Annotated in this window: 63 protein-coding genes and 1 pseudogene (2 of these 64 cut by a window edge); 10 read left to right on the top strand and 54 right to left on the bottom strand. The window is 33.4% G+C overall.

The features are described 5' to 3' along the window. From NAAC61_RS04910 to NAAC61_RS04895, 4 genes are all read left to right on the top strand, one after another. On the top strand, positions 1-819 hold the 3' portion of the coding sequence (locus NAAC61_RS04910; RefSeq protein ID WP_202695405.1) for a DEAD/DEAH box helicase. Its footprint begins 642 nt before the window's first position; 819 of the gene's 1,461 nt are visible here — the last part of the coding sequence; the start codon falls outside the window, past its left edge; the stop codon is at positions 817-819. Beyond that, positions 746-1,654: a replication restart helicase PriA gene (priA, locus tag NAAC61_RS04905; protein WP_202695425.1), complete on the top strand. Its 909-nt coding sequence runs from the start codon at positions 746-748 to the stop codon at positions 1,652-1,654. Before NAAC61_RS04910 ends, priA begins: the two co-directional genes overlap by 74 nt. Positions 1,655-1,738: 84 nt before the next feature. Next, positions 1,739-2,338: a ribosome hibernation-promoting factor, HPF/YfiA family gene (gene hpf / locus NAAC61_RS04900; RefSeq protein ID WP_012209231.1), complete on the top strand. Its 600-nt coding sequence runs from the start codon at positions 1,739-1,741 to the stop codon at positions 2,336-2,338. Between the two features lie 139 nt (positions 2,339-2,477). Then, a complete protein-coding gene (locus NAAC61_RS04895) occupies positions 2,478-4,994 on the top strand; it encodes an alpha-amylase family glycosyl hydrolase (RefSeq protein ID WP_103065424.1) in 2,517 nt (838 codons plus the stop codon). A gap of 59 nt (positions 4,995-5,053) precedes the next feature. On the opposite strand, the gene NAAC61_RS04890 is transcribed toward NAAC61_RS04895, so the two are convergent. After that, a complete protein-coding gene (locus tag NAAC61_RS04890) occupies positions 5,054-5,296 on the bottom strand; it encodes a glutaredoxin family protein (RefSeq protein WP_012209229.1) in 243 nt (80 codons plus the stop codon). A 286-nt stretch (positions 5,297-5,582) separates the two neighbouring features. Here NAAC61_RS04890 and NAAC61_RS04885 point away from each other — a divergent pair, with 286 nt between their 5' ends. Beyond that, a complete protein-coding gene (locus tag NAAC61_RS04885) occupies positions 5,583-6,443 on the top strand; it encodes an alpha/beta hydrolase (protein WP_233186698.1) in 861 nt (286 codons plus the stop codon). On the opposite strand, the gene NAAC61_RS04880 is transcribed toward NAAC61_RS04885, so the two are convergent. Continuing rightward, positions 6,432-6,962, bottom strand: coding sequence for a hypothetical protein (locus NAAC61_RS04880; RefSeq protein WP_103065422.1), 531 nt, complete (start codon positions 6,960-6,962; stop codon positions 6,432-6,434). The two genes, NAAC61_RS04885 and NAAC61_RS04880, sit on opposite strands and share 12 nt — an antisense overlap. Between NAAC61_RS04880 and NAAC61_RS04875 the strand changes: the two genes are divergently transcribed. Beyond that, a complete protein-coding gene (locus tag NAAC61_RS04875; RefSeq protein ID WP_081429278.1) occupies positions 6,949-7,395 on the top strand; it encodes a GIY-YIG nuclease family protein in 447 nt (148 codons plus the stop codon). The two genes, NAAC61_RS04880 and NAAC61_RS04875, sit on opposite strands and share 14 nt — an antisense overlap. On the opposite strand, the gene NAAC61_RS04870 is transcribed toward NAAC61_RS04875, so the two are convergent. The 6 genes from NAAC61_RS04870 to NAAC61_RS04845 form a co-directional block, all read right to left on the bottom strand. Continuing rightward, complete coding sequence (locus NAAC61_RS04870) at positions 7,385-8,626, bottom strand: hypothetical protein (RefSeq protein WP_103065421.1); 1,242 nt, start codon at positions 8,624-8,626, stop codon at positions 7,385-7,387. The genes NAAC61_RS04875 and NAAC61_RS04870 overlap by 11 nt on opposite strands. 149 nt (positions 8,627-8,775) lie before the next feature. Further along, entirely contained in the window at positions 8,776-9,951 is a 1,176-nt protein-coding gene (locus tag NAAC61_RS04865) for a penicillin-binding transpeptidase domain-containing protein (RefSeq protein WP_202695404.1), read from the bottom strand. After that, entirely contained in the window at positions 9,912-10,484 is a 573-nt protein-coding gene (locus NAAC61_RS04860) for a hypothetical protein (protein WP_202695403.1), read from the bottom strand. The genes NAAC61_RS04865 and NAAC61_RS04860 overlap by 40 nt, the downstream gene beginning before the upstream one ends. Further along, complete coding sequence (locus NAAC61_RS04855; protein ID WP_103065419.1) at positions 10,465-10,878, bottom strand: hypothetical protein; 414 nt, start codon at positions 10,876-10,878, stop codon at positions 10,465-10,467. Before NAAC61_RS04855 ends, NAAC61_RS04860 begins: the two co-directional genes overlap by 20 nt. 19 nt (positions 10,879-10,897) lie before the next feature. Beyond that, positions 10,898-11,542 (bottom strand): hypothetical protein, encoded by a 645-nt coding sequence (locus NAAC61_RS04850; RefSeq protein ID WP_202695402.1) that lies wholly within the window; start codon positions 11,540-11,542, stop codon positions 10,898-10,900. A gap of 34 nt (positions 11,543-11,576) precedes the next feature. After that, on the bottom strand, positions 11,577-12,596 hold the full coding sequence (locus NAAC61_RS04845; RefSeq protein ID WP_103065417.1) for a rod shape-determining protein: 1,020 nt from the start codon (positions 12,594-12,596) through the stop codon (positions 11,577-11,579). A gap of 199 nt (positions 12,597-12,795) precedes the next feature. Between NAAC61_RS04845 and NAAC61_RS04840 the strand changes: the two genes are divergently transcribed. From NAAC61_RS04840 to speE, 3 genes are read left to right on the top strand one after another with little or no spacing between them, the layout of a single operon-like run. Further along, complete coding sequence (locus NAAC61_RS04840; protein ID WP_103065416.1) at positions 12,796-13,332, top strand: helix-turn-helix domain-containing protein; 537 nt, start codon at positions 12,796-12,798, stop codon at positions 13,330-13,332. A gap of 14 nt (positions 13,333-13,346) precedes the next feature. Beyond that, complete coding sequence (gene speD / locus NAAC61_RS04835) at positions 13,347-13,745, top strand: adenosylmethionine decarboxylase (protein ID WP_012209220.1); 399 nt, start codon at positions 13,347-13,349, stop codon at positions 13,743-13,745. Continuing rightward, the gene (gene speE, locus NAAC61_RS04830) at positions 13,745-14,611 is read left to right on the top strand and encodes a polyamine aminopropyltransferase (RefSeq protein ID WP_012209219.1); all 867 of its coding nucleotides are present in this window, start codon (positions 13,745-13,747) and stop codon (positions 14,609-14,611) included. The genes speD and speE overlap by 1 nt, the downstream gene beginning before the upstream one ends. 47 nt (positions 14,612-14,658) lie before the next feature. Here the strand turns inward: speE and NAAC61_RS04825 are convergent, their stop codons facing one another. The 29 genes from NAAC61_RS04825 to NAAC61_RS04685 form a co-directional block, all read right to left on the bottom strand. Beyond that, positions 14,659-15,675 carry an SPL family radical SAM protein gene (locus NAAC61_RS04825; protein WP_012209218.1) on the bottom strand — a complete coding sequence of 339 codons (1,017 nt, stop codon included), beginning with the start codon at positions 15,673-15,675 and terminating at the stop codon, positions 14,659-14,661. Beyond that, entirely contained in the window at positions 15,644-16,480 is an 837-nt protein-coding gene (locus NAAC61_RS04820; RefSeq protein WP_012209217.1) for a 5'-methylthioadenosine/S-adenosylhomocysteine nucleosidase family protein, read from the bottom strand. The genes NAAC61_RS04825 and NAAC61_RS04820 overlap by 32 nt, the downstream gene beginning before the upstream one ends. 9 nt (positions 16,481-16,489) lie before the next feature. Next, entirely contained in the window at positions 16,490-17,893 is a 1,404-nt protein-coding gene (gene dnaX / locus NAAC61_RS04815) for a DNA polymerase III subunit gamma/tau (protein WP_012209216.1), read from the bottom strand. Next, the gene (locus tag NAAC61_RS04810) at positions 17,890-18,507 is read right to left on the bottom strand and encodes an IMPACT family protein (protein WP_202695401.1); all 618 of its coding nucleotides are present in this window, start codon (positions 18,505-18,507) and stop codon (positions 17,890-17,892) included. Before NAAC61_RS04810 ends, dnaX begins: the two co-directional genes overlap by 4 nt. Further along, entirely contained in the window at positions 18,497-19,303 is an 807-nt protein-coding gene (locus NAAC61_RS04805; RefSeq protein ID WP_121515216.1) for an SAM hydrolase/SAM-dependent halogenase family protein, read from the bottom strand. Before NAAC61_RS04805 ends, NAAC61_RS04810 begins: the two co-directional genes overlap by 11 nt. 26 nt (positions 19,304-19,329) lie before the next feature. Beyond that, on the bottom strand, positions 19,330-20,505 hold the full coding sequence (locus NAAC61_RS04800; protein ID WP_012209213.1) for an ABC transporter permease: 1,176 nt from the start codon (positions 20,503-20,505) through the stop codon (positions 19,330-19,332). 3 nt (positions 20,506-20,508) lie between these two features. Further along, positions 20,509-21,213, bottom strand: coding sequence for a hypothetical protein (locus NAAC61_RS04795; protein WP_202695400.1), 705 nt, complete (start codon positions 21,211-21,213; stop codon positions 20,509-20,511). A gap of 12 nt (positions 21,214-21,225) precedes the next feature. Further along, complete coding sequence (mnmE, locus tag NAAC61_RS04790; RefSeq protein ID WP_012209211.1) at positions 21,226-22,584, bottom strand: tRNA uridine-5-carboxymethylaminomethyl(34) synthesis GTPase MnmE; 1,359 nt, start codon at positions 22,582-22,584, stop codon at positions 21,226-21,228. A 12-nt stretch (positions 22,585-22,596) separates the two neighbouring features. Beyond that, positions 22,597-25,521, bottom strand: a complete 2,925-nt coding sequence (locus tag NAAC61_RS04785) for a DEAD/DEAH box helicase (RefSeq protein ID WP_202695399.1) — start codon at positions 25,519-25,521, stop codon at positions 22,597-22,599. Between the two features lie 7 nt (positions 25,522-25,528). After that, positions 25,529-26,230 (bottom strand): hypothetical protein, encoded by a 702-nt coding sequence (locus NAAC61_RS04780; RefSeq protein ID WP_103065406.1) that lies wholly within the window; start codon positions 26,228-26,230, stop codon positions 25,529-25,531. Further along, the gene (locus tag NAAC61_RS04775; protein WP_103065405.1) at positions 26,209-26,706 is read right to left on the bottom strand and encodes a hypothetical protein; all 498 of its coding nucleotides are present in this window, start codon (positions 26,704-26,706) and stop codon (positions 26,209-26,211) included. The genes NAAC61_RS04780 and NAAC61_RS04775 overlap by 22 nt, the downstream gene beginning before the upstream one ends. Positions 26,707-26,745: 39 nt before the next feature. Next, the gene (locus NAAC61_RS04770) at positions 26,746-27,051 is read right to left on the bottom strand and encodes a hypothetical protein (RefSeq protein ID WP_012209207.1); all 306 of its coding nucleotides are present in this window, start codon (positions 27,049-27,051) and stop codon (positions 26,746-26,748) included. Between the two features lie 2 nt (positions 27,052-27,053). Then, positions 27,054-27,749, bottom strand: a complete 696-nt coding sequence (locus NAAC61_RS04765; protein ID WP_012209206.1) for a sigma-70 family RNA polymerase sigma factor — start codon at positions 27,747-27,749, stop codon at positions 27,054-27,056. 12 nt (positions 27,750-27,761) lie between these two features. Further along, entirely contained in the window at positions 27,762-28,259 is a 498-nt protein-coding gene (gene cheD / locus NAAC61_RS04760; RefSeq protein WP_103065404.1) for a chemoreceptor glutamine deamidase/glutamate methylesterase CheD, read from the bottom strand. Next, complete coding sequence (gene cheC / locus NAAC61_RS04755) at positions 28,252-28,884, bottom strand: CheY-P phosphatase CheC (protein ID WP_012209205.1); 633 nt, start codon at positions 28,882-28,884, stop codon at positions 28,252-28,254. Before cheC ends, cheD begins: the two co-directional genes overlap by 8 nt. Positions 28,885-28,921: 37 nt before the next feature. Beyond that, positions 28,922-29,620: a flagellar brake protein gene (locus NAAC61_RS04750; protein WP_202695398.1), complete on the bottom strand. Its 699-nt coding sequence runs from the start codon at positions 29,618-29,620 to the stop codon at positions 28,922-28,924. 92 nt (positions 29,621-29,712) lie between these two features. Further along, positions 29,713-30,567 carry a P-loop NTPase gene (locus NAAC61_RS04745; protein WP_202695397.1) on the bottom strand — a complete coding sequence of 285 codons (855 nt, stop codon included), beginning with the start codon at positions 30,565-30,567 and terminating at the stop codon, positions 29,713-29,715. Then, complete coding sequence (locus NAAC61_RS04740; RefSeq protein WP_337919732.1) at positions 30,564-31,058, bottom strand: hypothetical protein; 495 nt, start codon at positions 31,056-31,058, stop codon at positions 30,564-30,566. Before NAAC61_RS04740 ends, NAAC61_RS04745 begins: the two co-directional genes overlap by 4 nt. A gap of 5 nt (positions 31,059-31,063) precedes the next feature. Then, positions 31,064-31,882, bottom strand: coding sequence for a hypothetical protein (locus tag NAAC61_RS11010; RefSeq protein ID WP_202695396.1), 819 nt, complete (start codon positions 31,880-31,882; stop codon positions 31,064-31,066). Continuing rightward, the gene (flhA, locus tag NAAC61_RS04730) at positions 31,872-34,004 is read right to left on the bottom strand and encodes a flagellar biosynthesis protein FlhA (RefSeq protein ID WP_202695395.1); all 2,133 of its coding nucleotides are present in this window, start codon (positions 34,002-34,004) and stop codon (positions 31,872-31,874) included. The genes NAAC61_RS11010 and flhA overlap by 11 nt, the downstream gene beginning before the upstream one ends. Before the next feature lie 18 nt (positions 34,005-34,022). Beyond that, positions 34,023-35,156 (bottom strand): flagellar biosynthesis protein FlhB, encoded by a 1,134-nt coding sequence (gene flhB / locus NAAC61_RS04725; RefSeq protein WP_237729773.1) that lies wholly within the window; start codon positions 35,154-35,156, stop codon positions 34,023-34,025. Continuing rightward, positions 35,078-35,845 (bottom strand): flagellar biosynthetic protein FliR, encoded by a 768-nt coding sequence (fliR, locus tag NAAC61_RS04720; RefSeq protein ID WP_158245378.1) that lies wholly within the window; start codon positions 35,843-35,845, stop codon positions 35,078-35,080. The genes flhB and fliR overlap by 79 nt, the downstream gene beginning before the upstream one ends. 6 nt (positions 35,846-35,851) lie before the next feature. Beyond that, the gene (gene fliQ, locus NAAC61_RS04715) at positions 35,852-36,118 is read right to left on the bottom strand and encodes a flagellar biosynthesis protein FliQ (RefSeq protein WP_012209198.1); all 267 of its coding nucleotides are present in this window, start codon (positions 36,116-36,118) and stop codon (positions 35,852-35,854) included. Positions 36,119-36,122: 4 nt separating this feature from the next. Next, positions 36,123-36,890, bottom strand: a complete 768-nt coding sequence (gene fliP / locus NAAC61_RS04710; protein ID WP_369973683.1) for a flagellar type III secretion system pore protein FliP — start codon at positions 36,888-36,890, stop codon at positions 36,123-36,125. Continuing rightward, a complete protein-coding gene (locus tag NAAC61_RS04705; protein WP_103065397.1) occupies positions 36,878-37,261 on the bottom strand; it encodes a flagellar biosynthetic protein FliO in 384 nt (127 codons plus the stop codon). Before NAAC61_RS04705 ends, fliP begins: the two co-directional genes overlap by 13 nt. A 5-nt stretch (positions 37,262-37,266) precedes the next feature. After that, the gene (gene cheY / locus NAAC61_RS04700; RefSeq protein WP_103065396.1) at positions 37,267-37,626 is read right to left on the bottom strand and encodes a chemotaxis protein CheY; all 360 of its coding nucleotides are present in this window, start codon (positions 37,624-37,626) and stop codon (positions 37,267-37,269) included. Positions 37,627-37,654: 28 nt separating this feature from the next. Beyond that, a complete protein-coding gene (locus NAAC61_RS04695; RefSeq protein ID WP_233186695.1) occupies positions 37,655-38,083 on the bottom strand; it encodes a chemotaxis protein CheW in 429 nt (142 codons plus the stop codon). Between the two features lie 111 nt (positions 38,084-38,194). Then, complete coding sequence (locus NAAC61_RS04690) at positions 38,195-40,216, bottom strand: chemotaxis protein CheA (RefSeq protein WP_103065936.1); 2,022 nt, start codon at positions 40,214-40,216, stop codon at positions 38,195-38,197. Positions 40,217-40,243: 27 nt separating this feature from the next. Next, positions 40,244-41,467 (bottom strand): CinA family nicotinamide mononucleotide deamidase-related protein, encoded by a 1,224-nt coding sequence (locus NAAC61_RS04685; RefSeq protein ID WP_202695394.1) that lies wholly within the window; start codon positions 41,465-41,467, stop codon positions 40,244-40,246. A gap of 711 nt (positions 41,468-42,178) precedes the next feature. Here NAAC61_RS04685 and nth point away from each other — a divergent pair. After that, the gene (gene nth, locus NAAC61_RS04680; RefSeq protein ID WP_012209191.1) at positions 42,179-42,811 is read left to right on the top strand and encodes an endonuclease III; all 633 of its coding nucleotides are present in this window, start codon (positions 42,179-42,181) and stop codon (positions 42,809-42,811) included. A 34-nt stretch (positions 42,812-42,845) separates the two neighbouring features. Here nth and NAAC61_RS04675 read toward each other — a convergent pair whose 3' ends face one another. From NAAC61_RS04675 to fliF, 17 genes and pseudogenes are all read right to left on the bottom strand, one after another. Beyond that, positions 42,846-43,295: a hypothetical protein gene (locus NAAC61_RS04675; protein WP_202695393.1), complete on the bottom strand. Its 450-nt coding sequence runs from the start codon at positions 43,293-43,295 to the stop codon at positions 42,846-42,848. A 53-nt stretch (positions 43,296-43,348) separates the two neighbouring features. Beyond that, positions 43,349-44,353: an NAD(P)H-dependent glycerol-3-phosphate dehydrogenase gene (locus NAAC61_RS04670; RefSeq protein ID WP_202695392.1), complete on the bottom strand. Its 1,005-nt coding sequence runs from the start codon at positions 44,351-44,353 to the stop codon at positions 43,349-43,351. Beyond that, complete coding sequence (trmB, locus tag NAAC61_RS04665) at positions 44,353-45,297, bottom strand: tRNA (guanosine(46)-N7)-methyltransferase TrmB (RefSeq protein ID WP_202695391.1); 945 nt, start codon at positions 45,295-45,297, stop codon at positions 44,353-44,355. The genes NAAC61_RS04670 and trmB overlap by 1 nt, the downstream gene beginning before the upstream one ends. A 58-nt stretch (positions 45,298-45,355) precedes the next feature. After that, the gene (gene rpsT, locus NAAC61_RS04660) at positions 45,356-45,658 is read right to left on the bottom strand and encodes a 30S ribosomal protein S20 (protein WP_012209187.1); all 303 of its coding nucleotides are present in this window, start codon (positions 45,656-45,658) and stop codon (positions 45,356-45,358) included. Between the two features lie 77 nt (positions 45,659-45,735). Beyond that, a complete protein-coding gene (metK, locus tag NAAC61_RS04655) occupies positions 45,736-46,932 on the bottom strand; it encodes a methionine adenosyltransferase (protein WP_121958875.1) in 1,197 nt (398 codons plus the stop codon). Between the two features lie 157 nt (positions 46,933-47,089). Continuing rightward, positions 47,090-48,073 carry a M23 family metallopeptidase gene (locus NAAC61_RS04650; RefSeq protein ID WP_012209185.1) on the bottom strand — a complete coding sequence of 328 codons (984 nt, stop codon included), beginning with the start codon at positions 48,071-48,073 and terminating at the stop codon, positions 47,090-47,092. Between the two features lie 85 nt (positions 48,074-48,158). Then, on the bottom strand, positions 48,159-48,401 hold the full coding sequence (hfq, locus tag NAAC61_RS04645) for an RNA chaperone Hfq (protein WP_121515201.1): 243 nt from the start codon (positions 48,399-48,401) through the stop codon (positions 48,159-48,161). Between the two features lie 23 nt (positions 48,402-48,424). After that, positions 48,425-49,336, bottom strand: a complete 912-nt coding sequence (gene miaA, locus NAAC61_RS04640) for a tRNA (adenosine(37)-N6)-dimethylallyltransferase MiaA (RefSeq protein ID WP_121958834.1) — start codon at positions 49,334-49,336, stop codon at positions 48,425-48,427. Then, positions 49,333-49,632, bottom strand: a complete 300-nt coding sequence (locus tag NAAC61_RS10670; protein ID WP_237729772.1) for a hypothetical protein — start codon at positions 49,630-49,632, stop codon at positions 49,333-49,335. Before NAAC61_RS10670 ends, miaA begins: the two co-directional genes overlap by 4 nt. Beyond that, positions 49,629-50,102, bottom strand: a complete 474-nt coding sequence (locus NAAC61_RS10665) for a hypothetical protein (RefSeq protein WP_237729771.1) — start codon at positions 50,100-50,102, stop codon at positions 49,629-49,631. The genes NAAC61_RS10670 and NAAC61_RS10665 overlap by 4 nt, the downstream gene beginning before the upstream one ends. Continuing rightward, positions 50,059-50,400 carry a hypothetical protein gene (locus NAAC61_RS04630; RefSeq protein WP_041534112.1) on the bottom strand — a complete coding sequence of 114 codons (342 nt, stop codon included), beginning with the start codon at positions 50,398-50,400 and terminating at the stop codon, positions 50,059-50,061. The genes NAAC61_RS10665 and NAAC61_RS04630 overlap by 44 nt, the downstream gene beginning before the upstream one ends. Positions 50,401-50,419: 19 nt before the next feature. Continuing rightward, the gene (locus NAAC61_RS04625; RefSeq protein ID WP_202695390.1) at positions 50,420-52,651 is read right to left on the bottom strand and encodes a carbohydrate ABC transporter permease; all 2,232 of its coding nucleotides are present in this window, start codon (positions 52,649-52,651) and stop codon (positions 50,420-50,422) included. Positions 52,652-52,666: 15 nt separating this feature from the next. Next, entirely contained in the window at positions 52,667-54,028 is a 1,362-nt protein-coding gene (locus NAAC61_RS04620) for a carbohydrate ABC transporter permease (RefSeq protein ID WP_202695389.1), read from the bottom strand. Positions 54,029-54,058: 30 nt separating this feature from the next. Then, positions 54,059-55,387, bottom strand: coding sequence for a FliI/YscN family ATPase (locus NAAC61_RS04615; RefSeq protein ID WP_121515198.1), 1,329 nt, complete (start codon positions 55,385-55,387; stop codon positions 54,059-54,061). Then, a complete protein-coding gene (locus NAAC61_RS04610) occupies positions 55,374-56,072 on the bottom strand; it encodes a FliH/SctL family protein (RefSeq protein WP_012209178.1) in 699 nt (232 codons plus the stop codon). The genes NAAC61_RS04615 and NAAC61_RS04610 overlap by 14 nt, the downstream gene beginning before the upstream one ends. Beyond that, positions 56,065-57,081, bottom strand: coding sequence for a flagellar motor switch protein FliG (gene fliG, locus NAAC61_RS04605; RefSeq protein WP_121515197.1), 1,017 nt, complete (start codon positions 57,079-57,081; stop codon positions 56,065-56,067). Before fliG ends, NAAC61_RS04610 begins: the two co-directional genes overlap by 8 nt. Before the next feature lie 22 nt (positions 57,082-57,103). Next, positions 57,104-57,671 (bottom strand): annotated as a pseudogene (gene fliF, locus NAAC61_RS04600) (flagellar basal-body MS-ring/collar protein FliF); it runs 982 nt beyond the window's last position.

Below are 57,671 nucleotides of genomic sequence, written 5' to 3'. Positions count from 1 at the left end.
TTGAACACTTTATGGAAAAAAGGTATAATTGAATTATCTGAAGGTTTCCCAATTTACGAAGAAAATACAGAAATTTCTTTAAATGATGAACAGAGGCAAGCAGTTGAAGCAATAAAAGCAAATTCTGATAAACCACATTTATTGTATGGGGTTACGGGGAGCGGTAAAACAGAAGTATTTTTTGAAGTTGCAAGGCCTATCTTGGAAAATGGCGGGAAAGTCCTTCTTTTAGTGCCAGAAATCTCTTTAACCTCGGAGCTAATGATCAGGTTAAAAAAACGATTTGCTAACTACAATGCAGCGTTTTACCATTCCGGACTTACAAGTAGCGAAAGAGTACAAACTTGGTACAAAGCCGTGAATGGTGAATTGGACTTAGTCATAGGAACAAGAAGCGCCATTTTCATACCCATGAAAGATTTAAAAATGATTATAATCGATGAAGAACATGATCAATCTTACTATCAGATAGAAAACGTTAGTTACGATGCGATAGATACGGCTTGTTTTAGAAAAGATTTAGAAGACATTCAACTGATACTTTCATCAGCAACACCACGGGTGATTGATCTGTACAAGGCAAAAGCGAACTTTTTTTATCTTGAAAAAATACATACAAGGTACTTTACCGAAATGCCTGAAGTCCAAATAGTTGATATGAAAAAAGATGAAAAATATAACTGGATATTCAGCAAAAAGGTAGTAGAAAATATAGAAATTTCTTTGAAAAAAAAACAAAAAAGTAATTGTTTTCACGCCAACAAGAGGATATGCCAATTATGTAATTTGCAGCGACTGCGGATATATATTCAAATGTGATGAGTGTGATGTTTCATTAACCTTTCATAAAAATGAAAGAAAATTAAGATGCCATTACTGTGGAAAGGAAAGTGAATTACCAAATTTTTGTCCAAAGTGTGGAGGCTTTAAACTTCAAACAAGAGGTTTCGGTACGGAACGGGTTATGGCTGAATTGGCTAAATTGTTCCCTTCACAACCTCTAGTAAGGGTTGATAGGACGGTTATAAAAACATTCAAAGATTTACGAAACACTTTTAATTTCATGAAAGAACCAGGGAAAAAGATCGTTGTTGGAACTAAGATGATCACTAAAGGTTTGGATATTCAAGATTTAGATTTAGTAGTCATTCTTGACGCTGACAGATATTTCAACTTTCCTGACTACAACGCTCAAGAAAGCACAGCCTCTTTGCTGATGCAGGTTGCAGGAAGATCTGGCAGGAAAGAGAAAGGCAAAGTTATCATTCAGAGTTTTCAACCAGAGAATCATATTTATAAATCTTTAATTGATCATAATTTTGACCTAATTGCAGAGAATGATCTTGAACAAAGGAAAATATACGGATATCCTCCGTTCGTCACATTATTTATGATTTTAGTGAACAACCCTTCCGCTGACAAAGCAAAGGCTAAAGCAAATGAAATCGTCGAAGAGTTGAGTAAAATTGAAAATCAAGTTGATATTGAAATATTGGGACCCGTTGTGCCAATCATTTCCAAATTAAGAGGGAATTACAGGTATCAAATCATTATAAAAAGTAAACAGAAAAATCATGACTTTTTATACTCAACGCTTAAAAAACATTTTAGAGACATCAAAATTTATGTTAATCCCCCCACTACGTTAGTATAAATATTACTCTGAAAACAATATTCATATTTAATGCAAAAATATAGATATAAGTATAGCAACTATTCAAATCTGGAGGTGATTTAGATGGAGTATAAAGTTTATACAAAGGAAGTAGAACTTACCGAAGCTTTAGAGAATTATATCGAAAAAAGAATGAGTAAACCAGACCATTTGCTCAAAAAACATCCTGATATTGTCTCTCCTTCTGATGTCAGAATAACAAAAGAGAGGGGCATATACAAAGTTGAAATAACTACCCACATTAATCCTTTAAGTAAAATCATAAAAGTAGAAGAAAGAAGTAACGATCTTTATGAAGCTATTGATGAGGTAACAGACTCTTTGGAAAGAAAAATCAGAAAACTAAAGAATCGTTTACAAGAACAAAGTAGAACAGATAAAAAGGCACGTATGGAAATAGAACAAAATCTTCAAAATCCTGACATTAAAAATCTTGATTTAGCTGAAGAAAATGAATCAGAAATTGAAGAAAAACCTGATGCTCCAAAGATTGTGAGAACAAAAAATTTTGATCTAACTCTTATGAGCGTTGAAGAAGCAATGTTACAAATGCAACTTTTAGGCCATTCATTTTTCGTTTTCAGAAATCCAGACAATGATGCTATAAGCGTTCTTTATGAAAGAAAAGATGGAGACTTAGGCCTCATAGAATTCAATGAATGATTGTTAAACACCTAAAGGGATGCACAATGCATCCCTTTTTTTATGCGTATTACTTGGATTTGCACGTCGCTCAAATTTATGTTATAATTTTTTAGTAAAACGTTTCCATTATTACAAAAGTTAAAAGGAGGATGGAGAAATGAAAAGATACTTAGGTTTAGTAACATTGTTTCTTTTTTTAGCTTCCTTTGTTTTTTCTGGAACACCTTCTCCAAATTGGGAAGATCAGATCATCTATTTTGTTATGATAGACAGGTTTGCAAATGGAGATACTTCCAACGATGTACTAACAGATTCAGGAATAGAAAGTGGAATAGTAAACTCAAAGTACAATGGTGGAGACATCCAGGGTTTGATCGACCAGTTAGATTATATAAAAGAATTAGGGGCAACTGCAATCTGGGTTACACCGCCTGTCGCTAACCAATGGTGGGATGGAAGTGTGAATTATGGAGGTTATCACGGTTACTGGGCAAGAGATTTTAAAAAGGTAGAAGAACATTTTGGAGATGTAGAACTTTACAAAAAATTTGTAGAAGAAGCTCACAAAAGAGGTATGTATGTAATTCAAGATATCGTAGCGAATCATACGGGTAATTTTTTGATTTACAAAAACGGACGATATTTTTTAAACAATCAAAGTGTTCCAACAAACAAACCCGACCAGTATCCTTTCAATATGAATGATTATAACGATCCAGAACAAAGAAAATTGAATGTTTATCATTGGCCCTCTGAAATTAAAAATCCAAACCAATATAATACCGAATTTTCTCAGTTAGATGATTTGAACACTGAGAATCCTTTAGTGATTGAAGCTTTGAAAGATTCTTACACTTTTTGGATAGAAGAAGCGGATATAGATGGTTTTAGGATAGATACCGCTATATATGTTCCAAATGAATTTTGGGAAGAATTTTTAAATGGAGAAAATGGAATATATGAAATAGCGCAAAAAGTTGAAAAAAATGATTTCTTAACTTATGGTGAGGCATGGATAACACCTCAACCGTTCACGAACGTAGCGGAGAAATCTTTAAATGAATATATGGAAATTGGATTTAATTCAATGTTAGATTTTCCTCTTCAAACGGATATCAAGCGTGTGTTTAAAGAAGGAAAACCAACATCTTACTTGGAGTATCGATTAAATCAAAGAGAAACTATGTACAAAGATCCTTCAAGAATGATAACCTTTATTGATAATCACGATATGGATAGATTCCTAAAAGGTTCTGATATAAACAGTCTCAAGCAGGCCTTAACTTTTATATTCACTATTCCAGGAATACCAACTATATATTACGGTACCGAACAAAACTTTGTTGAAACACGGGCAGCAATGTTTGAACAGGGATTTGCTTCTGGAGGAGTTGACCACTTTGATACAACAACACCTACCTTTCAGTACATCAAAGAATTAACTGAATTAAGGAAAAATATACCAACCTTCAGATATGGAAAAGTAGAAGTTCTCTTCGCAGATGAATTAGGTCCAGGACCTTTCATTTATAAAGTAAAAGATGAATCAAAATCTTATATTATTTTGATGAATACATCTTCCAATAAAAAACATGCTACAGATGTTGATTTAGGGATTGATGAAGGTACCATTCTTAAACCCATTTTAGTAAACAATATGATTAACAAAGAAATCGTATACTCTTCGCCTTTGAATATCTTGTTAAACGCTAAGGCAATCGGTATATTCGAGGTAACGAATGAAATTAACCCTGTCAAGGAAGAAGAAGTATCTGTAGAAATTACAAATTTAGAAGAAGGTCAAACCTTCTCTGAAAACTTCGTATTAAAAGGAACAGCATCAAACGCAAAATCTATTCAGGTAATCGTTGATCGTGAGGAAAAGGAATATGCTAAAATCAATCTCACACAAAAACAAAATGAACCTTGGGAAATCCCAATAAACATCTCGGATTTCACACCTGGGCAACACAACATATTCGTTAAAGCCTACGGAAGAACTCCATTAATAGTTGATTATTCAGAAAGTTATAATATTAATTTCGAAATTCCAATGGTGACTCTTAAAATAGTTGAAGACTCTCTGGGAGACGATAAAGGACCTAATGGAACTTATTCTTACCCAAAAGACCCAACTTTCAACAAACAGATGGATATTAAAGAGGTTGAATTGATACAAATTGGAACTATGCTTAGGATGGTTGTAACTATGGAGAATGTGACTGATATCTGGAACCCTGCAAACGGATTCGATCATGTGACATTTCAAATCTTCTTCGACGACCCTGACAAAAAAGGAGCAGTAGAATTACCATTTCAAAATGCAACTATGCCTAATAGCTTAGATTGGGATTACGAAGTTTACGCAACCGGTTGGGGTATCAGTCTTTTCAGTTCAGAGAACTCATCAGCTAATAAATATGGTGATCCAATAACTCCTGCCCCTACTACGCAGGTTAATAAACAAGAAAATAAAATAACCTTTATGATTCCACTTTCAACACTTGACACAAGCGACCTTTCAGGATGGACTATTTATATAACAACATACGATTACGATGGAATCGAAGGGGTCTTGAGACCATTATCACCAAATGGAGGACCTTGGTCGTTTGGGGGAGGTAACCCAACCGATCCGAAGATAATGGACGATGTTTTGATAAAGATTGATTGAGAAAAAAACATAGGGTCTAATTTTAAAGACCCTATGTTTTTATAATTGAAATTGTTTTTTTAGTTTATTCCCAGCATACTATCGATTTTGTTTTTATCAAAACCGATTATATACTGACTCCCTATTTGAATTACCGGAGTCCCCATTTGATGAGTCCTTCGAACTAGTTCTTCTGCTGCTTTTGGATCTCTTGAAACATCTACTTCACTAAATTTTATTCCTAGCTCTCTAAAATACGATTTGGCTTTTCTGCACCAAGGACAGTTTGGAGTTGTATAAACCTTTACTTTTACATGTTGCATGTTATCTTTCAACCTCCTATACCCTATATAGGTATTTTTTATTATAATAACAGAATTTTATAATGTTTATTTTAAGAAAAAGTAAATATAACTTTGTAAAATAGAGATGCATAAATGTCAATTACATGTATAAAATACGAGGTGATAAACAACGGACTACATATTTGAATATCCTAAACTTCCGATAAATTACAAAGTAAGAGAAGAAAACGATTATTATGTTTACACTTTCCACACTGTGTACACTGATCCCATTTACAAAGAAAACGAAACTCAGGTAATTCATATGTTTAAACCTGAACAAAAAGTTAAAGGGGATATAATCTTTCTACATGGTATTGGACCCAACAACGTTCCATATCTTGAATGGTACGGGAGGTATTTCAAAAAATTTGGCTACAGAACGAGTGTTGTGATCCTTCCTTACCATCTGAGTAGAAAACCAAACGATGTAGAAGATGGTGACCCTTATTATTCACCTGAACCAAATGAGTGCACAGTACTTTTTCATAATTCTGTAAAAGATGTTCGAAGAGCAATCGATTTACTTGAAACCTTCGATGATTTTTCGGAAAATCATTTGTACTTAATGGGGGTATCTTTTGGAGGAATCATTGGTACTATGAGTTTAGCTCTCGATAAGAGGATTAAAAAAGGTATCTTGATGATCACTGGTGGGAATTGGAGATGGATAAACTTTTACTCACCATATACGGAAAAAGTTAGGGAAAGATACGCAAAAGAAAAAAATTCATTTGGTTGCGATTCCGAAGAGTTTTGTAAAAAATTTAGAAGTGATGCGGCTAACTTTGTAAAAAATAATATCAATTCTATAGATGATATATTCCAAAAAACACCTATTACTTGTTATCATTACGACTCGCTGAGTTATGCTAAGTTCGTTAATCAACCTGTTCTTTTTATAAAAGCTCTTTTCGATAAAATCATGCCACATAAAGCCACAAATGACCTTCAAAACTTATTACCAAATAAAAAAGTCAAAGGTCTGTTGGCGGGACATAAATCAAGTTATATATTCAAAAGAATTGTGGGGCGTTGGGTGATTAATTTTATAGAAAAAGACCAGCCCCAAGAGATATCGGAGAAAAGTAATAAAAGAGAAGAAGTTTTAGAATCAAACCGTTAGATCCAAAGTTAATCCTAAAATAAACTCCAAATCTAAAGAAGAGCTGTTACTTTTATAAATTTCTAAAGATTGAAGGATGCTGATTAACTTTTTAATTTTTTCTGGATCCGTTTCTGTTCTTAATTCATTCGTTATTTTTTGAATTTCTTTTTCGATCTTTTGCTTTATATCTTTTGTTTCCTTGGTGTTTTTCTCTGTATTTTGCAGTTCATAAACGGGATCTTGTGGTGAACTTTTGTCTATTTCTTTTTTGTACAAAATAACAGCTTTAGATTTTCCTCCAACGGCAGCTAAAAATCCTCCCCTTCTTTTAAGATTAAGGTCGATGTCTGTATATATAACAATTCCACCTTTTTTCAGAGCCTGAGATTTAAATTGGTTTATATTCCCCAACTCATGGGCTGCCACCCTAAGTATACTCAAAGAAGCAGGGGAACTGTTAGCCAATCCAAGCTCGCCCGGGTCTAACTTGTAGCCCAAGTATGGGTTAAAATGCTCTGGCTTGATGGAGTCAATCATAAAAATCACCTTTCTCTTGGGAGGGATAAAGACGAATAAAGGATCTTACATTTTACTGATTGATATAAAAAAAGACTTTACAGTAAACTTACATCACAAAGAGATAAAGATCAACAAAGGATTGTACGCCTATATAGGTTCTGCTATGAAAAACCTTTACCAAAGAGTTGGCAGACATATGACTTTCAAGGAGAAGGCATATCAAAAACACTGGCATATAGACGGCATTTTAGAAAACAATGAAAACAAAATAATATTTGTCGCGATGCTCCCTTCAGATAAACGCCTTGAAGAAGATATCTCAAAGGAATTCGCCGAGAGATTTCAATTTATTAAAGGGTTTGGTGCCAGTGACTTAACTGTAAAATCAAATCTTTACCTCGTAGATAATATCGACTATTTTTTTGAAATTATTAAGAGTTTTATTCTTTAAGTACAGTTTTAATTGTCATCCTTATTTTTACCTCATCTATTATATCGAAGACAATATCAATTTTACCTTTTTCTGAGTTGTTTTTTAAATTTTGATAATTTCCTTCTACTTGCATTTCTTCTATTTCGATATTGGGTTCAAACATACTCAAGTTAACGATTTGTCGATCATAGCTGAAATTCTTGACTGTGATCAAAAAGTCTACTATTCGGGAGTTTGCCGATTTAACTTCAACATCCGACAATTTTTCTATCTTATATTGTACATCCCAACTCTCCCCTAAGTTTATCTTGAGCGTGTCTCCAACGGGAGTATCATTAATGTACGCTAACTTTATCGGAAAACTTTCATTATCGAATTCTTCGTGTATCCAGACTTCTCCCGAAGGTAACTCTATCCCTAAACCATTGTATTTTGTGTTTTCTACGTGTCTTATTATCTGGGTTTTTGTATAATTTGTTATATTGGTGTACAAAGAAAAATTAATTACGTTTCTGTCTTGGTATGATAATATATCGTTTTGAGATATCCTAACATTCATTAAAGTATTTTGAAAATTGACTTTTCCCAAATTCATTGTATAAGTTTGACTTAGAATTGCCTCTTTTGCAACCATTCCAAAATCATCTTCATTAACCATACGTGTGCTACTCAATAACTTTGTACTCTCTATGTAATCACGAGAAGACAAGTTAAGATATTCATTAACTAAGTATAGGTTGGTTTGCCCAACAGGAACGCCGTTGAATTGAACGTTTTTGTTGAAAGTTCCATCACTTTTCATTTCATAGATAACTTCCCACGAACCTTCTCCTCTTAAAGCAATTACAGCACTTTTAGGGTTTTTCAATAGAATTTGAGTAGTGGGTTGGATCTTATCTTTATTCTTTTCATCAGTAACGCACCAATGATTTAATTGAGGGTTATAAAATAGAATTTCATTTGTTCCAATGATCTTGTAAACATTTTCATCTATGGCTTCAATAGATTTTTGAGTGTAATCTTCCAATGAAGCTATCTTAAAAGGAAAGTGTTGATACACCTTTTTAAGTTCCCAAGAATCCACTCCACTGATCCAAAGTACATCAAAACCATCAGGAACAAGGAAGGAGGTTTCGTTAGAAACGTTATAGAACAGTTGAACGTCTTTAAAGATGAAGGTATAATTCTCAGACAAAGCCGTCATACTTAAAAAAACGATGAGCATCAAAAATATAAACATTTTCTTCATTAACATCATCTCCTTTTGAATTTTTGAAAGGACCTGGGGTCCTAGTCATGTATGGGAGAGCTCAGCCCTGTAATCCTTTTTTAAAAGCAGAATTTTCTTTATAACAGTATCTATATCTATAGCGCCCTTCCCCCGCTCCCCACCCTTTTTTATTGAATATGATATTTTTCAAGTAGATCATCGAGTATCTCTCTCGCAATAGGTGCTGCACCGGTGGACCCCATCCCTCCATTTTCTATTACAACCACAATCGAGTACTGTGGATCATTTGCTGGTAAAAATCCAGCGAACCATGAGTGAGCAGGTTTTCCACCTCCTACTTCTGCGGTACCTGTCTTTCCTGCTACCGTTATTGGAAAATCCTTAAAAGACTGATAAGCAGTACCTTCTTCACCAGATGGTCCACTGAAAGAGGTCACTTCTACCATACCCTGATAGATGTATTTTAGATATTCTTCGTTCATTTCGTATGAATCTCTCAGTAAAGGCACGTTTTTATTTATAATGTTTCCAAAAATATCTTCTTCCCTTTTAAATAAGCTGAATTGATAATATTCTCCTTCTGTAGCAAGAATATTATATATTCTTAGAATTTGAAGTGGAGTCATAGTGATGTATCCTTGACCTATATACGTTAATAATGTTTCTCCTGGATACCATATAGTATCAAATTTCTCATACTTCCATTCAGGGTCTGGAAAAATCCCATTTTTTTCATTTGGTATTTCTATACCTGTCTTAGAAGTAATATCAAATCTATCCGCGACATTTTCCAAATAGTCTATTCCCAACTTTTCACCAAGCCAATAATAATAAGAGTTAACCGATGCCCTCAAGGATTTCACCAAATCGGTTTCACCATGTCCTAAAGTATACCAATCGTAATAAGATGCGATAACGTTACCTTGAGAGTTCTTTAAATCGTATCTTCCAGTCGAATTTATGGTTGCTTGGGGAGAGATTCCCCCTTCAAGGGCAGCATATGCAACAAACGGTTTTATAATAGACCCTGGAGGATACAATGCGGATGTAGCTCTATTTAACAATGGCATATTATTGTCATTCAAAATTCTTTGAAACTCTAAATTACTCATTCCTTGGGCAAACAAATTCGGATCAACCGAAGGATGACTAACAAAGACCAATATTTCTCCAGTTTTTGGTTCGGAGATTATCACCGAGCCATTGTAGTTATTTTCTTTTAAATAATTGTAGGCTTTGATCTGTAAATCTAAGTCCAAAGTTAAATAAATATTATTCCCGTCAATAGAATGGGCTTGAGCAATTATAGGTGAAACTGATTCATTTGTAGCAATATTGACCATTTTGTACCCAGCTGCCCCTGTAATTCTTCATCAAACACCAATTCTAATCCTGATCTTGGAGTACCTTCATTGTCCACATAACCCAAGACATGGTACAAAGATTCGTGGGCATACTTTCTTATATATCTTTCTTCAACTTGTAGATTTTTGTCAATGCTTCCTATCTTTTGAGCTGTTACAGAATTTATTTCTAAATTCACTCTTTTTTGAAAATTTAATTTATCTATTATAGTATACGGATTATCCACTACATCTTTCAGAACTTGATACAATTCAGCTTCTGTACCTTCACTCAACGTTCCTCCTAAATTTGTTAAGTTATATATCCTTTGGTTCCATGCTAACAAATTTCCATTTCTATCGTATATATTTCCTCTTTTAGGAGAATCTTTTACAATTCTTGTTGATAACTCTTGAACTTCCATTGAATATTTATCCCAGTTTAAAATCTGTAATTGAAATGATCTCGCAAAAAGTAAAGCAATACCCAAAAAAAATAAAGAAAACAGTATTTTAGCTCTTTTTTCTTTCATTGAAAACCAGCCTCATGTTCATAAAATATAATACAAAGACGATAATCATATCCCATAAAAAAGGATAAAGAGAAGAAGTAATGACACTCATATACAGCGACAAAACACCCACGTATATCAATGCTTTAATTAAAGTCATTTCCAATTGATGTAAGAAAAAGTTGATGAGAAGAAAGATGGCAAAAAAAATTATTGCAAGAAATCCCAATTCAAACCTAGAATTGAAATAGAAAATAGTATATATCAATACGAGGAAAAGAAGTCTAGTATCATCTTCTTCAAAGTTTGCCACATATAACGCAATTATAGGAAAAACAAAAAAAAGTATTTCTCCAAGCCATCTATCAAACGAAGCGGTAATGAGGGCTAATAAAAAGTAAATTAGATACATCATATATTCTCACTTCTTTACTTTAGTAAGGAAAAAAGTAAACTAAAAAATCATCGATCATCACAGGGTTGAAAAGATAAAGATCTCCATATTTAGAAACAATTTCACCTGATAAAAATATACCTTCTTTTTCTCCGCTTTTTACATAATCGGGAAGATCCATGTTTAGGTGTTCGTCCATTATTACATTATAATTATCAGGTATTTCCACCAACAAATTACCTTTATCTTCTTTTATCAACACATCTACGACACCTATTTTTCCAAAAAAATCTTGGTTTCCCCAACCCAATTTTCTAACCACTACTCTATCTGAAAATGTATTTTCAACAAAGCCTAAAAGATTTCCATCTGTAGAAACGGCTAAATAACCTTTTTCTAAATTTCCTTCATTACTCGTCAAAACGTTAAAAGAGCGCTCTGTTTCACTCAAAATTATACCTCGCGGGATCGTTAAATCTACATTTTCGATCTCTTTACTTTCAATTAAATAAATAGGTTGTTTTTTAATTTCATCTAAGATATTAGAAATTTTTTCAGCACTTGCATTTCTTTCTGAAATCTTGAAATGAAGCGTTGAAAAAAGCATATCAACCGGGTAGGTTAGAGGTTTTAAAATACCTCCCAAGCTTTCAAAAGTATTAAATAAAATCGAAATAAAGATCAAAATTACTAAAAATAAAATCCCAAAATATCTCATATTAAGCTTTTTGAGATATACTTTTTATAAGGTTTATCTTATCAATAACCATCCCTGCCCCTCTTGCCACACAAGTTATTGGATCATCCGCTATTACAACTCTTATCAAAGTTTCCCTTTCTAATAGCTCTTTTATCCCCTTTATCAAAGCCCCTCCACCAGCCAAAAATATACCTCTATTTACTATATCATACAAAAGTTCAGGTGGAGTTTCTTCGATAGCCAATTTAATATTTTCAACTATCTTGTTAACCGGTATCCGCATCGCATTTCTTATCTCTGAGCCTGTGATCGTAACACTTTTTGGAAGGCCGGTTAGAACGTCTAAGCCTATCACTTCCATGCTTAAATCATTGTACTGAGGACTATCAAAAACATTTCCAATTTCAATTTTTATCCTCTCAGCAGTTTTTTCTCCTATTACCATATTGTATTTTGATTTTATGTGATTGATAATTTCCTGGTCGATTAAATCTCCCGCTACCCTTATAGATTTGGATAATACAATATTTCCAAGTGAAATTACAGCTATTTCTGTGGTACCTCCACCAATGTCTACGATCATATTTCCCGAGGGTTCTTCTACATCCAATCCAGCTCCAATAGCAGTTGCCATGGCTTCTTCAATCAAAAAAGCCTTACTAGATCCCGCATCCAAGGCTGCTTCTCTCAAAGCATTTCTTTCCACCTGGGTTGCATCTGTAGGTATTCCAACAACTACCATTGGTTTAAAAAAGCTAAAACCATTCAATGCAGTGTTTATAAAATACTTAAGCATCGTCATAGCCACATTGTAATCTGCTATTACCCCCTCTTTAAGAGGCCTGATGGCGATTATATTAGCAGGCGTTTTCCCAATCATTTTTTTTGCTTCTTTTCCTACTTTTAGCAATTCTGAAGTATCTTTGTTGATAGCTATGACAGAGGGTTCGTTTAGAATTATCCCTTTACCTTTCATATAAACTAAAGTGTTTGCTGTTCCTAAATCTATACCTAGATAAGGCCTCAAATACGATCGCATTGCTTAAAAGTCCTCCTTAAAAGTATATTATGCTCCCCACCCCACTAGTTATTAGTATAACACAAACAACTCAAAATTGATGTTGTAGAAACATAAATGTAAATTGTTGTAATTGACAAATATAAAATAAAAATTTATAATATTAACCGACTTGTTTAATTAACTGTGCATTTTTGATAGTTTATTGGAGGAACCTTGAATGCAAATAGGTGAAAAGATAAAAAGCCTTCGAATAATGAGAAACATGACCCAAGAGGAGCTCGCGACGAGATCTGATTTAACTAGAGGTTTTATTTCCCAAGTTGAACGGGATTTAGCTTCTCCTACCGTTGAAAATTTGGAAATGATTCTAAGAGCCTTAGGAACTGATCTGAAAGACTTTTTTTCAAATCTTGAAAATAAGGAAAAGATTGTTTTCACAAAAGAAGATAGAATACCTATATATGATACACCAGCAGGGGTTAAAGCAGAACTTCTTTTAACAACGTCAGAACCAAAAAATATAGAACCTTCTTTGGTAGTTTTGGAACCAGGTTGTTCAACGGATATTGAGAAACCTCATGAAGGTGTGGAATTGGGATATGTGATCGAAGGAGAGATAGAGTTATACCTAAACAAAGAAGTTTATTTGGTACGCAAAGAGGAAACTTTTTTTTATTCAGCAAATAAGAAGCATTTCATAAAAAATAAAAGTAGTACAAATTCAGCAACTCTAATATGGATAGAAATATTTTAAAGGAGGATTGAGAGATGGCTAAATCCCTAGGAAGGCATTTGATAGCCGAATTATACGACTGTGATGAAGAGATACTAAACGATGTTGAACAAATAGAATACTTAATGAAAAAGGCAGCCATTGAATCAGGGGCAACAATAGTTACTTCAACATTTCATAGATTCTTACCTCATGGGGTAAGTGGAGCAATAATTGTTTCTGAATCTCATTTGGCAATTCATACTTGGCCTGAATACAATTATGCTTCTTTAGATATATATACTTGTGGAGATTCTGTAGATCCATGGAAAGCTTTCTATTATCTAAAAGATGCTTTAAATTCAAAAAGACAGGAAAGTCAAGAATTCAAACGAGGAGTCTTTTCTTCAATAGGAATTCCTGAAAATTCCGCTCATAAAATAGAGGTGAGTTGATGGCTGAAAATAATTTTAACTTTCCACATACTATTTTTACCGAGTACGATAAAGTACATAATGTAGGAGTTTTCACAGAAGTAACTAATCACATTTATACCGAACAAACTGAATATCAAAGAATAGATATATACGAAACTCCAACATTTGGAAAGTTATTCTCATTAGATGGGTTCATCATGACGAGAGATTCAGATGAATTTGTTTATCATGAAATGATCTCACACGTTCCTTTGTTCATACATCCTGATCCCAAAAAGGTTTTGGTAATCGGTGGAGGCGATGGAGGAACTGTCAGAGAAGTATTGAAACATGATTCTGTAGAGAAAGTGATCCTTTGCGAATTGGATAAAAAGGTTGTAGAAACTGCTTTAACGTATTTACCCAACATTTCTTATGAGTTAAAAAATCCAAAAGTAGAAATAGTCTATGAGGATGGAAGTAAATTTGTTTCTCAATTTAAAGATGAGTTCGACGCTATATTGATTGATTCCACTGATCCCACAGAAGGTGAAGGTGGACTACTTTTCACCGAAGAGTTTTATCATAAATGTTTTGAAGCCTTGAAGGAAAACGGAGTTTTCTCTGCACAAACAGAGGAGCCTTTTTTAAGAAAAGAATGGATGATAAGGGCGTATAAAAGAATCAGCAATACCTTCAATGTAGCTCGATTGTACATGGGTTATGTACCTCAATATATGCCGGGTACATGGACATGGACATTTGCTTCAAAAAATTTGGATCCAATAAAAGATTTTGATCCTGAAAAGGTTAGGGAGTTTAATAAAGAACTTAAATATTACGATGAAGAAGTTCACGTTGCATCTTTTTCTCTACCTGTTTTTGTAAAAAAATTAATCAATTGATTCATTAAATAATGGCGGACATTGGTCCGTCTTTTTTTCTAAAACAATCAAACTATGTATATGTTTCTTTTATCATATATTTTTTCCAACTCTGAAGAGACGAATTCAATCATTTTACTTTTTAATTCCTCAGGGTAAGTGGATACACCATTTGCGGTTTGATAAGGGAAAAATGCAATCGGGGATTTAAAAAACTTTTTAAATCTTTTTAAGTAGTCAGACGGCATTCTGAATACTCCCAGTGTAATCGCATTAATCTTCTTTAAGTTAATGTTCTGTGATATCTGGTTAATGAACGCCTTATATTTCTCTCCCCAATCTTCTCCTATATAAAGTATAGGATCCAACGCTAAATTGACTTTCCAACCTTTTTGTAGTAACTGAGATATAGCCATTAGCCTTCTTTCTAAAGAGGGGGTGTTTTTTTCATATTTTGCTATTACTTCTTGGGGGGATATACTCCATGTAATGATCAAATTTTCTAATGGAGAGTAGTTCAAAAATTTTTTATAATTGGTTGTTTTAGTCCTAATTTCTATAGTTATCAAAGGGTTTGCCTTAGCAAACTCTATCCATTCTTTTAAAAATGGGTAGATCCCTTCAAAAAGAAGGATATCTGAATCATACGATATGCTTAGATAAAGCTTCCCTTCTTCACTTAACAATCTGCTTAATTCATGAAAGTAATCTGAGAGATTAACAAAGAATAAAATGTGGGAAGAGAAGTTCATACCTTTCAAATAACAGTAATCGCAATCGAACAGACAATTAACTATGAAATTTGTGTAGTAGAAATTTTGTTGTTCAAAGTCATGGCACAAAGGAGACCCTTTATAGATAAAATCACCCTTGTTAACTGCTAGAATCAAAGACAGTGAGAGTTTTTGTAGAAAAGGGTTTTGGTTCTTTCTAGAGAATATTTCATTGTAGTTATCTATATATACTATCTTACTTTTGCTCAGCTTGCTAGTAATTTCATTTGTTAGGGAGTAATTTAAAGCTTCTTTTTCAATGTAGATGTGTGAGAAGGTTTCACTTGTATAGTTTTGATTTGAGATCTTCAAAAGTCGCATCCCTTTCTTTTTGGCTTTTTGGAATGTAGTTAAAATATTCTTCTAAGAATAAAGGGCTTACTTTCTTATTAGATTTGAAATAGGCATATGCATTTTCAAGTTGTTTGGTCTGTGAGAACGTTAGCTTCAAACCTTTAGATACCTTCTCTATGATTTCTTCGTCTTGTTGTTGAAGAATAGGGTGAAATAACTTTAGTAGAGAACTCACCAATTTTGTGAAAGAAAAAATTTCTTCTAATTTATCGTTAATCAACTCATCTATATTCTTTTTAGTCAATCTTTCTAATGGTTGATTTTTACTTACTTTATCGGAGACTATTTTTACTACATATATCTGATGAACAGATAAAAATTTTGAAGCAATCTCAAAAAAAGCCGATGATTCCATATCGACTAGGTCTTCTTCAAATTCATAATTGCTGTTGAGAATATCTATACTTTGAATGGAACCTTCTTTTAGGTTGTGTTCGACTAAGATATCCGTATAGTACTTCCTTTTTCTTTCATAATCTACTACTTTATTAACTAAAATTAGATCTCCAACTTCAAATTTGTTATTTAAGCTACCACATATTCCTATGTTTATTGCATAATCATTATGGGGATAACCTTTTAAGGTATCTTTCAATAGATAAGATGTAGCTCCGGCTACGTTGATTTTTCCTACGCCTGATACTACAAGGTTGACTTCGTCATCGTGATAACTCTCAAAAGGTCTATCTGTTGTTTTTTTTAAATTTAAATATTTTATTATCGCTCGTGCTTCAACACCCATTGCAGAGATTATATTAAGCATGTAATTCCCTCAGAACAGTTTCTTTTCTCTCAAATTGGCTTTTTCTTTTTGTTGGGTCAGACTTTCCACCTCGCCACCTTCGAGAGAAAAAGTGATTTCGTATGATCCATCGATCAGCAAAAATATATTCACCTTTAATTCATCTACATACTTTTTTAGGATTTCATATTCTAACTTTTGGTTTGAGGAGAATTTGAAATGTATTTTATTGTTTTCAATTTCCGGATTCGAAAATAGCATAGCGAAGTATATAGCCATGTTGGACTTCTTCTCGTGTGGATCGCTGAAGTAATCAAGAATCTTCTTCATAATTGGGTGTTGAGTTTCTTTGGGAACGGATTCTGTGGCTACTTGTTTTCTTTTTGGAGTTGTTTCTTTATCATAAGATATAGTTGAGGAAGTAGTTGAATTTTTATGCATGAAATCTAAGATCTCCACATCGAAAATCAACCTTTTATTTTCACTGTATTTTAAATCTTTAAGTATATCGTTGAATGTCCCCATTAAGTGAATTAAGTTACTTCTTTTCTCGTTAATTAGTGAATCAAAAATATATTCTATGGATTGCTCCAAAAGAATTTCTGGATCTTTCCCTAAATTGAAAAGATCTTCAGATTGCGCCAAAAATTCATCGATTTTTGAATTGTAGACATTTTCTATGAATTGAACAATAAAATTTTCATCGAACAAACCTAGTATATCGAGGGTGTCTTGGTGAGTGATCTTCTTCTCTCCAAATTTTTCTACTTGTTCCAACATCGATATGGCATCTCTCATCCCACCTTTTGCCCTTTTAGCAATGATTTCTAGGGCGTCTAACTCATATTCTATTCCTTCAGAGCTTGCTATATTTTTCAATCCTTCTACTATTTCATTCTGACCTAAATTTTTGAAGTTTATAATTTGAGCCCTAGAAATGATGGTATCAGGGACTTTTTCCAAATTTGTGGTTGCTAAAATAAAAATAACATGTGAAGGTGGTTCTTCTAACGTTTTTAATAGCGCGTTGAATGCTTCTCTTGTCAACATATGAAATTCATCGATTATATATACTTTGTATTTCCCATAGACTGGCCTGTAATTGGAGGAGTCCCTGATGTTTCTAATTTCGTCTATTCCTCTATTCGAAGCCGCATCCATTTCAATTACATCCAAAAAACTGTTATTGTTTATAGAAACACAGTTCTCGCATTTGTTGCAAGGATTGTACCCTTGAGGATCCTTACAATTTAATACCTTGGCAAGTATTCTGGCGGTAGTGGTTTTCCCGGTGCCCCGCGGACCCGAAAAAATATAAGCATGAGAAACTTCTTGCTTGTTCAAAGCGTTTTTAAAGTATTTTACTACATGAGGTTGTCCTAAAATTTCATCAAAATCTTTTGGTCTGTATTTTCTATATAAATTATTGTTCACAAAGTTCCCTCCGAATTGCCGACAAGATTTAATTTGTACACCTTGTTTTTTATTAGTGATAACACATCTTCTTTGTTATCCTCTAATACCTCAAATATGAAATAAACTTCGTCTGAAAAGTTTTGCTTTATTATTTTGAAGTTATTCTGTTTTTGCATGAGGTTTTGTATGAAGGAAAAATTACTGTAGTCACATTTTGCCTCGTAAATAAATACCTTTTCATAGGTAACCACTTTAGAAGATTTAACAACATCTTCAGCTGTTTTAGAATAGGCATCTATTAAACCTCGAATCCCTAATTTAACTCCTCCAAAATACCTCGTAACAACAATGGTCACGTTCAAGAGACCAAATTTTTCAATTACACCGTATATAGGTTTGCCAGCGGTGCCTGATGGTTCATTGTTATCGGAATAATTAGCGATTTCTCTTCCTCCCTCATGCACCTTATAAGCCCAACAGTTATGCGTGGCGTTATTGTACATTTGGGAAATCTGTTTTATAAATTTTTGTGCTTCATCAACCGAATTGGTCTTTGCGATATTACCAATGAATTTTGACCTTTCTACAGTGTATGTAATTTCGATCGGATCTTTTATTGATTTATAATTCAAGATATATCTTTATCTTCCCTTCAAAATCATCGGTTAGGTTAAATTTATTAGCCGCACTGGATTGATTTGCAGAAATCTCATAGAATCCTGAGCTGTCAACATGTAACAATAATTCGCCCTTTTTAACTTCAGAGTAGTTCTTCACGACCCTAACAACTTCTTTTGTACCGTTTATTTCAACTGTTACCTTTTTGCTTAGATCTAAATGTTCTATATAGTTGGAAGATAAGTTAGTTTCGATATTTCCAAAATCATCTGAATATAAATAATCACATATTATTTTGTTATCTTCAATGATAGGTCTTTGCACATCTAAATTTGCTAATTTTTCAGTTTTGGGTCCAAAATGATCGATATTGATACCTTTAGAAATGTATGCAGCCACTGGTGCAAATATATCACGCCCATGAAATGTTGATGAATAATCGGTTTTATAGAAAAATCTCTTGTCGGATAGCTCAACAGATTTTTCAACTCCGAACTCTTGCATCACAAAAGTAAATAAACCATTATCTGGTCCAACAAAATAATAGTTGTACTTTGACGTTTTCAATGCGATCGGTTTCCTTGGGCTACCTACGGTTGGATCAACAACACACAAAAAGACGGTCCCTTCTTCAAAATCTTGACAGGCTCTAAAAATTATAGCTGCATACTTCTTTATATTAAAATGTCCAGCACTGTGGGTGATATCAATTATATCAGCATTTTGATTTATTCTTTTTATAACAGATTTACAAACAGAGACATAATATGAAGATAGCCCCCAATCCGTTAAAAAGGCTATATGATTCACCGAATTAGACCTCCCTTATTCCTTCCCTATGTTTCTTGCGTAGCTTGTAACAAAAGTAATGATGCCAAACAGAAAAAAAGTCCAAAACCTAATAAAATTAGAATTTCAAAGCTTATATCACTTAAGCCATAACCTAATACCGTTATTTTTCTCCAGCCATCTAAAGAGTATTTAACGGGAAATAGGTTCGCAATCTTTTCAAGAATGCTTCCTGTAGGAATTGGAATTAAAGTACCGCCAAATACTAACATTCCTCCAATCATTGCCGTTACAAGGAAGGAAGCTGCTCGAGCAGTTTTTAAAAAAGAAGATAAAAACAAGCCAAAAGAGGTGAAAGAAAATACGGATACTAAAACAAGTAAGATCAAATTCCATGGGTTAGCTTGTGATTGAACACCAAACATTCTAAACATATACCACGAGAACATTCCTGCAACGAAACCTATTATGATGTACGATATTATTTTTGATAAAATGAATTGCCACGTTTTTAATCCATTTGATATGTATAAATCTAGTAATCCAACTTCTCTGGCTTGACCGATGGAAGAGGCTATTCCTATCATAGATAACAAAAGGATTACAACCACCGCAACGATAGGAGCAAACATATCATTAATCCCCAAATTTGTAGTGGGAGAAACAACTAAAGAACCGTCAGAGGCACTTGGTATAAGCATTTTTATCTCTGGTTTGGGCCTCGTTTCGTCGATCCCTATACCTCCTTGAAGTAAGAACTCAGTTGTGGAGCCAACTTTTATTTCTGGTATCCCAGCTAGCTCATCAAAAACAGCTTTAAAACCGGTATAGACCATCATACTGTTCTGAATTTTGTGAGGGTTTGGTATAATGTACAAGACCGTCTGCTTGTGATCAACCAAATCTTGCGTAAAACCTTTTGGAATGATCAGTATGGAATCATAACTTCCTTCTCTAATTATTTGATTCAATTGTTCATCATTTTTAATTTCTATAGTGTTCTCAAAATTCAAAAATTGTTTTATCAAAATGAAACTGAAATTACCTAAAAGACTGTTATCTTCGTTATATAAGGCCAACTGGAAATCTTGTGCCATATCAGCAGGATAGAATGAAGAGCCAAAATATGCTAAAATAACGGGTATTATAATACTTAGTATTAATACTCCTCTATTTCTCAGTACTTTTTTTATCTCATACCACGACATCTTCAAAATTTTCATTGTCTATCTCCTCGCTTCTTCTAAATGTTCAGATATTTTAAGTATGATACTTGGCGATTCATAAAAAGTCAAAGATTCATCCCCCACTAAAAGATATAAACCGTAGGTGTTTATATACGGTTTATGCATAGTGCTCATATTACTTGGCCAGATGAACATATCTCTTATTTTGGGGTAGTACAACTCTTGTTTCTTTTGCAGTTTGAACATTCCGAAATCATCTATTTCATTATAATCAATGAACCTCGTGTAATACCCGCTTCTTAACTTGGTGTTGAAAGCTATACCTTTGTCTGAAAAACCAAATGCAGCAGTGGATAAATTTGTTAATTGATCGATATTTTTAATCTGCCCCATTCCAAAAAAACATACTTCAAAATCCCAATTTTCTTTAGAATGGCCTGTCTCTTTTATATAATCTTTCAAATCGTCAACTATTTTTTCATCTCTCGAGGCAACAAAAATCAAAACCGCTGCCAAAGAGATATATAAAAATATCGGTATATTTGATAGCCCAATTATATTCATAAAAAGCTGCGAGATTAATAAGAGCGCACCTTCTGTGATGAATGGTTTGGCTCCCCTCTTTTTAAGCATAAAATACGAAACAATTAAGCCTATAGAAGATAGTCCAAAAAAGTACCAACCTTTTATGAAAAATTGTATCAAGGGGATTAGTCCAAAAAAAATTGAAACTAACAGATACATATATTTTACCTCCTACTTTCCAACACAGAATGTGGAGAAGATTTTATCCAGTAATTCTTCAGTATAATTTTCCCCAGAGAGTTCGTAGATCTTTTCAAGTGCTTTTCTTACGTCATACATAATTATATCGTTAGAAAAACCTTTCTCAAGCGAATTAATGGCGTTTAAAACAAACTCTTTAGATGATTCTAAAGTTATCTTTTGCCTTTGGTTAGTTAGAGTTGGTTCTTCTATGTTGACCTTCTCAAAAAACTTTTCATAAATCTTATTTTCCAAATTTTTAATTGCTCCGTTCTTTGCAGAAATTATAACAAAATCATTTGGATTTTTTTGTTTCAAAGATAGATAATTATTCTCTGTAAAATTAGGAGAGTCGGATTTATTCAATATAATTATAACAGTTTTATCTCCCAATTCATTTAATTTATTATAAATTAGTTCGTCTTCCTGGGTGAAAGGCGTTGTACCATCCAAAACAAACAAGATTAGATGAGAATTCTTTATAGAATTTATGGTCCTTTCTATTCCAACCCTTTCCAAGGTATCTTCTGTATATCGTATTCCGGCTGTATCTATGAGCCTTATGTATATGCCGTTTATGTTCAAGTTTTCTTCTATTGTGTCCCTAGTTGTCCCAGGAATATCAGTTACAATCGCTCTATCTTTTCTCAAAAGGGCGTTTAACAAGGTACTTTTCCCAGAGTTCGGCTTTCCTACTATAACTGTTCTTACACCTTCAACGGCTATAATACCGTTCTCAGCTTCTTTTAGTAGTTGATTCATACTATTTACGATATGGACTAATTTGTTTTTTAAATCGTGATCTTCAAATTCTATGTCATCAGGATAATCCATTTCTACCTCGATCTGGGCTGAGATATTTAGCAAACTGTTTTTTATGTCTTTGATTTTTTCCGAAACAGCATTTTTAAGTTGATTAAAAGAGGCTTTTAAAGAGATTTCCGTCTCTGAAGTAATCACATTGTTTACAGCTTCTGCTTTTATGAGATCCATCTTACCGTTTAAGACAGCACGTTTTGTAAACTCCCCAGGTAAAGCTTGTCTTGCCCCATATTTTATAATCGTATTGAGTACAGCATAAGTGATAAGTTTACCACCATGGCAAAATATTTCAAGCATATCCTCCCCTGTATAAGAGTGAGGCTGTGAATGGTAAACCCAGGTAATCTCGTCGACTTTTTCTCCTTCTTTATCGTAAAGCCAACCATAGTACATCTTCTTAGGTGTATATTTTTTTCTTTTTAATGCTTGGTCTATTATGTTTTTAACGTGATCGCCAGAAATTCTTACTACCCCTATGGCTCCCGTACCAATCGGAGATGAAATGGCTACTATTGTATCATTCAACACATTTTTCACCTCTTAAGAAAAAACCTTTTCCATATATTTCATATGATCTTTTGGCCCATAACTAATGAGTTCTTTCGTTTCTGGATAAAAGGTAATCTTTCTTGAATATTTGTTGTACTTTTCAATGACAGGATTTACATCATTTTCGAATTTAAAAGATATGTAAGTATCTCCTATTTCTATCTCTTTAATGCCTTCCATATTGGCTTTAACTTTTATCAAAGCGTACTGAAACAATCTCTCAACTTCTTCTGGAAATTTACCGTATTTATCGCGTATTTCAGACCTTATATCCTCAACATCATCAACTGTTTTAGCCACCGATATTCTTCTGTATATTCTCATTCTTTCAATAGAATTAGAGATATATGATTCTGGAATAACTAGGGAACCTTTTATACCTTTTATTTCTGTGTAAGTTTGAGGTTTTTGAATTTCTTCTTCCTTTTTAATTCCATATTCAAACAAAATTTTATTCAACATCTCATGGTACAGATGGTACCCTATCGCGTTAATATGACCTTTTTGCTCTATTCCCAATATATCCCCGTATCCACGAATTTCTAAATCTCTCAAAGCAAGCTTTAATCCACTTCCTGGTTCATTGTACTGTTTGATCGCTTCCAGCCTTTTTTTAGTTTGAGGGGTGACTTCTTTTTTAAAAAGAAAGTAGACAAAAGCTCTTCTGTTAGATCTTCCAACTCTTCCTTTAATTTGATACAACTGAGAGATTCCATACCTTTCTGGGTCATCTAGGATAAGGGTATTGACATTGGGTATATCTATTCCATTTTCTATTATTGTTGTTGAAAGAAGGAGATCAATATTTCCATCGTACAAATCGCTTATAGATTTTATAAACTCCTTTTTTGGTGTCCCGCCATGAACCATTGCTATCTTTATCTCTGGGACAAGGATTCGCAATTTTTTATGCAGTTCATTCAATTCCTGAACTCTGTTGTGAATATAGATTACTTGTCCACCCCTAGATTTTTCTCTCAAAATAGCCGTGCGTACTAACTTATCTGAGTATTTCCCAATAAATGTTTGAATGGGTAACCTACCCACAGGCGGCGTCGATATCGTGGAGATGTCTCTTAAGCCGCTGATAGACATGTATAAGGTTCTAGGTATAGGAGTGGCGCTCATCATAAGGAAGTTTACTCCATCACTTAACTTTTTGAATTTCTCTTTCTGAAGTACACCAAATCTTTGTTCTTCGTCTACTATAACTAATCCCAGGTTTTTTACCTGCAATAAATCTGATAATAAGGCGTGCGTCCCTATTACTATATCTACTTGACCTTTTCCTATACTTTCAAAGAGGTCTTTCTTTTCTTTTTGAGTTTTATGACGGGTAACTAAAGCTATCTTAATTCCAAAAGAGTCCATTCTTTGTTTGAAATTTTCGTAATGCTGCTTGGCAAGTATCGTTGTAGGAGCTAATAATAGCACTTGGTAATTTGAAACAACCGTTCTGAAAGCTGCTCTCATTGCAACTTCAGTTTTACCAAATCCCGAATCACCTGACAACAATCTATCCATCGGTCTTTCACTTTCTAGATCTCTCATAACCTCTTTGATACTTTTTTCTTGGTCAGGTGTTTCGACGTAAGGAAAGGTTTCTTTGAATTTTTCTTCCAATTCAGGATCTCCAAATAGTTGTATTCCTCTTTGATTTTCCCTTAAGGCATAGATCTTTTGGAGCTCTTCTATCTTTTGTTTAATCTCTTCTTTTACCTTTTGCTTTGTATTTTTCCAGCTTTTACTGTTCAAAGAAGATATTTTAACGGATTCTGGGTCTCCGATGTATTTAGATAGTTTGTCTAACCTACCTACTGGGACATATACCCTTGAATTATCGGAGTATTCTAATGTTACAAACTCTCTCAAACCCAAAAGAGTCTCAACTTTGTTAACGCCGTGATATATTCCTATCCCATAATCTTCGTGTACTACCAAGTCCCCATCGTTTAGATCTTCCCAATCAAGAAGAGGTATATACTCTAACCTTTTATCTTCCTTTTTGGATTTTATAAAATAAATCTTTTCTAAGGTAAGTTTAACTTCTTCATATTTTATTTTGTTTAAAATTTCAAGGTTATGTCCAGAAAACATTTTATATATTTTTCGTTTTAGTTCAGTGTCACACATTTCATAATTTTCTTTTTCTTTTTCAGAGTAAGAGTTTATGATTTCTTCTTTGTTGATTAAATAAATATCTCCATCTTCATTAAGATAACTAAATATTGTGTTTTTATCTTTGTAAAAGATTCCCGGAAGGGTATTGAATTGGTCGAGAGTCAGAAACTCTTCTTCATTTGTCCCATTAAGATATTTTTTTAATCTCTCCTCATAAAATTCTAAGTTGTGATCAAATTTCATAATTTCAGATCCTGGAATTATCTCAACTTCTTTTAAATTTTCAATAGACCTTTGGGAATAAGAATCAAAAAAGGATATTCTATCTATTACTTCATCCCATAACTCTATTCTAACCGGTTGTTCGTAAATTGGAATGAAAAAGTCTCTGACAAAACCTCTTTTAGAATATTCTCCGGGACTAGTTACTTCTTCTGAAAGATTGTATCCTAAATGGTAAGGAACGTTATGATCAAGATCGAACGTATCTCCAACTTTGATCTTTTTGCTTACAAATTCGTTTTTAGGCAAGGTGTACCTTATTAAGGATGAAAAGGTAGTTAAAACGGTCACGTTCTTTTTCGTTAATAAGGCATGTAACGTTTTCATCCTCTTTGCTTTGATATTTGGAGAGATATCCAGATTTTCAAATGGAAATATGTCAAAATCTGGATAAATGAAAACCTCTTCCTCATCGTCAAAATCTTGGAGATATCCATCAGGTAAAACTAAAATTTTTTGTTTGTTAACTTTTTTTAGCGAATCTAGAAAATTTATAAGTTCTTTTCTAATCAAATCAAAGTTACCTCCTGATAAACTTCAAATACTTCTTATTGGTTTCAGAATCGAGAAAAACGGCACAATCAAGGTAGTCAGTAATGTCTGCTTTATTATTTTTGAGAAAACATATTAATTTTTCACCTTTCCAATAGTAATTTATCTCTTCTGCTATGGGAACTTTAATACAAAAACCTAAGAACGAAAGCTTTATCTTTTGCATTTTTTTTGATGATACAATTTCTTGGGCTAACTGTAAGATGTATTCCTTTGAAACAGGTCTTTTTAAAGCCTTTCTAATTGGTTTAACTACTATTTTTTGAGGGACACTTTCTTTAATCTTAAATTCTATCATTTTTGTCGTATTTGGGATTGCACCTGTTGGCATTGGAACATTTATTAAGCTGACTCCCATCTTAATTTCACTCTCTTTAATATTTATACCAGATAAAGAAGAATTTTTAATTATACTAATCTTAATAAAATCAAAATTATTTATTTTTTTTGGTAAAAAGTGATCTATTTCTTCAATAAAGTTAATTCCCCCTTCGCCCCATGGGAGTTCTGTTATCTTTACCAACTCGTTAATACCAATGGTTTTTATTTTTAGGTTTTGGGTTTTTGAAGATAGAAGTTGAAAACTTACGTTCTGGAAAGGCACGGAATTTATAGGGGTATACAATGAAAGATTAACTTGATTGATAGTTATTTTTCTTTTGAGGAACATATATACACCAAAGCCTCTTTTAATCGAGTAAATGGTTCAAAGATATCAAAAATCTCTATGTAGGATTTAAGCTTCTTCAACGTAAGAGAATCTAGAACTTTCGAAGAATAAAATCTTAAGCTAGAATTTTGATTTATGGGAATTATACCTTCTTTTTCTTTAACTTCAAAGCCTTTATCACTACTTACTTCCATTATATACATTATAACTTTGTCAATATCAATATAATTTATTAGATCGCTGTCGTCCGTTAGTATTAAGTCCACATCGTGAGGTGAGTATAATTCTTCGCTACTTAGTATCTGAAAGGCTAAATAATTTTTTAGGTTCGATCCATAAATTATTTTTTGGATTTTGGAAGGTTTTATCGGTTCTGTGTATTTAAAGGAAACAGGGATACCGTTTTCATTGAGAATCAATAATCCACCTGAAAACATTTCGTCTTCTGATTTATATATTGAAAAATAACCTAACATAATTTTTATTTCTCCTTCCCCACCCATAAGGATAGATACTTATAACCTTAAATCCAAAAGTTTACCTCTGTACTCATCCACTACAAGCCTCTTTACACTATTTTTGTTTTCAGTACTCTGGGATCTCTGAGAAAAACCCCCGCTGGATGATTTGTTATCAACATTTTTCTTTTCAACTTGATCTTTACTCTTTATCCTTTTTTGTAGGTTTTGAGAATATTCACTCGCTTGTTTAACTAGCAACATATTTTTAGCTGCATCATAAGAATGAGATATCGCCTGGACATTGTTTGCTACATCTATAGATTTGGTCACTAATATTTGTAACTCATGAAGTGAAGCCATATTTATTCACTTCCTTGAATCATCTTTTTTAATTTCACCAATATTACTGAGTGTAACTGGGAAACCCGTGATTCACTTATTTCTAAAACACTTCCTATTTCTTTAAAGGTTAAGCCTTCGTTATAGTATAGAGAAAGTATCAATTTTTCTCTTTCTTCCAATTTCTCGATACTTTCTGTTAATTTATCATGTAACATATCTTTATAAGCCAGTATTTCAGGGTCGTTTTCTTCTTGTATATCTTCAAGCCAGGTATCTTCTTCATTGTTTAAAAAGTACTCATCCAATTGAAGAATCTGCCTTTTGCTCAAGGAGAACTTTATTTTATCTACATCATTTTTTTCAATATGAAGTTTTTCTGCCACTGAATTATCGTCTATGTACTCATTATCTTTACATTCGTAAATCAAATCTTCGTACTTTTTTACTAAACTTCGAACGTCCTTTGGAAGCCAATCTATTCTCCTCAGATAATCATACATTGAACCTTTTATCCTTTTTAGAGCGTAGGTGTAAAAGGAAGTACCTTTTTCCGGGTTGTATCTTTTATATGATTGAAGTAATCCAATAATCCCCTCCTGAATCAAATCCTCTAATTCTATATTTTTTGGTAAAGTGGTTTTCAGATTCAAAGCTATAATCTTTATTTTTGGCAAAAACTCCATTACCAGTTGTTCTTCATTAATTTTGTATTTCATATATTTGCCACCTTAAATTACTGCGATTTCAACTTTTTCTCCCCCGCCGACCTTCTTAACTTTTAATTCTCCATTAGCGATGTTAAATTCAACACTTCTAGCTCTATTTCCTCCTGTATCTTCAGAAATTATTTTTATGTCGTTTTCTTTCAAAATTTGTCTTACGGCTTCAACGTTTTTGGCTCCAACATTCAAAGAATTATTCGAATTTTGGAACATAGCTGCCCCCCCTGCTATCTTAGCTTCCAGATATTTAACGTTTCCACCCAAATCTATAATTCCATCTATTATTGCTTTTATCCCTGTATCTGCGTATTTACCGATCTTTTGATCTTTTTTATTATCTCTACTTTCAGGAAGCATGACGTGGACTAACCCTCCAATGAGGTTTTTCTTATCTCGCAAACAAACGGCTACACACGAGCCTAACCCTAATGTTACCAAAATAGCTGGATTTTTATCTACGATGTATTCACCAATTCCTATTATTTTTTTCTTGCTCTCAGTCATTATTCGTCCCCATTCCTAAGGATTTTAATAATTTTAAAATATTTTGTTCGTCTGATAAATATATCAAGAAGCCTTTTACGTTCCCTTCATACTCTTCCATGTTTATTTCTGTTCTAATTAAAATTACAAAATCGCTCCCTTCAGTAACCATGAGGGAAGACTCAGAAACTATAGCTGTTAACATATCTACGGTAATTTTTGGAGGCAAGGAATGTATGTTCAAACCTGTGAAATTCGAAAGCGCAGATATATAAGAGCTACACATAATATTACCAATTTCACCTATGGCCGAAGAGGTCATTTCATCAATTTGGGTTAAGTCTTGTGGTCGGGGGAGCATTAACAACTCTAAAATATTTTTCATCTCTTCAGTTCCTAGCAGAAACAAAATCGCCCCATGAAGCTCTCCACCAATTTCTACCATGGACCCGGCTGTTATATCCTCAGGATCACTAAACTCCTCCCATAACTCTGAAATCGGTAAAATTTCAGCAGAGGGAACTGTGATATCTATTTTTTTGTTCAACATGGTTGATATAGCTGTCGCCGCATTACCTGCACCTATGTTTCCTAATTCCTTCAATGCATCCAATTTCTGTTCGTTAATCTCATCATAGATTGACATTAAACTTCCCCCTTTTTGATATGAAAAAGGTACTGTATCAAATCTTTTTAAATGACTCCCGCTCTAATTTGAAAACGAACCTCACCAGCTCTTCTTCTTTTTCTCTTGTTAAGTTTAAAAACTTAATTCCATAAATGTATTCACCACTTGTAGTTTTTCCAATAGACCTAACAACCTCGGATTCCATGTTTTCAAGTCTGATCTCATTTTTTAATGCTAAATTTATTATTATCTTTTGTCCGGCTTTCATCTCTTTAGAGGTAACGATGGCCAATCCCCCGGCGCTGAAGTCTTTAGTGATAAAACGGTATTGACTGGGTTGAACATTCACTTGGTTTACATTATTTTCTTGCTCCTCTTTGAGATAAAAGGTACCTTCTTCAGAAACAGGGATCCTGGCATGTTGCCTTCTTTGTACTCTAACAATTGTTTCAGGAATATTTATAATAAGGTATCTGATACTTCCTTCTTTTCCACTGCTGTAAACTTTGCTTTTGAATAAATAAACAGCCCTTGAAGAGTATGCTCTTACTTTTAGATTGGTACCTCGAAAAATTTGCAGATAAGCCCCTTTAAAAATAGGCATTCCAATTTTTGCTAGATTGCTGCTGAAGTCGTGTTCGTATAGGATACTTTTATAGACTCCTTGAATTCCTTTTTCTTGAATTTCCAAATCCAAAGGCATATTAGTGTATAAAACATTCTTTGAGCTTACTTTTTCGACAAAATCAGACATCTTAAACTCCTTTTCTATCTATTCTACAGCGCCCCTTCACCCCGCTGCTCGCCCTTCTAAGGAAGGAAACTGGGGTCCCTTCGCTCCGAACATCAATGATCTTTTCCAAACATTTCTCTTAATCTCTGCGTAAAATTAATATGGGAAGAGGTTTCGATATTCAATATATTGGAAGTTATCTTTTTTATATCTTTCGAAAATTTACTGTTTTCTTTCAATGAAATTAAAGGTATCTGTCTCTTCACACTCATATGAACATTTTCATCGTAAGAAATTTCATGGAAGTTATTTATTTCTCTGTTTAAAAACCTTTTTGCAGTTCTACTTAAGACGGATTTAACCATCTCCACTTCGTTTTTATTTTTGATCATATTTAGAATTAACTCTATTTCCCCATTTACATTCAAAACAGACAAAGCTTTCAGCAGGGTGTAAGCGTTAACTACCGCTGTTGGTTCGGGAACAGTTATTAGAAATATCGTATCTGAATTTAGATAAAAATTATTGAGTTTTTCAGAATAACCTGCACCTACGTCTATTATAAAAAAATCAACTTCTTTCAACAAATTTAAAAATTCATCCATGATCGAATCGGTAAAATTATTTTGAAAGATCTTCCAATCTGTGAAATCAAAACCGCTACTGATTATCTTAACGCCATACTCTGTGTCTTGAACGCACTCATTGAAGGTTACATTTCCCTTCATATATTCGCTCAACGTAACCTTTACAGTATTTCCCATCAAAATAGACGCATTTGCGAAACCGGCATCAGAATCAAATAAAAGTATTCGTTTCCCATGTGTGGCTAAATCAGCAGCGATATTCACTGACAATACCGACTTGCCTACTCCTCCCTTTCCACTTACAACTGTTATAATTTTCGTTTGTATGTTAGAAAAATCTTCCCTTAAACCAGCTGCTTGATTTGAAAATATTCGGTTCATTTAAATACCTCCTCCACTGCTGCATGGGTCAGCCATTCTTTAGAAGGAAATTTCAAATCTTCAGGAACTCTTTGACCGTCTGTTATCCCCAACAAAGGTAATTTAGAATATTCCAGAAAAGAAAATAATTGCCCATATGATGACGTTTCATCCATCTTTGTAAAAATTAATGCGTTGGGTTTTAGATAAGAAAAATTATCGTAAATATGCATCATATCTTCACAATTGGTGTTGGAGGATACTAGCATTATATTGTAATCAGGGTTAACTACATCTTTAAAAACTTTGAGTTCACCCATCTGTAAGTTGTTCTTATGGCTTCTTCCGGCTGTGTCTATTAGAATTACGTCAAAATTCAAAAGTGATTCCACAGCAATTTTAAGGTCAGACGGGGTATAACAAATGTTAAGAGAAATACCTAATATATCTGCATAAGTTTTTAGCTGGTCAGTTGCAGCTATTCTGTACGTGTCGATTGTAATTAATGCAATTTTTTTTATTCATTTTTTTTTAAGTTAGCGGCTATTTTTGCCAATGTTGTCGTCTTTCCCACTCCTGTGGGACCTATAAACATAACTTTATTCTTTACATCACCAAAATTTAAAATTTCAAAGCTTTGATAAAGTTTCTTTTCAAATCTGGTTCTTATAATTTCTTGATTTTTCCAATTTTCTTCAACTTTTAAATCGTTCAATTGGTTTAAAAAGGACTCAATGAAAGTTCTTGAATACGATTTTTCGTATAGCTTATCTTTTATATCTTGAAGATAAAGATTGTTCACTTCCATTTTTTTATTCAACTTTTCAACCATATTCATCAACTCTTGTAATTTCAGACTATCTTTGATCTCACTTTCAGAAGGTTCCCTTTCAATGTGTTGACGATAAAATGATTCAGCACTTTTGTCTATCTTAGAGGATATTTCTCTACTCGTTTTTATAAACTCTGTTAAATCGTCTTTCGAATCCTTATAATTAGGTTCTTTATTACTTTTAAAATACGAAGGTGCTGATATTTTTTCTTCTCTTTCTTTTTTTCTATAAAATTCGGGTGTATTCCTTTTTATTAGATCGTTTAGCGTATAGGTACTATCAGATTCTTGTGTAGATTTTTTCGATTTTTGAGGTTTGTATTCGGGATTTTTGTTTTCCTCACTCAAAACAGTTACTTCAAGGTATTTCTCTCCACCAATTCCAAAGAAGCCACCCTTTTTTACTTTTTTTGTATCTAAAATATAGGCATCTTCTCCAAATTCTCTTCTTATCTTTTCCATTGCTTCAGAAATCGTTTTTACTGTAAGTTTTTTAATTTGCATTGGATCTTTCACCTTCTATTTTCACTATCTCATTCACGTTTAGAGAAGTGTCCGAGGGTATCTCTTCATACGCTACAATACTGATGTTTTGTATAAATTTTAATGTAAATCTGGCAAACGGATATCTTATGTTTTTAGAACAAATCAATATAGGGTTAAAACCTTTCATCATCATATTTTCCAGAGATTTAGATATTTTTTGTACCAAAATATTCGAATATTCTGGTTCGAGTATAATAACCCTTCCCGAATCGGCTTCCCTTATCGATTCAGCTAATTTTTTCTCTATAGTTGGATCCAGTGCGGTGACGTGTAATTCTCCATCATCAGATTTTAAATTTTCAACTATTTGCCTCCCCAATGATCTTCTAACATACTCTACTAAGTTCTCGATATTGTTACCGTATTTATCAACTGCTTCTATCAAACTTTCAAAAATTAAAGAAAGATTTCTTATCGAAACCCTTTCATACAATAATTCACTTAAAACTTTTTTTAGTTCATGCATTTTTAGCATCGTTGGAATTAAGGTATCTACTAGATTAGCATAATTAACTCTCAATCCATCTATCAATATTTCTATTTCTTTGGTTCCAATAATTTCATGGGCATATTTTTTAATGGTTTCGGAAAGGTGAGTGGCGAAAACGCTGGGGGCATCAACAGTTGTGTAACCTTTTTCTATAGCCTCCTCTTTTAAACTTTCATCTATCCAAAAAGCTGTCAACCCAAAGGCTGGCTCCTTTGTCTTTATACCAGGCAATTCTTCAGTCGCCATACCTGAGTTTATAGCAAGAAGTCTATCGGGGATCAATTCAAATCTACCAACTTCAACGCCTCTTAATTTAATAACGTATTCGTTCGAACTTAATAGAACGCTGTCCCTTATTCGAATAGGAGAGATTACTATACCCAATTCATAAGCTAATTGTTTTCGAACAACGGTTATCCTATCTAAGAGGTCTCCACCTTGATCGGGATCAGCTAAAGGTATCAATCCATAACCAATATCTACCTCAATTGTATCCCCTTGTAAAACTTCTGAAACTTCTTCTGGAGTTGTAAGAGGTGGTGAAAAACCGCCAGAAACACCTCTTTTTTCAGCTTTTGGTGCAGTTGAGCTTCCAATCCCTCCACCACTAGAACCTGTTGTTTCGTAAGCTAGCTGGCCTTCGTTAGCTTTATTCGCATAAGCTACAAAAAGTAAACCTCCTCCTAAAATCAAAGATGGAAAAACTGGGATTGGTGTTAACAAACCTAAAAATATTATTATTCCACCTGCTATATTTAAAACCCTTGTATCAGAAGTAAGTTGTCTTATTAAATCTACCCCAAAATTATCTTTTGAAGCGGCTCTTGAAACTATCATACCCGCAGAGGTTGAAATTAACAACGCAGGAATTTGAGCAACTAGTCCATCACCAACGGTGAGTAAGGCGAATACTTCTGCTGCTTCAGCGATCGTCAGTCCCTGCTGTAAAATCCCAATTAATAAACCTCCAACTAAATTGATGAGGGTTATTATCAAACCGGCTATTGCATCCCCTCTCACAAATTTACTAGCTCCATCCATCGCACCATAGAAGTCGGCTTCTCTTCGTATGTCTTCTCTTCTTTGTCTAGCTTCTTCTTCGTTAATCAACCCTGAAGACATATCAGCATCTATACTCATCTGTTTACCAGGCATGGCATCCAAAGTGAACCTTGCGGCTACTTCCGATATTCTTTCTGTTCCTTTAGTTATTACGAGAAATTGAATTATAACGAGTATCAAAAAGATTATGATTCCCACAATATAATTTCCACCAACAACAAAGTCTCCAAAGGCTCTAACAACTTTTCCTTCGAAATTTTTACCGTTTAAGAGTATCAAACGAGTAGAAGAAACATTCAACGCCAACCTAAAGATAGTCATAACTAATAACAAAGATGGGAAAATAGAAATATCCAATGCCCTTTTCAAATATAATGTAGCCAATAAAATCATTATCGAAACGATTATGTTTAAAAGTTGCAAAAAGTCTAGCAAAAACGTAGGAATAGGTATTACCATCAACACAACTATTCCAACAATAAGTATGGATATTACTGCATCTAACCCTTTTATTCTAGTAAAATTCATTGCTATCCCCCCAATGAATTAATAACTGAGGTTGTAGACGTAAGCCAGTACCTCTGCAACTAAGGTGTATAAATCTTCTGGTATTTCTTCGTTTAAATCAACTTTCTCATAAATTTCTCTTGCCAAAGCAGGTCTTTCTAAGATAGGGATTCTATGTTTAAAAGCAATCTCTCTTATTTTAAATGCAACTTCATCTTTTCCTTTTGCTACAACAATGGGCGCATGCATTTCTTCAGCATTATACTCTATGGCAACAGCATAATGAGTAGGATTGGTGATGACAACGTCCGCTTCAGGGACTTTTTGCATCATTCTACTCCTTGCTAAATTTCTCATCATTTCTCTTTGCCTTTGTTTAATTTCAGGGTTACCTTCTATTTCCTTTCGTTCTTGTTTGACCTCATACTTACTCATTTTAAGCTCTTTTTTATATTCATACCTTTGGTACCAAAAATCAAATAGGCTGAGAAGAAGTAAGGCTATTCCTAATTGAAACAGTACATTAATCACTAAATCAAAAATCACATTAAAAGAAAAAGCAGTTTCTTCCTCTGCCAAAGAGAGTATCTTAAACCAATTGACTTTTATTATATTATAGATTAGCAATCCTAATATGGTTAATTTTAAAAGTGCCTTTATAAGCTCCACCACAGATCTTAATGAAAATAGCCTTTTGAATCCTTTAATGGGGTTTATCTTGCTCAGATCCAATTTTAAAGATTTAAAAGTAAACAAAAATTTGGTTTGGATCATTCCCAAAAGGGTAGAAACTACAACGGCAACAACAAAAAACAGTATCAATTTCATGTATAAGTTCATGTGTGCTGTAATCTCATATCCAAGCAAATCTGTTGGTGAATAGTCTAAATCTAAAGATAAATAATCATAAAATACCTTAAAAATATCGTTAAGGAGTGGCTCAAATATTATCCACAAAAAAAGCGAAATTGATAAAAAACTAACCGCCATGTTAAATTCATTCGATTGAGGAATGTTTCCCTCTTCTCGAGCTTTTTCTAAACGTCTAGGTGTTGGATCCTCAGTTTTATCTGGATCCGCAAAAAGTTGAAGGTTTATTGAAATAGAAGGATCATTGAATTTTTTATCCATTCCATTAGTTGAAAGAATAGAGTAGTAAACTGATCTTCCCAAATCAATATCACTCCTAAGAAAAGTAAAAATCCTACCAGTATTTCTAGTGGGATACCCACCATAAAAACATTAACCTGTGGGATCAATCTAGAAACTATTCCCAAAGCAACTTTCAAAAGGATCATAAATGCAATAAACGGCATCGAAAGTTGAAGTCCTATAGTGAATACATCAAATAATTTTTGGGAAAAAACCATAAATCCGTCAGGCGCTAGAGTAAAAACCACGGGAACCTTGTTGAAAGAATCTATAATTATTGAGTATAAAATTAAAGGTCCTTTAAAGATAAAAAAAAGCAACATACTGAATAAAAATGAAAGCTCAGAAACCAAAGAAACTTCATCGCTAGTTACTGGGTCAAAAACATTTGCCATGGCAAATCCCATTTGTATACCTATCGTTTCACCTGCAAATTGAAAGGCATAAAACAAAATATTAGCAATTAATCCCACACTACTTCCAAAAACAAAATTCATTAACAAATAAAATATTATTACTAAAGGCGATGAATTTATAGGAAAAGTACCGTTAACCTCAAATAACACCAAATAAGAAATAAAGAGCGTTATAAAAACTTTTATATGAACGGGAACAAAAGTAGTACTAAAAAAAGGAATAAAAAAGGTGATTCCAGCCACTCTAGCAAAAATGAAAAAATAAACCCATAGTTGGTATGTTAAATTTTCCAACTCCAACTAAATCATCCCTAAATAATAAGTGAATAACTCGAATGAAAAATCTGATAAATTTTGCATTATCCAAGAGAACATCAAAACCAACGCTAAAAAAGTTATTATAATTTTAGGAGCAAATGTCAACGTCTGCTCGTGAAGCTGTGTAACGGCTTGAAATATACTGATAATCAATCCTACAGCCACACTTATTATTAAAATTGGAGAGACCACTTTTAGAAAGAGCATTATACCGTTTTCAAAAATCTCAATTAGTACCTCTTCACTCATGAGATCATCCTCCCACAAAACTCCTCACTAATCCACCAATTATGAGGTCCCATCCATTTACCATTACAAAAATCATTATTTTAAAAGGTAAAGAAATCAGTATCGGAGGTATCATGATCATTCCCATAGATAGCAAAATACTCGCTACCACCATATCGACTATTATAAAAGGCAAATAGAGCAATATACTCATCTTAAAGGCAATTTCTAACTCGCTTATTGCAAAAGCAGGTACCAGAATTTGAAAAGGGGTTTCCTCGATGTTATCTATCTCTATATTCATTGAAGATGAAAGCATATAGATATCATCTTCATTTTTATGTGCCACAATCTCTGAAATCATGAAATCTTTGAATTGTTGCCAACTAATTTGTATAGCTTCTTCGTAGCTAATTTCATTTTGGTTGTACGGAATAATTGCCTCTTGGTACACCCCATTAAAAACGGGAAACATTATCATTATCGTTAAAAAGAGGGCTAAAGCCAACATTACTTGATTTGGAGGCGCTTGCCTAGTACCCATAGCCTGCCTCAAAAAGCTTAACACAACAACTATTCTTGTAAAGGAAGTAAACAGCATTAAAAACCCGGGGGCTAGGGACAAAACAGTAACGATTAAAAGTATTGTCAACGTCGGGGTTAAAGTATTAACTTCTTCATTTGGATTTATTTGTATATCTACCCCTGGGAGTTGAATAGTATTTTGAGGAAAAATTAAACTAAGAGTCAGAATAAAAAGAATAAGAGTTATTATCGTTTTTACTTTTCTAATTTTTCCTCTTCCTTTCCCCTTGAAATTTTATCTTTTTTCAATATATTTGAAAAGGTTTCAAGAAATTTGGGATGTTCGTTCATAATTTCTTGAACCTCTTCTTCTTCTAATTTTCTTACTATTTCACTGGAATTAGAAGTAGCCAAAATAAGGTAATATTCTTTAAAAACTTTCAATACTCCAACGTATAAATTCCTATCCAGATAGTATTTTTTTACCATCTTAACTTCTTTGCTTTTTGGACCCTGTTTTAATGTTTTAGCCAGTATATAATAAAACACTGCAAGAAGTATGATGAGTAAAATTATGGCTACAAACCAAAACGACACATTAACTAAATTATTGGTTGGAGTTGCATAGTTAGTGGGCATTTAAACTACTCCAATTTTTGTAAAGCTTCTATAACTCTATTAGGCTGAAATGGTTTTACAATAAAATCCTTGGCTCCAGCCTGAATGGATTCTATAACCATAGCTTGTTGTCCCATTGCACTGCATACTATAATCTTTGCGCTAGGGTCTATTTTCTTAATCTCTTTTATAGCCTGAATACCGTCTTTAATGGGCATAGTTATATCCATAGTCACAAAATTTGGTTTCAGTTCTTGATACTTCTCAACCGCTTCTTGACCATTGCTAGCTTCCCCTATCACCTCATAATTTGCTTTTGTTAATATGTCTTTTAACATCATTCTCATAAATGCAGCATCATCCACTATTAAGACAGTTTTAGCCATTAAAACACCTCCGAAGACTTTAAAATTTTTACTTTTCTAACTCGGCCTCTAAGATACTTTCTAAATCAAGATATACTATCAATCTGTTTTCTATCTTTATAACGCCTTTAACTTTATCTGAATAAACTGACTCTTTTGATTGGAATTTTTCCAACTTTTCAGGATCGATGGAAAGAACGTTTTCAACTTCATCTACATACATTCCTATTTCCTCTTCATTTATTTTTAAAACAAGGATATTTTGATAAATGTGGTCTTCTGGAACTTCAATCCCTAAAATCTTAGTTAATTCTATAACGGGAACTATTCTTCCTCTTAAATTTATTAAACCAACTACGAAGTATTTTGAATTTGGGACGGGTGTTACATCAGTCTTATCAACAACACTTTCTATATTCTCTATTGGTAAAGCATATTCTTGATCCACAATTTTGAAAGAAAGAACGTCTTCCATCATAAATTTTTCCCCCTCTTTTAAAACTATTTATACTACCTTTCTAAATTCTAAAACTTGCTTTTGCGCCCCTTCGCCCCGCAGCCCGCCCCACAATAATGTCTATTAAATTTGTTATATTAGCGAAGCCACATCTAATATTAGAGCAATTCTTCCGTCTCCTAAAATTGCTCCTCCGCTAAATTCTTTAACATCTTTCAGCAGAGATCCTAATGATTTGATAACTATATCGTCTTGACCTAATAATCTATCTACAACAACACCATACTTTTTGTTCCCCAATTTGACAATAATAATATACTCGCTAGAAGAATCTTTTTTCTTTTCATAACCAAATAACTTTCTTAAACGTACTACAGGCATTACTTCCCCTCGCAAAAGGAAAACTTCTTGGCCTTGGACAATTTTTAACTCACCATCACTCAATCTTTGAGTGGTGTCAATATTGGCAATAGGTATAGCATATACTTGCTCATTTACAGTTATGAGAAGAGCTTCGATAATTGCTAAGGTAAGAGGTAACCTTATACTTATCTTTGTACCTTTTCCTTTTTTTGTTTCCAGAGAAATAGTACCCTTTAAACTCTCTATAGTACTTTTAACTACATCCATTCCAACGCCTCTACCTGATAATTCCGTAGAAACTGTTTTAGTAGAAAAACCAGGTAAAAAGACAAAATTGTATATCTCCTCTTCGCTTAATTTTGATGCTTCTGATGAACTAATCAATCCCTTATTTATAGCTGTCCGGAGTATTTCATTTACATCAAACCCTTTCCCATCATCTTCCACTTCTATGATAACTCCGTTACCTTCATGCCGAGCTGATAACTTCAAAGTGCCTGTTTCGGGTTTCCCTTTAGCCAAACGCTCGTGAGGACCTTCTATACCATGATCAAGAGAGTTCCTTAATAGATGAACCAAGGGCTCACCTATCTCGTCAACCACGGTTCTATCTAATTCTGTTTCTTCTCCTTGAATCACAAAGTTCACTTTTTTCCCCAATTCTTTTGCAAGATCTCGTACAAGCCTTGGAAATCTATTGAACACAAAAGCAACTGGAACCATTCTAATTTTCATAACAACATTCTGAAGATCTAAGGTTATTCTTGAAAGTTGAGTTAAACTTTCGTCTACTTCTTTTACATCGTACTTACTTAAAGTTTCAATAATTCTACTTCTAGCTATGACGAGCTCTGCCATTAAATTCATCAAATCATCCAATTTATTTATATCTACTCTTATACTTCTTGAAAGCTTAACTTCTTTTTTGTTATTCTCTAGACCCTCTTGTTTTGACCCTTCTTCCTCATCTTTACTCTCTTCTTCTGATCCAAAAAGATTATTCGCTGAAAATTCATCCACATAAACCGATTCTACTTCGGCAACTTTATTAACAAGTTCTGCTATTTCTCCAATGCTTTTGGAGGTAACAATCCCAAAAATTAATTCTTTATCAAAATTTTCTTTTTCTATCTCTTCTACACTGGGATAAGTATAAACTATCTCACAGCCATTATCTTCTAATTTATGATGTATTGCGTAAGCTCTTGCCTGCTTTAACTGAACACCATCCTCTAAAATAACTTTTAAAATAAAAAAGTTGAGATTATTTTCTTTGGCTCTTTTAAAAACATTCTCTAAAAGTTCCTTAGTTTCTTCGCTCATTTTAGAGTATATTTCATTATTTTGTTTGACTTGATTTTCTTCGTGTTCAGTCGTTTTGTACTTGGACGATTTAGAGGAATCAGTTGATTCCACATAAGAGTTAATTTTATCTAAAAGTTTTTCCAGTTTTTCTATACTCCCATTTCCACCTTGTTCTATATCTGTAATACTCTCTTCTAATGCGTCCGAGGCTTTAAATAAAAAATCCATCAGGTCGTTGGTTAAATCAATCTTTTTATTTCTTAATGAATCTAATACATTTTCCAATTTGTGGGAAAATTTAGCCAACGTATCAAACTCCATAGTTCCTGCCATACCTTTTAAGGTGTGAATCACTCTGAAAATATTGTTTATTATTTCTAGGTTACTTTTATCTTTTTCAAGTTCAAGTAGAAGGTCATTAAGCTCTTGAATATTTTCTTTAGATTCCTCTAAAAAAACATTTAAATATACATCATAATTCGACAATTCTATCCCCTCCTATTTCTAACTATTCTACACCCTTTTAAAGGGATTTTGATTCCGAACCAAATTTAAAATATTCCAAAAAGCAAAATAAGTGGCTCTTTTTCGAATTTCATCCCTATCCCCTGTAAAAACCTTTTTTAAGGCACCAAAATCTTCATTAGTGAGAAAACCAAACCAAACCATTCCAACCGGTTTTTCTTCACTCCCCGAACTTGGCCCTGCTATACCACTAACGGATACACAAATATCACTTTCCATGATTTTCTTCAAACCATATGCCATTTCTTTGACGGTTTCCTCGCTAACAGCTCCAAATTTTTCTATGGTTTCTTTTTTGACGTCCAATAATCTTACTTTTGATTCATTAGAATAGGTCACAACTGAACCTTTGAACACATTAGAAACACCTGGAATAGATACCAATGTATCTGAAAGCATCCCTCCGGTACATGACTCCGCAAAAGAAAGTGTTTTTGAAGACTCCATTAATGCTTCAAATAAAGTAATTTCTAAACTTTTAAAACCAATAAAATACTTACTAAATTGAGACATTATCTTTTCTAATATGGGCTCAAAATCATCATTTTTTTGCATTCTAATCCTTAAACTGGGACCTATGTATTCTTCTATTTTTGTAGAGTAATCAAAATTTTTCAAGATGACTGAAACTTCTTGCATTAACTCAGCTTCTGTTAAGCCATAAAAGTAAAGTGAATATTCTACATGATCGTTTTTCATATTACTTTTTAATTCATCATATATATGCGTATCAAAGATTGCTTTCATCTCATTATAAGGTCCTGGCAGTAAATAAATAGTGTGACCGTTAAAATGAACTTTTTGTCCTGGTGCACTTCCTACAGGATTTTGTAGTATCTCAGCATTTTTTAAAACGTAGCTTTGTTTTTTTAGGATACTTAAGTATTTCCCGGTTTTGTTGTAATAATACTTTTTTATTTTCTCAAATAATTCTTCGTTAAATACAATATCTATATTACAACTTTCAGAAACAGCTTGAACTGTCAAATCGTCCTGTGTTGGTCCCAAACCACCTGTTAGAAATATTATATCACACATCTCTAACGATTCTTCTATGGATAACTTTATCAAAGATAAATCATCTTTTACATTCGTTATTTTTAAAGTATCATATCCAACAGATTTGAGCCTTTCGGCAAGGTATTTTGAGTTTTTGTCTAATATTATACCTTCTGTTAATTCATTACCCGTCGCAATTATACAAGACTTCAATTTTGTCACTCCAATATGTTTTATCTAAACTAAATCAATATATTTTACCACAATTTTTTTCTTATTTTCACAATTTGCTAATTTTAATATTTTGGTGCTATCATTACACATTGGGGGCAAGCCCCCAAACCCCCGAACCCTTTTAAATGTAAAGAAGTAATTAAAAAGCATGGTTTGGGAGACCACCAAACCCAAACCCCCAAAACCAAAGTTCATTTTAATAAAGATTTTTTGCACAAATCAGCAAAAGGTAAACCCCTTAAGATCCCCGTGCATCATTTGCTTCGCAAATGAGAATTTGGAAATTATTTCAAAGGCATTATGAACAACGCGTTTTGCATAAGCCTGCAAAATGCTGGGTAAATGAGAATATGGAAATTGTTTCTAAGGCATTATATAGAACCATTTTGCACAAAGCTGCAAAAAAACATCGTTTGCACACTGCGGCAAACTTAAAAAAGATTTTTGCACAAATCAGCAAAAGGTAAACCCCTTAAGATCCCCGTACATCATTTGCTTCGCAAATGAGAATTTGGAAAGTTATTCAAAAACATTACAAAAGAGACCATTTTGCACAGACCAGCAAAAAGCTTTTTGCACAAGGCTGCAAAACGGGTGGGGAGCGGGGCGAAGGGGCGCTAAAACAAACAAGATCCAAGCTGTCAGGCTTTTTAAAAAGTTCCCAAAAACTTTATGATAAAAGGAGTAGACATGCAGAGAGATATAAAAAAAGAAGCAGAAAAGATCATAAATATGTTTCCACGTAGTAACTCTGAAACGGATCCTTTTAAGGTTTTAATTGAAACGGTGCTTTCTCAAAGAACAAAAGATGAAAATACTGAAAAAGCTTCTAAATCACTTTTTTCTTGCTACACAAATGTTTTTGAGATTTCTAAATTGAATCCGCAGGACCTATACGATCTAATCAAGCCAGCAGGTATGTACAAACAAAAATCAGAAAGAATTATTAATATTTCTAAAATTTTAATTGAAAAGTATAATGGGAAAGTACCTGATGAATTAGAAGAGTTGATTGAGCTTCCTGGAGTGGGAAGAAAAACCGCTAATATAGTTTTGTACGTGTCTTTTGGTAAAGAAGCACTTGCAGTTGACACGCACGTACATAGAATATCTAATAGACTCGGTTGGGTGAAAACAAAGACACCTGAAGAAACTGAAGAACAATTGAAAAAAATTATCCCGTCTGAATTGTGGGGACCTCTGAATGGTTCAATGGTGAATTTTGGTCAAAAGATTTGTAAGCCAATTTCTCCAAAGTGCGACGAATGTTTTTTGAATGAAGTCTGCCCTGCAAAACAAATATATAAAAACAAAAGCCGGTAAACTGATACCGGCTCTTATTTTTTAAAATCAAACCTTAGGGCATGATTATATTTCCTCTATTCTTACCTTTTTCTTTTTGATTCTTTGCAATGCCTGCTCTTTCTAATTGGTTTAACAATTCTGGGGGTGCGATACTAATGTTTCCTGCAGCTTCCTCTTGCTCAAGTAACTGTTTCATTTTTTCCTGATATTCTGTCATTCTCTTCTTTAAACTCTCTAAGTCATTATCGATCCATTGTATTATCCCTTTTGAGATTTCTTCGATTCTTTCATTGCTTAAATCCATCTCTTCTTCACTTAGTTCATTTAAAGCACTTAATTCCTCTTTTACGGATTCTTTCACCTTGTCTTCATCCAACAGGTTATTTTTCTTGATTAATCTTAAAGCCACATTTGTCCTAAATTTTAAATCTTCCAAAGAAATTTCTAAACTTTCCAAACGCATCATCAATGCTTGTAAAAGCTGGTCTAAAGAAACTTGCATTCGAATGCCTCCTTAAAATTTAACTTTCTTGTTTAATTATACCATAAAATCTTTCAATTAAAAAATTCAGATTTCAAATCCCTCGTCATTAATTCGTAAATAGCCGTTTTAGGATCTACACCTTCATATAATACTTGATATATTTTCGAAGCTATGGGCATTTCAATTTCTTTTTCCTTTGCGTCGTTATACACAGCTTTAGCCGTGTAAACGCCTTCCGCTACCATAACCATCTGTTCCAATATTGTTTTTAGACTCATACCTTTTGAAAGCATTTCTCCAACGTACCGATTCCTGCTATGTGAGCTAGTGCATGTTACAACAAGATCTCCAATTCCCGCTAACCCCATGAACGTTTCTTTCTTTCCTCCATAATACGTTCCATACCTAATAATTTCAACCAAAGATCGGGTAATTAGGGCAGCTTTTGTGTTATCCCATTTCCCAAATCCATCTATTATACCCGCACCTATTGCATATATATTTTTTATAGCACCACTGATTTCTACTCCTATCAAATCATTGTTAGTATACACCCTAAAAGTTTCACTGCTAAAAATTTCCTGTATATATTTGTTGACCTGATCATCTATACCACCAACTACAACTGATGTAGGTACATTTTCTGCTACTTCTTCCGCATGACTTGGACCGCTAAGAGTACAATAATTAAATCCTGATAGGTATTCCTCAAAAATTTTACTTGGTATTTTTCGGTTGTTAATTTCTATACCTTTTGATAGATTGACAAAAATAACCTCTTTATTTGTAAGAGAGCTCTTGTGAATTTTGCTTAATACCTCTGATATATGTTGAACAGGGACGGCTAAAATTACAATTTGTGCATTAGTTAAGCTTTCATTTATATCCCCTTCAACATTAATATCATTTGATGGAAGTTTTAGGGTAGGCAAATATCGGGGATTGCATCCTTCTTTTATTTCTTGTAAGAGTTTTTTATCTCTATCCCAAATTGTTACTTTTTGATCATTATCGACTAAATGCTTCGATATAGCGGTTCCCCAACTACCCGCACCCAAAACCGTTATATGAGGCATTAATTTTCCAGCTCCTTGGCGATTGTATTCACAGCTTCTTTAACAGAAGGGGTTCTGTAAGCTTTTGCTATATCGTCTAGTTTTACTAACCATCCTTCTCTCATTCTGATGACATTCACAAAGTAACTTTGAATATACCCCTCGTCTTCAGAATAAACCTTCACTAAATATTCCAAACCATCTATTTTAGTGTATACATCTTTTATAACTATAACCATGTTATTACTGGATTTTTTTAGTCCAACCAGAGATTGTAATTTATCAAAATCTACTTTCTTAATTTTTTCATGAGGCAAATCTAATTCCCCTTCTAGCAATCTTTTTATGTTTTTTTTGAACCTTTTTCGTGCTATTAATAAATACTTTTTTCTACCTTCACTTTCCCATTTTTTTTCATATCTAGTTTTGAATGGCAATTGCTGAACTTCGGCAATATTTTTTACTTCAAAGCATCCGTTGCTTGTGAATTTTTCTTCAACGTCAGAAGCATAGACAAAATCGTCGGTTGTTAAAGTTAATTCACCATCTACTTCTAATACCGACGATAATGTGTCTATGAATTTTTCGTCAAAAAGACGGTTTTTTGAATGTTTGCTTTTTGGCCATGGGCATGGGAAATTAACTATTACTTTATTAACAGAGTTATCACAAAAAAATTCCCTAAGAGCGAATTTTGCATCTTCAAGAATTATTTGTATGTTGTTTAAATTATTTTGAAAGATTTTGCTTTTTATTTTGCTACAAGAAGTTAGGGATGTTTCTATTCCTATATAATTATACTTGTTGTTCTCTTTAGCTAAATTTACTAAAAACTCTCCACCACCGAATCCAATTTCAACTATTAACTTATTACTGTTTCCAAAAACCTTATTCCATTCGATAGGATAACTTTTTACATCTTTTGTATTTATTTGATACTTTTGTAAAAAAGAATACGAATTCAAAATTTCAATACCTCCCAAAAAAGGGGGTTATAATCTTTTTGATTATAAAATTTATGGATCACTCGTTTACTGGTGAACTTTCTGGTGCCATTTCGCCTAAATATTTTTTAACCTTTAAATGTAATTTCGATTTTTTCCTTGCTGCGTAGTTTTTATGTACAGCACCATGTGATTTCGCAGTGTCAATAATTTTAAAAGACTTGCTTAATAACTGCATCAATTCTTCTCTTTCGGCATTTTCATGTATTTTCTTGTCTATTTCCTTAGAAATTTCCTTGATCCTCTTTTGATATCCGCGATTTTTTTGTCTTCTTTGTTCTGATTGTCTAACCCTTTTTTCTGCTGATTTTTTATTTGGCAATTTTTTAAATACCTCCTCAACTTTTATTTTTCGTCCTGTAACCCTTTTAAAATCAAAATCTTTTGCCTTTTAGTAAGTTACAAACCTAATGCTGCTTTCAATTCCTTAACTTTATCCAATCTCTCCCAGGGAAATTCTACATCTTTTCTCCCGAAATGTCCGTAAGCAGCAGTCTTTTGGTAAATAGGTTGTAAAAGATTTAAGTTACTAATTATAGCGGCAGGCCTAAAATCAAAAATCTCTTTTACAACTTTATATATCTTTTCTTCGTCGACTTTTGCAGTACCTTTTGTGTCAATATTTATTGAAACAGGTTGAGCAACACCAATGGCGTAAGACAGTTGAATTAAAACTTCATCTGCAGCACCGCTTGCCACCAAATTTTTGGCTACATATCTTGCCATATAAGTAGCGGATCTATCTACTTTGGTAGGATCTTTTCCTGAAAAGGCTCCTCCACCGTGTGGTGCCCAGCCACCATATGTATCAACGATTATCTTCCTTCCTGTGAGACCTGTATCAGCTTGAGGACCTCCAATCACAAATCTTCCTGTAGGATTGACAAGAATTTTTGTGTTTTTTGTAAAAAGATTTTCGGGTATCACCGGGGTTATTACATGTTCTTTTATTGCTTCTTCTAACTCTTGTCTATTTATATCAGGAGAATGCTGAGCAGAAATAAGTACAGTTTCAACGCCCACCGGGTTATTATTTTCATCGTATTCTACCGTTACTTGGGTTTTACCATCAGGCCTTAAAAAATCTAAAGTATTAGATTTTCGAACATCAGCCAATCTTTTTGCAAGTCTGTGAGCTAATAGAATAGGTAAAGGCATATAAGCATCAGTTTCGTTTGTGGCATATCCAAACATAATGCCCTGGTCTCCTGCTCCTATCTTCTCAAAAGGATCTTCCTTTTCTTTTGATTTAACTTCGAAGGATCTGTCAACCCCTAGGGCTATATCAGGTGATTGCTCTTCAATAGAAGTAATTACAGCACATGTTTCGCCATCAAATCCAAATTTAGCTCTGTTATAACCTATATCTAAAATAGTATTCCTGACAAGCGTTGGAACATCTATATATGCTGAGGTTCTAACTTCACCTGTAACTACAACTAGCCCCCTTGTCACCAAAGTTTCCACAGCACATCGGGCATTCATCTTATTTTCTTCAGGTTCTTTTTCCAGTATAGCATCAAGTATAGTATCAGAAATTTGATCACAGATTTTATCTGGGTGACCTTCAGTTACACTTTCACTGGTAAAGAGCATTTTTTTCACTTTTTAGCCTCCTTAATTTCTTCGAGTTTTTCGACGGATTACAGATTATCTTTAGAATTCCACGAGCTATATTATATCAAAAAAATCAAATTTCTCAAGTGAATAAAACTCTTACATTGTTAAATTTTAAAAATAGAATTAACATTTCCTATGGTTTTATGAATTTCAATTTATAAACTTTTTCGTTACCCCATATGTCTTCTAAAACGATTTCTCCATTTAATGTCGTAGATGTTCCATATGAAAATGCAGAAAAGTCATTGATAACTATTGGAGATAAATATTCATCAGAGTACATTTTCAACCAATATATGGAAGATGTAGAACCATATCCAAATACAGCATCGGCTTTATATATTTCGGATTCTTTGATCTGACTAAAATCCAACTTATAAGTTAAAATCCCATTGATATACATCGATACTTTTTTAGGAAGAATAGTGGAGTTATTTCCTAATTTTTCTCTTACTCTAATGTCTATCCGGGGGTAGTTACCTGTGTACTCTACAACGGTTTCTCCATTTTCTGTAACCTCAAAATACTTATTATTGGATCTAATGTTCATTAATTCCAAAGATTTATCCCTTTGTTCATGATATTCTAAAAACTCAAGGGGATCGTAATTGACGAATTCATCTCCGGTTTGTTTTAAAACCTCAAAATGTAGGTGTGGAGCAATAGCTTCCCCTGTATCTCCTGAATAGGCTATAATCTCATTTAAGTTTATTGGAATTTCATCTTTAGGAAATATAATTTCTATCTTTTGATTTCCAAACTCGTTTTGAACTAATTGGGTATATTTAGATATTTTATCAGAGAAAACACTTAAGTGGGCATAACCACTAATTAAATCGGAGTCTTCATGGTATAAAAATATTGCATTACCGTAGAGAGGATCATTTAGCCATATCTTATATAGAGAACCTTCAGCTGCCGCATAAACAGTCTCTCCCTTTCTGTTAAAAGTAGAAAAATCTACTCCTAAATGAAAATGCGGATCCACGCCAGTATCTCTGTATTCACCAAAGGAAGCTGTTATGTATGAGTTTTTTATAGGTGGCTGAAATAGTTGAGAAATGGAAAAAACAGAAAATATTAGTATATACAAAAATATCAAAAAAGTTTTTTTCAAATTAATTCCCTCCAACATTTTCATAACATTATTTTGTAAAAATACTAGAAAACTACCCCTTCTTAAATGGGGGTAGTTTTTCTTTCTACTCATCTTTAGACGGTGGTTCTTGGAAAAGTTTAATATATTTCGAAGGTACCATCATTTTTACGGCATGTTTATAAACCAGTGATTGTTCACCGTTTTTTTCCAACAAAACAGTATAATCATCAAAAGATCTCACCACTCCACTTGTTTGAAATCCCCCTTCTAAATAGATTTTTACTTCTATCTTGTTAATCCTCAAAATATTCAAAAATCGGTCTTGTAAATTGAACTTTTCTGCCATGTTATCACCCCTCGCACAAGAAATTAAATAAATTCACTTAATATTTGATCTACTACCTCTTCTTGACTTGTTTTACTCAAATTGATCCACTTTGCACCTTCTATCTTACGAAAGTATATTATCTGTCTTCTGGCATAGTTACGAGTGTTTACTTTTATTTGGTGAACCATTTCATTAAAATCGATTTTCCCATATAAATATTGTACCACTTCTTTATAACCTATGGTGTTTAAAGCGTTAAGAGTTGTAGAATACCCTAAAGACAAGAGATTTCGCACCTCTTCTATCAAACCTTCATCGATCATTTGATGAACTCTTTTGTTAATCCTTTCGTGCAATTCTTGCCTTTCTCTATCTAGTACTATTATATGGTAATCAAAAGAATTTTCGTCTTGCCTATTTTCTTTTACAATTTCACCCATTTTTATACCTGTTATAACATAAATCTCTATGGCCCTAATGATCCTTTTCAAGTCGTTTGGATGAATCTTTTGAGCTCTTTGTGGATCCAAATCTACCAAAATCTTTCTTAAAACACCAGGATTATTTGTTTCTAATTTTCTTAAATAAGTCCTTAAACCATAGTCGGATTTTACATTCAAAAAACCTTTCCTCAGAGCATCAAGGTATAGGCCTGTCCCGCCGACTAAAACTGGTGTATTTCCTCTATTTAGTACTTCACCGATTTTTTTCTCTGCCAATTTTTTATAATCAAAAGCTGTAAAATGGGTCCGTGGATCTACTGAACCATACAAGTGATGTGGGACCAATTTTTTTGTTTCTTCATCAGGCATAGCGGTACCAATTATAAGATGGCTATAAATTTGTCTCGAATCCATACAAATTATTTCACCATTAATTCTTCTGGCTATCTCAATGGATATTTCTGTTTTTCCAACAGCCGTAGGACCTGCTATAACTAAAACTTTATTCACTTTTCAATCACTCCGAAAAATACTCCGCTTTTTTTACTTCCGATTTTTTTATCGAAACTGTATAAATCCCATACACTGTCGTTAGAACGTGCTTTGATTACTACTTTTTTCTTAGCAATTTTAATCATCTTTTCTAAATCTTCTCGTGTTATTTTATCGTATCGGGCAAACTTCCTTAAAGGATTGATAGAGCTTGATTTGTATTGAGGATTCTCGAACATAGGATCACAATAAACAACATCGTAACTTCCTTCTTTTTGCTCGTCTAAAAAAATTTTATAATCAGAATTGATCACTTCGATTTTTTTGAAGCTTCTTTCATCCAATTTTCTTTGTAGTCATAGTTTGTTATATTCTCTGCAACAACCGCATATATAGGAAAAGAAGCCTCTAAGCCCACTACTTTTTCACAAAAATATGACAGTAGTAAGGCATCACTTCCAAGGCCAAGGGTTAAATCAAGTATAATATCGTTTTTCTTCGGAGATACTGCGTTTATTAAATGATCGATTCCATTTTTTAAATAATTGTTTAACCTTATTTTGGAAACAGAAGGATGGAAAAATAATTTTCCATCCTCCCATTGAAAGTTCAGCGATAGCTTCTTATCTATTACAAAATAAAAATCCCCTTCGTTCATTCGGAGCTTATTTCTTTCTAAGTAAACACCACCGTATTTGTTGGCTAATTGCAACGCTTTTTCTACTTGTTTTTTATTTGGCTTATGGGAAGTTGTAAAGATCCATTTGGTGGAATTCTTCACCATCAATTATAACTCCTTTATCAGCTAATCTATTTTTTAAGTCCAAAAGGATTTGGTTTCTCTTCAAAATTTCATCATTCAGTTCTTTTTTTCTTTTTTCGATTTCATTGTATTGATCTTTTAAGTTGTAATACAAATCTATTTGTCTATATATTTGGAAAGAAACGAACCCCAATATAAATATTAAAGCGCTTAATAATAACAGTCGCAAAATGTTAGAAATATTTGGTTTTTTACGATCGAGCACCTGCTTTTTCTTATTTTTACTACTATCTAACTCAATAAAAGGAATTGCTCTCACTTCCTAACTGAACCTTATGTTATCCTTTCAAACCGGTTCTTGCGATACCTTCTATGAAATATCTTTGCAAGAATATAAACAATATCACTATAGGTATCATAGTAAAAGTGGATGCCGCCATTAAAAGATTGTAAATCTCTCCCGCGTCGGTTCTAAAATTTTGTAATCCCACTGAAAGTGTTCTCATTTCAGGACTTTTAGTGACGATCAAAACCCATAAAAAGGCGTTCCAACTCCCTACAAATTTTAGTAGCGCCCCAGTTAAAATCGCAGGTCTACTAAGAGGAACCATCACGGTCCATAAAAATCGCCAACTTGAAGATCCGTCTATCTTAGCTGCGTCCCATAACTCGTTGGGTACCGTCATAAACTGCTGCCTGATCAAAAATATAGCAAAAACACTAATCACCCACGGAACGATCAGAGCATAGTAACTGTCTATCCAAGAAAATTTACTAATAGTTATATAATTGGGTACTAACAAAACCTCGCCTGGTATCATCATAGTCGCTAAAAAAGTTATAAAAATAAAATCCTTTCCCCAAAAATTAAGTTTTGAAAATGCAAAAGCAGCCATCGAGGCGAATATTATTTCTAAAACAGTGGTAACCAGAGAAACGAAAACCGTATTTATGTAGTACCGAGAAAATGGAGCTCCGTTCCATGCGTCCACATAATTTTGAAAAATATTACCTAATACCTGATTAAAAGAATATTCAACCTTTCCAGAAGGTACATCATCAAGCAACCAGATCGACGGTACATTTACTGTGTACAATTCAATATTTGAATTGTTTTTGTACAAAATTTTATCAACAAACGCCGGTGCGCTTACAATAGTTGCTTTGGAGATCGTATCAATGAAAAACCTATCGAAATCTTTTAATATTTTATCATATTCTGCCCTTTTTTCCAATATCCTCCCAAACTCTTCTTCCTTACCTTGAATGTGTTCTATTAAAAAATTGTAATCAGATTCTGAGAGTACCGTCTTAGCTTGCTCAAGATTAGCCTGGTTCTGCGATAAAGTTCTAATAATGTTTGTGTATTTTGAAAGGTTTCTAGGGTCATCTATTAAAGAATTACTTACATCATTTACGAAATCGTTCTCAAGATATGAAACGACTTCTTGATTCAAATTCTCAATATTTTTCTCGTCAGCCAATGAAATCACAATTTGTTTAAATGACTCTGGATATGCTGTTTGCTGGATACCTTCGATGATATTCTGATACTTTGTTTCTTTCGTAGGAACGTCAAATATTATGTTTACATCTTCAAATGTTATATTTTGTTCCTCACCATATTTTTCGTTAAAATACATAAAGAAAGTTAAAGTGTTGATATCTTTCATAATGGGTTCGTAAATATTTCTTTGAATCAAAGTATTGGTGTTAGATAGGATTTCATCTTCAAAAGTTTGAATCTCCGATAAAAAATCGGCAAGTAAATTGATTAATTGTTCTACCTCACTTTGGCTAATTATTCTCAATTCTGCTGGATAAGAAGACAATTTTGAATTCAATTCGTCGGCTTTCAATTTTATCGTTCCCAAATAATCTGAAAATATTTCTTTACTTCTTGTAATACTTTCTATTTGACTTTCTGTCATATTTGGGTTCGTTCTAAAATACGGCAAGATGTTGATAGTTCTTTCGAGCGTTATATCTATAAAATTCTGAACTTTGCTTATACTTTGTTGTATCCTTCTTATAGTAGTGGTCTGTTTAAAATAACCATCTTCTTGGGAAAAAAGAGTAAAATAAATACTTTCAAACGTTTCAAGAGAATAATCTTCTACAGCAAATAAGCTTGATAAATCTTCTCTTAATTCAATATTTGAAATATAATCGTAGATATCAGACATCATATAATCGACACTTGCTTGATCTGTATAATTTATCTCGTTAAAAGAGAGTTGTACCCTTCCCCTGCTTACATAGTCCCCGTCTATTTCATAGACCATTTTGTAAGGGTTGTAACTCTCTTGGGCTGATAAAGTTCTAAATTCAGCTAAACTTAAGCCTGTCCGTGGGGAAGGCTTTGAAGGGGTTAATTTTAAATTTAAACCCCATTCACTCTGAAAATTTTTTGTTGTCCATGTTGGAGGCCACATGTTGATTTCACTACTTGTTTTCAAAGAGGTCATTATCATCCATGCAAAAGGCAAGAGCATAACTATGGCGCCACCCGCTAACAATAAGTAAACTATCAAAGTCCAAAGTGTTTTAATAAACTTTGAATAATTCAAGTATAATTTCCTCCTTTAGGATTCATAATGTATTCTACTTCTGCTACTTCTCATCTGAAGGATTGTAAACAATAGAATAATCCCAAAAAGTACGTAAGCAGCAGCACTAGCTCTTCCCATCCTTTGTTGAACGTAGAACATATCATACACATAGTAAACCATTGTCATCCCACTGTTGTTGTAAGGTCCAGGCATACCTACATAGAGTATGAAAATCTCATCGAAGACTTTAAATGCCCCGATCATAGCAACTATGATTATAAAGTAAGTTGTGGGAGATAATAAAGGTAAGGTAATAAACTGAAATTTTTGAAAAGGCGTGGCTCCATCAACTTCAGCAGCTTCGTAGTAGGCTTTATCAATATTTTGCAGGCCTGCCAAAAAGATGATCGCGTAATAGCCTACCATTTTCCATATAGAAATTATAGCAACAGTAGGAATCGTAAACTTCTGATCTTTAAGCCATGGAGTTTTTGAAAAACCTATTTGAGTTAAAATATAATTTAATAAACCATTGTCGTTGAAAATCCATTGCCAAACTAGAGAAATTGCCACTACACTTGTTACAAAAGGAATAAAATAAACCGTTCTAAAAAAAGTCTTGCCATATAATTTTCTATTCAACAATAAGGCAATTAACAAAGCAAACAGAATAGTAATCGGCGTGGAAAGAAGGACATAATAAGTCGTATTCCATATTGCTTTGATGAACAACGACTGTTCCTTTGCTAAGCTCAAAAACCTTATAATTTCGGGGACTCCCAACGAGTAAAAGGCTATCCATAATCCGATGAACGTGATTATTCGAAGAAAAATTTTATTGGACATTTGATCGGCAAAGTGTAAAGATAATAAAATCGTGTATACCACAACGAGAACTAAGGCGCTCACTACATTAAGATACTGTATTGAATTAATAGTTAACAAAGAAATTATTCCCAATATACTCATACAAACAATTAAATATTTTTGCCGAGGGGTTTTTATCTTTTTTAGGTCAAAGATCAAATGAATGATAAAAATAGCTGTCATAAAGATTAGAAGTGTATTGAAAAATGCTTCGTTGAATGTTATATTCACAGGTTGATTTAACTTAAATAATTCTATATAATTCTGAAACCCAATGAAAATTGGATTACCTTGATTTTGGAAATCCCACTTAAAAAAACTCAGATAGAAAGAATAAAAAATAGGCCAAAAAACAAATATCCCTAGAATCACAAAAGAAGGTAATAGATACAAATAAGCTGAAATGCTTTCTTTAACTTTCCTGTACTTAACAGGTTTTAAATATCTTTTCGATAACATTCTGACTACAAGCAAGGATAAGACGATCAATAAAACATAAAAAATGATGGCGTATTCCGCTTTTAACAATATTTTCTGCCTCCCGCTGTTTAGTTAAATCTAGTTGTACCTTTGGTATATTTCGACTAACTTTTTCAACGTTTGTTCAAAAGGCGCTTTTTCTTCTATTCTCTGTGTTAAAAAATTATTTATATTTTCTATTTCTTCCAAAGCAATATCTACTTTTTTATTGCTTCCCTTCTTATACGCACCAACTTCGATTAAATCCTTGGAATTCATATAACTTGCGTAAATATCTCTAATAAACATTGCTGCTTTAAGGTGTTTTTCATCTACTACTTCTTTCATCAACCTACTTACACTGGAAAGGATATCTATTGGGGGATAATGCGAAGAATCTGCGAGGCTTCTTGAAAGAACAATATGACCATCGACTATACTTCTTACAGCGTCACCAATTGGATCGTTCATATCATCGGCTTCAACCAGTACGGTGTAGATAGCGGTCATACTTCCTTTTTGTGAGTTACCAGCTCTTTCTAAAATCTTTGGCATATTTGCAAAGACGCTGGGTGTGTATCCTCTGGTGGTTGGTGGTTCACCTATGGAAAGTCCAATCTCTCTTTGAGCCATAGCCCATCTAGTGATTGAATCGACCATCATTAAAACATTGTAACCTAAATCTCTAAAATACTCTGCGATAGTGGTGGCTGTGTAAAGAGCTTTTACTCTTAGTAGAGCAGGTGAGTCTGAAGTTGAAACTATCAAAACAGATTTTTTCAATCCTTCTTCCCCAAGATCTTTTTCAATAAAATCTTTAACTTCTCTTCCCCTCTCTCCTATCAACCCAATGACGTTAATATCTGCTTCGGTATTCCTGGCTATCATTCCCAGTAAGGTACTTTTTCCTACACCGCTTCCTGCCATTATTCCAATTCTTTGACCTTTACCAAGGGTTAAAAAAGCATCGATTGCCCTTACTCCTACAGATAAAGGTTCTTTAATTCTGTTTCTTAAAAGAGGGTTGGGGGCAGATCTATATATACTTTTACTTTCGTAACTCTTTACTTTTGAACCATCCATTGATCTTCCTAAACCATCTAACACATGTCCTAAGAGTTCTGAGCTAATTTTCACATTGATTTTACTATCTACTCTTTCTACCGGCGCCCCCACATAGATACCACTTACATCCTCTAATGGCATTAAAAGCACTTTGTTATCGGAAAAACCTACGGTTTCTGCAAAAATCTTTGAACCATCTTTCAATTTTATCCTACATAGATCCCCCAAAGCCACACTGGGACCAATTGATTCAATAGTAACACCTACTATCCTACTAATTTTACCTTCTAGTTCAAATAAAGGTCTATTTTTTAATTTATCAGTAAAATAAGCTAAAGATGAAGAAAAATCATTTATTTGCATTTATAGCTTCCTCCACCATGTTCAAAATATCTTCAAAAAATGTTTGAGGAGTTAGGTCGAATATTCCTTGATCTGTTTCCAAAACTATTTGATTATCTTGTAAAGAAGGGTCTTCAACTATATAAAAAAAATCAGAAAACCTGTCTCTTATTAAATTTGCGTATTCTTTATTGAAAGAAGGACTTAGTTTAATTTTAGAATTTTTCATTGATGAAAGCTTCTTTTCAAAATTTTGAAAAATAATTTCTACCCACTGAGGAAAATCAAACTTTTCTTTAAAATATCTTTCGACGACAGCCTTGATAGTGTTTTCACAGAAATTTAAACTCTGCTGTGACAACTCTTTGATATAAATATCATACTCTTTTGAAATCCTTTGAATTTGGGCTCTAACCTTTTTCAGTTCTTCTTCGAGCGTCTTCTTCCTCTCTTCTACGTATTTAATTTGATCTTCCTTTAATCTTTTAGCTTCTAATTCTGCATTTTCAATGATTTTTTGACTCGTAATTTTTGCGTTTTCAATTATCTTTTGAGCTTCTTTTTGGGCATCTGACTCAATAGCCTCTTTTAATTTGTCTTTTTCTCTTTTATTTTCTTCATATTGTGTTTGTTCTATTTCTTCTACGGATAATTCGAAGGTTTTATCTAAAACAACGAATTTATTATTTACGATTCTTTTATTCAATCAATTCTTCACCTGCCCCGCCACCAGCTATAATAATTTCACCAGACTCTTCAAGTTTTCTGATTACATTGATGATTCTCTGCTGTGCCTCATCTACATCCCTGACTCTAACAGGTCCCATAAAATCCAATTCTTCTTTTATAATCTGTGAAGCCCTTTTAGACATGTTTTTAAAGATGGTATTTTTAACTTCTTCGCTAGAACCTTTTAATGCAATTGTTAAATCCTTGCTATCTACCTCACGAAGTATTCTTTGTATTGATCTATCGTCCAACTTGACAATATCTTCAAAAACAAACATTCTTCTTCTAATTTCATCCGACAGTTTGGGGTCTCTTTCTGAAAGCTTTTCAAATATATTATTGCTGACCGCTCTATCGATGTTATTCATTATTTCCGCGGTGATATCGATCCCGCCAACCTGAGAAAAAGTTTGAACGGTGAAGGCAGAAAGACGATCCTTTAGCCTACTTTCTATCTCTTTTACGATATCCGGATTGGCAGAATCCATTGTAGAAATTCTTTTTATCACGTCTAGTTGTAAAGATTCAGGTAGTTCAGAAATAACTTGAGAAGCTGCTTGAGGTGGAAGATAACATAATATAAGTGCTACTGTCTGTGGATGTTCATTTTGTAACACATTAACCATCTGTGAAACATCCACTTTTCTTAAAAATTCAAAAGGTTTAACCTGCAAATTAGAAACCAATCTGTCTATTATATCTATGGCTTTTTCTGGTCCAAAAGTTTTTTCCAGAAGATTTCTTGCATATTCAACGCCACCAGTGTTGATGTAATCTTTTGCTTTTATGTATTCTCCAAATTCATCCATAACTGCCTGTTTTGTTTTTTCATCAATCTTGTCCAAATTTGCTATTTCTAAAGTTAACTGTTCTACTTCTTCTTCGTCTAGCTTTTTTAATATTTTACTTGCCCTTTCTGGACCTAAGAGTACCAATAATATAGCGGATTTTTTTAAGCCATCTAATTCTTTACCCTTTTCAGCCATTTAAAGCAACCCCTTTTGACAATTAACGAGTTTTAAGCCAAGATTTAATGATATCCGCGACCTCATCTGGATTATTTTCCGCTAAAGCAGCAATCTCCCTAAATCTCTCTTGTTCAGGTGAAACTTCTTCAACCTCAACACCTCTTTCTTTCATCGCTTCTTCAACTCTTGATTCTAATTGCCGCTTTCTTTCTTCAACGAGTTGTGAAGCCTTTCTAACTCTGCGAGCCCTCGCAATTAGGATGACAAGCATCATAACGAATGCGATCACAATTATAGCAATTACAATATTAGTGATTCTTTGTCTTCTGAGTTGTAATTGATATTCAATATCTGCTCTCATCGCTTCCAAATCTCTATTGAACTGTATATCAACTAAAGAGATATTATCTTCAGGTGTGCCAATAGCCGTAGCAACAGCTGTTTTAATTTGAGACCTCAGCTCTTGACTATCGCCTACTTTACTGTTTTGGAAATCAATAAAAAGTGTTATGCTTTTATTAGAAATTTCTCCATTTTTATCTTCAATAGTTCTTGTATAAATCTCATTTACATCGTAGTTGGTTATCACATCTGAGCTGCTGTAATAA

It is taken from the genome of Petrotoga sp. 8T1HF07.NaAc.6.1, assembly GCF_016772115.1.
GTDB lineage: Bacteria > Thermotogota > Thermotogae > Petrotogales > Petrotogaceae > Petrotoga > Petrotoga mobilis.
Note: the sequence above shows the minus strand (reverse complement) of the source record. Positions and strands in the feature narration are given on the sequence as shown.

Excerpts from the sequence above, each read along its gene's own strand:
- hpf (WP_012209231.1), top strand. The coding sequence starts at position 1,739 with ATGGAGTATAAAGTTTATACAAAGGAAGTAGAACTTACCGAAGCTTTA.
- NAAC61_RS04895 (WP_103065424.1), top strand. The coding sequence starts at position 2,478 with ATGAAAAGATACTTAGGTTTAGTAACATTGTTTCTTTTTTTAGCTTCC.
- NAAC61_RS04890 (WP_012209229.1), bottom strand. The coding sequence starts at position 5,296 with ATGCAACATGTAAAAGTAAAGGTTTATACAACTCCAAACTGTCCTTGG.
- NAAC61_RS04885 (WP_233186698.1), top strand. The coding sequence starts at position 5,583 with ATGTTTAAACCTGAACAAAAAGTTAAAGGGGATATAATCTTTCTACAT.
- NAAC61_RS04875 (WP_081429278.1), top strand. The coding sequence starts at position 6,949 with ATGGAGTCAATCATAAAAATCACCTTTCTCTTGGGAGGGATAAAGACG.
- NAAC61_RS04880 (WP_103065422.1), bottom strand. The coding sequence starts at position 6,962 with ATGATTGACTCCATCAAGCCAGAGCATTTTAACCCATACTTGGGCTAC.
- NAAC61_RS04870 (WP_103065421.1), bottom strand. The coding sequence starts at position 8,626 with ATGAAGAAAATGTTTATATTTTTGATGCTCATCGTTTTTTTAAGTATG.
- NAAC61_RS04865 (WP_202695404.1), bottom strand. The coding sequence starts at position 9,951 with ATGGTCAATATTGCTACAAATGAATCAGTTTCACCTATAATTGCTCAA.
- NAAC61_RS04860 (WP_202695403.1), bottom strand. The coding sequence starts at position 10,484 with ATGAAAGAAAAAAGAGCTAAAATACTGTTTTCTTTATTTTTTTTGGGT.
- NAAC61_RS04855 (WP_103065419.1), bottom strand. The coding sequence starts at position 10,878 with ATGATGTATCTAATTTACTTTTTATTAGCCCTCATTACCGCTTCGTTT.
- NAAC61_RS04845 (WP_103065417.1), bottom strand. The coding sequence starts at position 12,596 with ATGCGATCGTATTTGAGGCCTTATCTAGGTATAGATTTAGGAACAGCA.
- NAAC61_RS04840 (WP_103065416.1), top strand. The coding sequence starts at position 12,796 with ATGCAAATAGGTGAAAAGATAAAAAGCCTTCGAATAATGAGAAACATG.
- speD (WP_012209220.1), top strand. The coding sequence starts at position 13,347 with ATGGCTAAATCCCTAGGAAGGCATTTGATAGCCGAATTATACGACTGT.
- speE (WP_012209219.1), top strand. The coding sequence starts at position 13,745 with ATGGCTGAAAATAATTTTAACTTTCCACATACTATTTTTACCGAGTAC.
- NAAC61_RS04820 (WP_012209217.1), bottom strand. The coding sequence starts at position 16,480 with ATGCTTAATATAATCTCTGCAATGGGTGTTGAAGCACGAGCGATAATA.
- NAAC61_RS04800 (WP_012209213.1), bottom strand. The coding sequence starts at position 20,505 with ATGAAAATTTTGAAGATGTCGTGGTATGAGATAAAAAAAGTACTGAGA.
- NAAC61_RS04795 (WP_202695400.1), bottom strand. The coding sequence starts at position 21,213 with ATGTATCTGTTAGTTTCAATTTTTTTTGGACTAATCCCCTTGATACAA.
- NAAC61_RS04780 (WP_103065406.1), bottom strand. The coding sequence starts at position 26,230 with ATGTTCCTCAAAAGAAAAATAACTATCAATCAAGTTAATCTTTCATTG.
- NAAC61_RS04775 (WP_103065405.1), bottom strand. The coding sequence starts at position 26,706 with ATGTTAGGTTATTTTTCAATATATAAATCAGAAGACGAAATGTTTTCA.
- NAAC61_RS04770 (WP_012209207.1), bottom strand. The coding sequence starts at position 27,051 with ATGGCTTCACTTCATGAGTTACAAATATTAGTGACCAAATCTATAGAT.
- NAAC61_RS04765 (WP_012209206.1), bottom strand. The coding sequence starts at position 27,749 with ATGAAATACAAAATTAATGAAGAACAACTGGTAATGGAGTTTTTGCCA.
- cheD (WP_103065404.1), bottom strand. The coding sequence starts at position 28,259 with ATGACTGAGAGCAAGAAAAAAATAATAGGAATTGGTGAATACATCGTA.
- cheC (WP_012209205.1), bottom strand. The coding sequence starts at position 28,884 with ATGTCAATCTATGATGAGATTAACGAACAGAAATTGGATGCATTGAAG.
- NAAC61_RS04750 (WP_202695398.1), bottom strand. The coding sequence starts at position 29,620 with ATGTCTGATTTTGTCGAAAAAGTAAGCTCAAAGAATGTTTTATACACT.
- NAAC61_RS04745 (WP_202695397.1), bottom strand. The coding sequence starts at position 30,567 with ATGAACCGAATATTTTCAAATCAAGCAGCTGGTTTAAGGGAAGATTTT.
- NAAC61_RS11010 (WP_202695396.1), bottom strand. The coding sequence starts at position 31,882 with ATGCAAATTAAAAAACTTACAGTAAAAACGATTTCTGAAGCAATGGAA.
- flhA (WP_202695395.1), bottom strand. The coding sequence starts at position 34,004 with ATGAATTTTACTAGAATAAAAGGGTTAGATGCAGTAATATCCATACTT.
- fliQ (WP_012209198.1), bottom strand. The coding sequence starts at position 36,118 with ATGAGTGAAGAGGTACTAATTGAGATTTTTGAAAACGGTATAATGCTC.
- NAAC61_RS04705 (WP_103065397.1), bottom strand. The coding sequence starts at position 37,261 with ATGCCCACTAACTATGCAACTCCAACCAATAATTTAGTTAATGTGTCG.
- cheY (WP_103065396.1), bottom strand. The coding sequence starts at position 37,626 with ATGGCTAAAACTGTCTTAATAGTGGATGATGCTGCATTTATGAGAATG.
- NAAC61_RS04695 (WP_233186695.1), bottom strand. The coding sequence starts at position 38,083 with ATGATGGAAGACGTTCTTTCTTTCAAAATTGTGGATCAAGAATATGCT.
- nth (WP_012209191.1), top strand. The coding sequence starts at position 42,179 with ATGCAGAGAGATATAAAAAAAGAAGCAGAAAAGATCATAAATATGTTT.
- NAAC61_RS04675 (WP_202695393.1), bottom strand. The coding sequence starts at position 43,295 with ATGCAAGTTTCTTTAGACCAGCTTTTACAAGCATTGATGATGCGTTTG.
- NAAC61_RS04670 (WP_202695392.1), bottom strand. The coding sequence starts at position 44,353 with ATGCCTCATATAACGGTTTTGGGTGCGGGTAGTTGGGGAACCGCTATA.
- metK (WP_121958875.1), bottom strand. The coding sequence starts at position 46,932 with ATGCTCTTTACCAGTGAAAGTGTAACTGAAGGTCACCCAGATAAAATC.
- hfq (WP_121515201.1), bottom strand. The coding sequence starts at position 48,401 with ATGGCAGAAAAGTTCAATTTACAAGACCGATTTTTGAATATTTTGAGG.
- NAAC61_RS10665 (WP_237729771.1), bottom strand. The coding sequence starts at position 50,102 with ATGGTGAAGAATTCCACCAAATGGATCTTTACAACTTCCCATAAGCCA.
- NAAC61_RS04615 (WP_121515198.1), bottom strand. The coding sequence starts at position 55,387 with ATGCAAATAAATGATTTTTCTTCATCTTTAGCTTATTTTACTGATAAA.
- fliG (WP_121515197.1), bottom strand. The coding sequence starts at position 57,081 with ATGGCTGAAAAGGGTAAAGAATTAGATGGCTTAAAAAAATCCGCTATA.